Here is a 57,671-nt window from a genome sequence, read left to right on the forward strand (position 1 = left end):
GTTTACCGATATGTTATTCGAAGCAAAGTCAAACTCTATATACTCGGCCAATGAAAACTCATCCTCCGAACCGATGTCTTTCTTAAGAACAGAGATAAGATTTTCAGAGATACACTCCCTAACTTCAGGCTCTCTCAGCCTATAAATATTCTCTTTTTTCGCAATTATATCTTTTAGCTCACTTACTCTTTTTTGAATTTTATCTCTCTCATCAGTTAGCTCTGATATTGAATTCAATAGTTCGGCTATTTTATCAAGGTTTTCGATTTTCTCTTCTAGGTAACCAATTTTCTGATAACAACCAAATATCTTTGATTCGGTTTTGTTATTTATAGAAGTTATGACTGATGAACTCTCAATAATACTTTTTCTTAGATTTGTTCTTAAATCCTTTCTCTTATTTTTTAAATTTTTGAGGTTGTTTTTTTTCCTTTCAATTATTCGGTTAGACTCAGAAATTTGCAAATCTATTTCGCTTGACATTCGCAATAGGTTTTCATTTGCTTCACCTTTTTGATTCGTCTCTGTACCGCATAATATACAGGTGTTTTCTTTTGAGTTATTTAATTTAGATTGACAACAAGGACAGGTTTGGAATGAAAATATAGAAATTGATTTGTTGACAATAATTGCATCTTTAATAGCTGATTTTTTATCCTTTAATTCCCTTATAAATTGTTCTGAATCTTCAATGTCATACTCAAGCGCTCTTATTTCACTTTCGCATTCGTATAAGCTTGTTTTAAGCTTGATATTATTTACAGCGATTTTCTCAGATGTGGACTTTTCATCCTTATATTCTCCAAAAGATTCCAGCTTGATATTAATTACTTCTTGGCTTAACTCGCTTATTTGTTTCAAATATTCTCTTTTTTCGGCTTCAACAGTTCCATACTCTCTAGAGAAAGAGGTTTTCCCTACAACTGAATGTATTGCTGAAATCTCAGAAATTAATTTCGTTAACTTCTTGTCTTCCTCAATGAGTTCTATTTTATGTGAGTATAAATCATTATCATAAAGGCCTAAAAGATAGTTTCCTATTGACTCCCTTTTAAATGCGGAGTCAAATAATTCTACGTTAAAAATATTTCCAGAAGCATTAGACTGATCACCATATATAAGTCTTAGAATTTGATGCATCGTAATATTGTTATTATTTGCATCAGCTTTGGCCTCTGGTATATGAAAAATGTCAAATAATTTTTGAGAGAAACTAATCCCTCCATATTGAGATGAATAAGAGTGCTTTTTCCAGTTTTCAATACCAGAGTTAAGCGCATCGTCGATAGACATAAAACAAAACCACATTGGTTGTTTTTCTTTGCCATTAATATCTCTTCTTATAGTAATGTCAATGCCATTCGCCTTAAGTCCAATATAAACTGAATCACAAGATCCAGCTTCATCTTTCCAAGCAGGAACTTCATACCCTAAACCAAAGACCAATAATTGTATTATCGAAGTCTTTCCACCTCCATTACACCCACTTAGAATGTTAATCCCAAGATGAAAATGTTCATCATATAAAAAATGTCCATTCTTTGTTGCTATAAGTCTTGATACTGTTAATGAAGGATTATATCGCATCATATTTACACCCAATTAAATTACTCGCTGACTTTAGGCCGCCTTTGCCAACCAAGTTCATATTAACAAGGTGGTTTCTTATGAAGTTAATAGCTTGCGATGATAAGCTGTTTATCTCCATGGTAATAACTTCCTTCACCTCAGGAGATACCTTTTTGCAATCAATGAAAAATCTATTTTTATCTTTCTTAAAACTAATGACGCCTATATTTTCTAAGTAGCTAATAGCCATGTCCTGAACTGGGTTCATTATTTCAAATAGATTGTTTCCACTATAGTTCTGATAGTTGTTCTCGAAAGATTTAAATAAGTTTCTTTCTTTGACCATATCCTTTCCTAAATTCATTTTAGATATGTGTACAGGGTGCGCTAAAATAAAGTCAAGGATTCTTAGTCTATCTTTTTCTACTTCTTTACCGTCTAACTCCATAGATAAAGCCGATAACCTCAGGATAGTATGATTTACATCTATAGATTTATTATAAACTAGCATCATCCCACTCCAGATGGCAATTGCCAGTAAGGTAAAAAACCATCCCATTAATTTGCCTGTTGTATATCTCTAAAACATTTTCCCCTAACTTTTCAGAAATCTCAATTTCAATACATGTTCTTATAAGAGCCTTGACTTCTACCATCGTAATTTGTGGATGTAACTTAGGTTTGATTTCTACATTAAAGATAGACTCAACTTCAGCAAGAAGAAGTGTGATTATTTTTTGTGCAGAATTGTAATGCTGATACTTCATTATGAGTTTAGTGATCAACTCCTTTAACTCCTCTGCGTCTTCGAGATGCTCTGATAGGCCAGCATCGAACAATTTTTTTGCTAAATCTCTTCGCTCTTTTTTTTTCGTTTTATAATGGAGTAGTTCGTCGATAAACTCAAAAGTCAACTGCTTTCCAGTAACCTCATTTTTATAAGCTTTTGATAGATGATCGAGTTGAGTTGGCTTAGGAAGAACATTCTTTACCATGTCCCTCCCTGCATAGTCTCCTTGAATAAAAACGTTTCTTAATCTATTTAATAAAGACATTTGTCACTTCTTATCACGTCCGACAAAGTCGCCACCGATTTTAACATTATCCAGATTGTTATTAACATTTTCTCCAGCTTTCAAGTTAATAACAATGCGGACACCCAAGCCTAGAATAGCCAACACAGCAATACCAATTAAACCTATCAAAACTAGATCATTCATTTGAACACCTCAAAAAACAAAACCTAAAGAAATAAAACACCTATTAGAAGAAAGAGGACACTCACAACTTTTTAAATAAAAACCTTAGTCGAAGGTTTTATGCTTATAATCCTCTCTAAGATAAAATTCTGGCCCTAATCCTTTTAAGCGGCTGTATTCTAAATACATAATTGCTAGTAGCCGATGGACTGTCGAAAAGAAATTATGAGTTAACTTTCACGCAGTGCTGGTAAGGTACACCTTGTCTCCCTCGAAGCGGCCTATGGGGATTGCTTCAAATGTCGTGGGCGAGGCATGGATGCCGAGCCAGCACCAGTCGAATCACCGAGGGGCTGTCCGCTTCGTCGGGAGTCGAAGGGGCATTGCAAAGGGGGGGGCGAAACTATCCCCTTTGCCCGGGTGTGGGTTGGAGACCCACGACGTTGTATCGCCTGAAAGGCGATTACCTTATCAACAAGCACTGCGTAGCTTGTGCCACTAAGCCCAAAAGACGCTACCGCCCGTGGCTTTCGGGCTACCAAACTGCCGATACTACTAATATCCATTTAAAACAGTGAGATAATGATTCTGCTTGAGGGATTGGTCGTGAGGTATGACCCAGCGCAAAGAAGGCAAAAATGAGGAAAGGGTGAACTACCTTGTTCCGTGCATCCATGCCTTTGGCATTCCTTGACCAATCCTTTAGTCAATACTATCTGCCTGAACATACAGGGTATTTCCGTATGGAGAGTAGGGCAATAGTCTGTACATGTTGTTACAGTGAAATCAGTCTTTTAGTTGAGGTGATAGAAGATCGGGCAATGGTTTGTTGGGCTTGTCTGGGTTAGCTTGTATGAGGTTGTTTTAAAGCAGGAATAGTGATGGTCACAGGAATGGTTCGATGTGGTAGCCGGAGGGGGAATGCTGAGCTCTGAGAAGCTGGCTGAGGCGCCCAAAGAGGGAGAGAAAGCGTTACTGGGCAAGACTGAGATTGGGTTTGTGCACCGGGGCGAGGCGGGCTTAACGCCTGAGCCGAGCATCTATCCACTTGAATGTGTACTCACTCAGAACGCAGAGTACATGGATATAGGTGCATCTGAGTTCGACCATAGTCCCAGCGGCTGGTTTCGTACTCTGGGCTGCTTACTGCTGCCAGCCTTCACCTTTATCGTATTGGCAGCGGAGCAGGAATCCCATTACCCATCTGATCCCGGCTTTCCATGGTTGCCAATGGGGATTGTCTTTGGATTGGGTTTGCTGTGGCTCATCAGCGGAATGGTCTATTACGTGCTCAGGCGTCGGCGGCGGACCACCATCTCTTTTTATCGCAAGCGTCAAAAGCTGGTGTTTAAGCCTTCATCTCGAGCCGAGCCTGTTGAACTCGATTGGAGTGACGTTGTGCCATACATACGACCCCGAAGAATACGCGGGGTGATAGGGAGCCGTTTTATTGATATGCCGGGTGTGTCCCTTTGCCTGGCATGGTACGACAGCGAATCTCAAATGCTGCACACCTTCTACACCTCAGAGTTCAAGTTCAGCTTATTTGTGGCGGATGAGTGGAGGCTGATGCTCAGATACATGAACGGGGACGACAATAACTTTGCCAACAATTATGAGCCGGTTGCGACCAGCGCCAACTTTCAGCAAAAGCGGGATAAGTTGTGGCGTGATTTTCGGGCCAATAAGAATAAGCGGCTGTTTACTTTCAGCCTGCGCGACATGTCGGTCTCTTACCTGTCGATGACAGTGTTTTACCTGATGCACCTGCTCGGATGGTGGCGTCTGCCTTATCTTTATTGCGACTTGTACTTTGCCCTCGCCGTCACGCCCTTTCTGCCGTCAGACCGCAAACAAGGCTGATAAGAGTAGCGGCTGTTGGGCGCTGCAATCCTGCAGGTAACTCCAACAAGATGGTCACGGCCTCTTTTGACATGGATGCATCAAATGAAAATTTTAAAGACTGTCAGTATTCTCGCTTTGGGTATTTTCATCGGGTTTTTGTCTTCAGTCATCTATATGCAAGATCAGATAGCCCAGGCGGGCGAGGAATATAGGGCGGCGCTTTTGACGTTGGCTGAGTTCTCCGTAGAACAATCAGTCACAGAGGGAAAGGCAGAGTTAAACGTTTTAGACGAGCTGCTTAATAGTATTGACCGTAAGGTGTCAAATCAGGGCTCTGCTGAAGAAGTCATGATTGACGTCGCTCAATACACCTTAGAGCGAATTGAGTTTATTGAAAGACTGGGCATCGAGTCTCAAATCGAAGATGTCGCCAAAATTAAACAGCGTGCCACTGACATAATAGAGTGGTACCAGTGATCGCAGCTAACAAGGCCTGCAGCGAGCCTCATGCACCTGTGGACAGCCTTGTATGAATAGGGAAAGGAGAGATAAAAAATGATGGAATCGAATGTCTTTGAACGTACCAGCAACGGAGAGAAGGAAATCAGCCCAAGCTTGTACAATTTTACGATAGGCGCAGTGCTGTGTTGGGGCTTTTTGGTTAACTGGCTGATGGTTGGATATATTTCCGTTGAGTCTATTCAATCTATCAACTCCTGGGTGTTTTTTATTGGCTATTTTGCGAGTTGTTTCTTTGGGATTTACTTATTCAGCAAATCATCAAACCCATTGGTAAGTTTTGTAGGTTACAACTTTGTCGTTGTTCCTTTTGGCTTGATTATCAATATCGTTGTTTCCAACTATGACCCATCGTTAGTTCTGGGTGCAATTATGGTCACGGGTCTGGTGACCGGCATCATGATGTTCCTCGGAACACTGTTCCCGGCTTTCTTTCAAAAAATCGTCGGTGTATTAACCATTGCCTTGATAGCTGTGATAGTGGTTGAGCTCTTTCAAATCTTCGTACTCGGTATTCATCAGGGGTGGATAGACTGGGCAGTGGTTATCATCTTCTGTGGTTACATTGGCTATGATTGGGGACGAGCAAATCAGATACCCAAGACACTGGACAACGCAGTCGATAGCGCCGCAGCGCTTTACATGGATATTATTAACCTGTTTTTGAGAATACTCCGAATCATGGGGCGCAAATAGCGTTCACATAACAACTGACTGTGACAGCCCCTCACCCCTGCAAGCTTGGCAGGCTTGCCAGCCAAGCTCGTAAAGCGGCTGAACCTAATAAGCCGGTTGCAAATCACTGCCGGGTTGGGTCAACAACATCATTGGTATTGGCACTCCAGCTGGTGACTTTACTTTTACCTGCGGCAACACTTTCAGAAGCATCCACCTGCCAAAGCTCCTTGGCAATATTAGTTTCACTGAGTAAGTCTCTGGCAGTGCTGAGAACTTGTTCATCGTAGGTAAAGGTCGCGTTACCACCACCACTGACATCAAATTCAAAGGTGGCCTCAGCTTCACCAAAAGCCCAGCTATCGCCGATCTGGATTGGATTGGCGAACACTATCGAGCCTCTGGCATCTTTGCTTCCGCCTCCTGACAGGGAAAAAGATTGACCGGTCACGACAACCAGCCCGTCGTAGTCGAAAAAGTTACCGGAAATCGATAAATTGCCGTCGATAACCAATATGCCTGCACCCACAGCCCCGCTGCCCTTTAGCTCCACGTCGCCCTCATGGTAGGTGATTTTGGGTGAGGTGGTGTCGCCCATATTAAGAGGAGTAACAGTGCCTTTTTTGGGGTCTGTACTTAGCATGCCAGCCCATTGATCTTTTATTCCTGTAATAAACTCCTGCATCTTTTGCGGATCGCCGAATGGGTCGTCGAATTGGACCTCTTTTACTCCGCCGACATAGTTGTCCATACGTCCCTTGCTCTCAATGTCCTGGATAATAAGCTCTGCATTGTCCAGAGTATCGGTAGCCAGCGCAGGGCCATCATTGCCGCCGATCAATTGGAACTGGTTACTGTTAGCCGTATCAAAGGTCTTGATTTTACCTATGATGTTCATGGCAGCCAGATTGCCGCCACCGGACCCTTTGATATAAGTGCTGGAGATACAACGGCTCACACCAGAGCCGTTAATCGAGCCGCAACTGAGAATCGTGGCTTCGTCATCGACAAACGCCAGATTGGCTATCTGCCAGACTGCAGGGTTGCCACTCTCAGGTGCAGCGGACAGCGCGTTGATGGCGTTCAGACTGGTATCAACCTGGCCCCAGGAAGCTTCGTTATCCGGGTTATCGAGCCAGCTGACAGCGTTGACTATCCCTGTTTCAGCCGCCATAAACGCTTCGGCAATCTGTTTGTTATTACCGGCCATCCGCTCTCCCAGGAGTGAATGTCCCGAACCTGCCACTCCAATGACGGTGATAATCAATAAGAATACCAGTCCAATGGCTAACACAGCTCCCTGTTGATTATTTTGCATATCTTCCCTTTTACGCATTGATTTAAGAGCTAAAACGTTTGGTCTAAACCCATCTGTTAACCGGCAAACCGTTTCGCCAACACGTTATTACGTAACGCGACATTAAATTCCACCAGGTGAACGCGTGTTGTGGCGCTATCAGTGGAATTAAGCCCAACGGCCAGCCTGAGCATGACAGGGGAGGCACAGGAGGTACTCAGATCAGACGCAATGCACTGACTTGCGAAGCTTGCCCCTTGTTCTGTCATGGTTTCTGTCACGCCTGCAATGGTGCGGTTTAAATTCCCGCCAGCGAGGTTATAAACAACATCACCGCTCGATAATGTTAATGTCAGCGTGCTGTTGCCGTTTGCATCATTGACTATGCTGACAGCGGAAGCCTCGCGCACATCGGCTGCCAAAATGTCACTGATTAGCGACAAATCGCTCTGTAATCCGGAAAAGCGCTGGGTTTCGGTATAGGCCTTGTTAACGCTGAAAAAGATCTGCGATGCCCCCAACATGACGATCAGTCCAAGTGACAGGCTGATCATCACTTCAATCAGGGTAAAGCCCGCTTGAGTCGCTTTCACGAATGACATGTTTTTGTGCATTTTTGGCCTCAGCTGTTGGGATAGAGATCGAAGGAATACACAAACTGCGGTGGTACATCATTGTCACCAAAGCGGGATTCCCCCCACTGCACAGTGATGACATAGGTATTGGTGCCAGCAGTATTGGTTAGCGTCAGCCCTAAACCAGGTAACGACTGACGGCTATCTGCTGTTTGCTGCCAGTGGGCAAGAGACTGTTGCTGTAATTGAGCGACGGTGAGTGGGGCATCCATGGCCATGTTGGCCCAAAGACGCTCGACCACATCCATGGCAATGACACTGGCAATGGTTCTTTGATACGACGAATGTGCTGCCTGCAGGGTTTTGAGCTGCAAAGTCGCCATGCCCAACACCCCAAAAGCCACGATAAAAGAAGTAATTAGAACTTCTATCAAAGAAAAACCTTGTTGTTTGCGCCTGTTCATTCCATTTCCCATACGCTTGTCCTGTGTGTTTAGGGGCAGCTACCACTTATCACTTTTAGGTTTCCTCCGAGTCCAATTTGCAACTGCCTTGTGTAGCTGTGGTAACTGACACTGACACAGCTATCTGTGCCTGCCGCGCGTCGACCTCGCATGTCAAAACTCAAATTGGCCGCACTGACGCTGACACTACTGTCGGATTTATCCATTTCTTTCAGTAGCTCATTACCTGAGAGTATCTGAGCCTTCCAGCCTGAAGTTTCCTGTGATGTGATAGCAATCTGGATATTGGATTGGCGCTTAATGGCTTCAGTGCGGGCATAACTCGTTAATGCCAACAATTCATTGGCCTGAGTGCGGGCAGTATTTTCGCGGAGCATAGAGGTAAATGACGGTATGGTAATGCCTGCGACGATCGCGAGTATGGTTACTGCAATCATGAACTCGATTACGGTCAACCCCTGTGTTTTTTTAGTCTTCATTGATATGCCTGCTCATTTGCATCATCTGACTACCAACAAGCCGCTGGCGACTTGGTACCTGTATGGGTAATGGTCATGACTTTACAGGTAAGATCTTTGTCCTGGGGGGGCTTGGCCGTTGAGACCAGGGTATAAGCACCTGTTGTCAGTTCAGTGGCCGTCACGCTGTAATAACCACCTGGTGAGGAAAATGGGGTGTCTTTGACCAGAGTGCCACCGGTATAGGCATTGGTTGAGGTGTATTGGCGTTCCAGAGTCTGGGCGGCATTGATTAATGCATCACGGGCATCAGTCCTGCGGCTTGTCTGTACATGTTCCTGATATGAAGGTAACGCAATGCTTGCCAGAATGCCGATGATAGCAACGGCGATCATTAGTTCAATGAGCGTAAACCCAGTGTTGAATTTGAGCTTAGTGATGTCCATATCAGTCAACAATCTGTCTGGTGTCAAGATGCTGACATCATCTTAACAATAGCGACTGGAAGGTGTATAGCGGTTAGCCAAACGATTGACTGGCGCTATTGCACTGAGTATTGGTTAATTTTTATCCATTGAATTTGAAGGGTATTTTTGAATTTTGCCATCCTGTGAAACAGGTTTTCAGGCGACTTTCAGGCTAATTCAAAAATGCAAAATCAGTCGTTGGGCTACATAAGATCGGAAATTGGTATTATTCGGCTGTAAACGGTCCAGTAGAACTGCCCGGGGGGTTATTCAGAAGTCATACAGTTTATGTGGCGACCAATGCGGGCGACTCTTCCGAAGCTGATATTCAGTCCGCATTTGAGAGGGGGGCCTCTGCGGGTATATCTGCGGTTACTTCTGCAAATCCAACACTTATCTGAACTATGCCTATAAACGGTGACAGTGGCATTTCTGTGGATGTTGCTTCAAGCTGGAGTTCCAATCACAACGACAAACGCTTATCACTGCCAGAACCGGTTTGGCATGGAACCGACTGATGCAGTGAACCAGATGGAGAAGGGAATGAACAAGATCACCGCCAGCAGTCTGTTTGCTTTGTCCTGGGTGACTGTACTCGCAGGTTGTGGAAACAGCAATGAGCCTGAGTATTCGAAGAGGATTACAGAGTGCCTGGAAGCCGCTCACGAAGCGACGAGTTCGAGTGGCACGGTATTGTTCTTTAAGAACCCAGTCAGAACTTGTCTGGATAACCGTCTGGCGCAGCAAACATTGCCGGCAATCTCTTTTGTTGACGGTGACAACCGTCAGATTTCCCTGAGTAGCATTGAAAAGCCGTTGGTTATTCAGGTGCTTTCAAATGAACACAGTGCCTCAACATTTGAAAGGGAATATTTAAATGAGATGGTGCCGCAATACAGCGACAAAATAGACTTTATATTTGTCGTTAATCGGGCCCAGGAAATCCCCAGGATGTGTTCCTCCAAACTCTATCGGGCCAAGTCAGTAGAAGAGTGCACGCCGTTTGAATATAGCAAACAGGCTAAGCTTGTTTACTTTGACAAAGAGCGAGTTGAGGCTCTGGAGCCAGGACTCGGATATATCATCAGTGGATTGCGGGCAACTGAGTTTCCAACCACTTATTACGTCAACAAAGACAAGACGATATTTAAGCTGGAAACCATTGAAGATATTCTGGTGAGCTCAAACGTGATTTATAAGGCATCACCGGGAAAGTCTGACGAGGCGGTGGCCCGTTTGAGCTTCGAGCAAAGGGTTCCTGAGACACTGGCAATGTTGGTTGAATACAACCAGTAACCACAGAGCATAGCCATTCATCGTTGTCTGAATGATGTTGGGCAATGAGTTATGGTTAAACAAGGAAGGAGCAGCAATTGAAATATATAGTTGGGACTTGGTTCGCGGTCATTTTCGCGCTGTCCGGATGTAGTTTTGATGTCACTGAGATTCAGGCAATAGATATTGAGACGTATTCGGATACCTCTAAGAATGTAAAGTTGGCCGAAGATTTGGTTTATTACGATCCCCGATATATAGCTCATAAGGTACCGAGCTTTAATGAGGCGACATCTCAGGGGATTAAGTTGGGATACTTTGTACGGTCTTCAGATGGTAAGCCCAGTTACCGAGTAACTTACAGTATGAAAGTGTCCGCTGTTGAATCAAATATTGATTCTTTAAAGTCAGACTTTGAAACATTTATTCCAAAGCTGGCTGATTTTCACGCGTCAAAAGAAGAACTATTCACTAACTTGTCTCCCAAAGGCCAAGCCTGGGCAAGCTCATTGTTTGGTGGCTCAGCAGAAGATATCTTGTCTACCGGCGCTAATTTACTAAGAGAGACTGTTACGGCAGAGCAACTCACTGCTGTGATTAAGGGCCTGTCGTCAGATTATGGTTCTCCGATTTCTACCGACTTTGTTCGTGCACAATACTATGAAGAGTTTGATGATTTCCCAGAATCGGTATCTCTCTATTATGTACAAGCATACAAGAACAATAGAAAAGCTCTTGTAAGGGTCAGTTTCACTCAAGAAAACGGAAATTGGGCTGTGATGGGATTTAGAGTTGAACCGTATATATAGCAAGGTTTATCGGTGGAGGGAGTGAGAAGTTGAGGCTTAACTCACATTGGTGCTCATTTGCTCCATCAGCCAACGACGGAAGTGCTCCACCTTGGGCCAGCGGAAATGGCTTTCGGGCGCGACGAGGAAGTATCTGAACTGGCAAGTGATCTCAAAGTCGGTGATCTGTTCAAGTTGTCCCAGTTCAATCAGAGGGGCGATAAGCTGGCGGCGCAGCATGGCGATCCCTTGTCCTGCCTGGGTGGCCTGCACAACCAGAGCAGCGTTATCGATAGACAGAAACTCGGGGATATCTTGCTGAGCGATCTCATGATGGTCGAACAGGGCCTGCCAGGCGCGTTCTGCGTCGGGGCAAACATCCATAATCAACTTCTGCCTGATTAGCTGCTCTCTCAGCGGCTTGCTGGTATCTATGGTGCCGGGTTTACAGGCCAGCAGTATGCTGTCTCCTGACAGGCATTCGCTGTTCAAGTTGGGGTAATCGCCGTAGCCAAAACGGATCCCCAAATCTGTATCTCCTATATCGAACTGCACCAGACTATCGCTGGGTTCCAGCCGGATCTTTATATCCGGGTGGTGCTTCTGAAAGTCACTCAATCTGGGCATCAACCAACAGTGAGCGAAGGAGCTGAGTACCGACAGGTTAAGGACGTTGGGCCTGGGGTCCTGCTGGAAACTGGCAACACCTTGCTCCAGGCTGCCAATTCCGCTCACTACATAGGGGAGTAGTTGTTTTCCTTCCGGGGTAAGTTCTATCTGGCGCACTTTACGCAGGAATAGCTGACAGCCCAGGTGTTGCTCCAGTGATTTAATTTGCTGACTGACGGCTGCCTGGGTGACATAAAGCTGTTGGGCCGCCGTTTTCAGGCTGCCGCTTTGGGCGACGTGCTTAAAGTAGAGCAGGCTTTTGAGCGGAGGAAGCTTCATAACATACTTAAGATTTTCTTACCTGTGGTTAAATTTAAAGCGTTTGTCAGGGTTAAGCAAACGGCGCAACACTCATTGCTGTTGATTACAGAGAAAGGAGTGATACGCCATGAGACTGTTTGCTTTTATGTTGTTTGTTTTGTCATTCCCACTATTGGCTGATAACTCACTGCCCATCGAACGGTTGGATACCGATGAAGGCTATCCGTATAAAAACTTAATTATGCGGGCGCAGCGGGTTGAGCTGATATACAGCGAACTGGGCAACAGGGTTGAATGCCGGGTGACCGTAATGCTGCCCGATGGCAGCTTCGAGGGCGAAAAACGGGAGGTCAGTGCCAAATCGTTCCACCGTAAGCCAATGCAAAGCTGTATGGACAGAGACAAGGCAAAACAGCTGCTGACCCGGTTGTGAGTAACGCTCAATGCCATTGATTGGATAGAAGTTTGGGTAATAGCAGTGAGCACCTGGGTAGGGTAGTTTGGTTGTCATCATTTTCGCAAGGGAACTGTTATGAGATTTCAACTAGGTGCTCTGCTATATGGGACGCTTGGATGGTATTGCTCGGCTATTGCAGCAACTGGTTTTGATGAAGTCGAAGCGTTAGCTTTTGATAAGCAACTTGCCCAACATGTTGAGCAGAAGTCAGAGTTATTATTTAAAGGGCAGAGTCCAGCTTTCAGTCCAGTGAAGACACTTTCAATTGTCCAACCAGACAGGAGCCTGCTTAAAGGATATTGGTTCAAATGCGGTTCAGGGACACCAATCTACCCCATTCCTGATGACTCAATAACCTATGTATTTCAGGGTGAATTGAGAAAGCCGTCGGCCTTTTCACCCAATGCCAAATTTGCTGATTCAGACTACTGGCAGGTTATCTATCCTGAATAAGCCTGGCTGAGCCCAACTAATTCAAAATCTCTCCGCGGCAGATTTGTGCCAGTACGCAGCGCAGGTGTTCGGCTTTACTGTTGCGGCTGGTGCCTGGATTGCCTTGTGCCATTTGGGTCAGGGTGTCAGGTATTAACCGGGCAGGCATCGCCTTGGCGAAGTACCAGCCCTGGATAAGGTCTATTCCCATATCACTCAGCCAATCCAGATCGTCCTGAGACTCCACCCCTTCAACCAGAAGCGGAAGATTCATTGAGTCAGCGGTACCCTTGATTAAGCGCAGCAGCGCAGCCACATGTTCGTTCAGCGATACGCCGTGAACAAACTGACGATCGACCTTCAGCAGATGGCAGTCGATATTGGCAATGGTGCCAATATTGGAAGTGCCTGTGCCAAAGTCATCAATGGCGATGTTGAAACCAAAATGCCTCAATGAACTGATGTGTTTGGATAGTATTTTGTCATCAAGGGGCAAACCATCTTCAGTGATCTCCAACTCTATTTCGTCTGCAGTTATTCCAGTGCTATGAAGGATCTCAGCCATTTCACTTTCAAGGTGTTCCGTCAGCAGTGTAGTGCGGGAGATATTGGTCGAGATTCTTGGAACCTTAAGGCCCTGACTTTTCCAGGTGGCGATATCTTCACACACTTTTCTAAACATCAGGATATCCAGTACAGGTGTCATTCCCATGTCTTCAACCAGCTTTAGCACCTGCCAAACTGCGGTGTTCTGGAAGTGGGAGTTATGCCAGCGAAGCAGTGCCTCAAAACCGACGATTTCCCCGCTGCTCATATCTATCTGAGGTTGGTAATAAGGGGTGAGATAGTTGTCGCTTTCATCTTGATGCAGGGAGGCTCTGATATCCATGGCCATCTGCTGATTGGGTGTCAGACCATCCTGAAAATGCACATTTGCCACGCCACTGCGCTTCTTCTTGGTTGAGGCAAGCTCGGCCATATCCGTTAGTGCGGCAGCATTTGCTTCATTGGAGTAGGCAGAAGCGACCCCAATGTTAACCGTGGTAGAGATGGTGATGCCTGATAGCGTAACAGGTACAGAGAGTATCGATAGCAGGTTGGAGACATCCGCACGACTGTCTTTACCAAAGCTGGCGAAAAAGAAATTACCCCGACCGAAGTGAGCCAGTAACCAGCGTGAGTTATTCCAGTCAATAATCCGTTTGGAGATGATCTCCAGCAGTTCGTCCCGGAAGTCTGCCCCATAAATATTGGTCACATGCCTTAGCCTTTGCACATGAATGGAGCCGACTGACACTTTCTCTGATTTTTGGTTCATCAGGCCCTGCAATCGGCGGATGAAACTGGTGCGGTTGGGCAGGTGAGTCACTTCGCAGTTATAGATGTCACCGAGGAACTGGGCTACATAGGCGCTCATACTCTTGAGTATGGTCTCCATGTCTTCAGTCAGCTCAACAGGCTTGGTATCCATGATCCACAGGGTGCCAATGGCAAAACCCTGTTTGCCGTAAAAAGGTGCTGCGGCATAAAACCGAATGTTGGGGGCATCCTGTACCAGAGGATTGGTTTTAAAGTGCGGGTCGACAAGGGTATTGGGCACGGCAAACAGATCTTGATTGCAGTCAATGGCTTTGGCACAAAAAGCCCCTTCTCTGGGCAGGCAGGAGGCTTCGATACCGTGGTGCGCTTTAATCCATATATGGTTACTGTCGACCAGGCTGACACCGGAGAAGGGGACTTTGCAAAGACTTGCCAGCAATGTTGAAAGGGCGGTCAAACTCGAATCGTTTTGTTGGACGACAGCCATATAGTGTTCAACTTCTTTGACTCTGAGTTGTTCGCACTGGGTTCTGTCCAGCTCCACATTGTCTGATTGGCATGTCGCGTCGTTGATCACTGGCCGCTCCTCAAGAACTCTACGCAGTTTTATTTTCAGTATAGACGCTGGATACCGGGCGATTGGGATATGTGACATCTCAGGTAAATCACACGCCTGGCGACCTTAATTTGCTGCTGTGGAGTTATGTTCGCGTTCGTGTCGTATCTTTATTGTGATTATTTTAAGTCCCTGTTTTATAGATGCCTTATCTGTTTGCTGTCCCCATTTTTTCCCAGGATCCCCCAGTTTTGCCCTTATCAGATGTATGGGATTTGCCCATGGCTTTTGCATGCTGGCAATTGCTTTGACGAGCAATTTGAGCAGCAACAGCCCCAGGCCTTATCGGCAAGATGATTTGCAGTATCAGGTCGATGTCAGGTTGAGGTTGTTGGCTGTACGACAGCATGGAGGAGATGTTATGAAACTCAGAAGTCTCAATAGAAACTGGAAGGCCGCGTCAGCGCTGACAATGGCTGCGATGGCAATAACCTGCCTGTTCCCCGAAAAGGCCCACGCAACAGATTGTCCGGGGTCAGCTCTGGCGAGTCCCAAGAACAGCAATTTGTACCTGTATTACCCAACAGTGGTGGATAACCTTTTCCCCAATTTTCAACCTGGTTATGGAGTGACACCGGCACAACCGTTTGATGTGTCAGATTTAGACGGAACCATAGGCACCACGGCACAATTGAGGGACGAGGTTACTCAGGTTGTGGTGAACGATTACTGTGAGTTCAGTGTTGATGTGCGCCCCGTGACAACACTGCCAGCCATGCCTGAGCCCAGATGGCAGGTGGTGGCCATTGGCTCAGATACTTCCAGTTGGAATGCTGGCCTGTTTGGTATTGCCACAGCCGTGGATACCAATGATAACGACCCGCAGGATCATGGCCGGGTATTCAGTCAGGCATTTGCGGCATCTTGCGCTTCGGCGCTGTCGGGGACCAACTCAACACTGGGACGTTGGGCTTACGCCATTGGCGGCACGACCAGCCATGAAGCCGGGCACAATTATGGGCTGGCCCACGGCAACTCTTCGGCCTTGCCGGGGGAAACACCCACCAACTCGCATATATTGGCAACCGGCTCTACCGGCCTGACATGCGGTGGCCGGGTTGTGGACCGTCATTTCAGTGACACCAGCTACAGTATTCTTGGTCATAACGTCGGGCTTAACTCGATGACGTTGCACAATTGGGACTTTGTGAATCCCAACGGCGCTCCGTCCCACGCGATGAAGATCAAAATCCTCAGCAGTTCCTCTTCACTGAATATGAACTGGGTGTACCTCTGGACTATGGCGCCATGGGATACGCCAACCATATCCGGCCCGCTGGGAACACAAACCTATCAGGGCACCAGCTACAACGTATTTGAGCTGCACTATTCCACACCCAAGTCCTGGAGTGGTGGGGCTGATGGCGTAGTACCGCCCGGCAGCATTTTCCATCTGGGCGCGACCTTTGATGAGAATGTGATTGTGGTCGATACCCAGCTGTTTGACTCCAGCAACAACCTAATGACCCTGGCACCCAGGATCCCCAGCTATGACGTGGGTGATATCAATGTCAGCAATGGTAACTTTGAGATTGCATTGAGTAACCTGGAGCCGGAGCGGCCGATGATTATCAGAGACCTGCGGGTGCAGTTACTGCCTCGTACCGCTGCGGTTGAGTCCATGATGCGTAATCAGGAGCCATTCTTCTTTGCCGGGGATGAAAGGGTTGGTATTGAGCCGGTCAGAAATGTACCGATTTTGTGGGAGCGTGAGCAGCAAAAGGAGTTTGAACTCACCGAGGAGCCCATGGTTATTCCTGTGGCGAATCTGGCCAATGGCCGTAACGTCGACATTATTTATGAGAATGACCCGGATTGTGACAAAGAGTCCCGTGCCCGTATGGAGTATGAAGCTGATGCCAATATAGGAATGCCGGAAGTGCATTACTGTAAAGAGGGGAGTGCACTGGGATTGTTCCCTGCGACCCGGGTTTATATCACGGCAACCGTTATCGAGCCGGATGTTGAGCACTGGGACCCTGAGCGTCGCGAGTACGTCAGTGGTCCTCTGGAGACCCGTATCTTCTTCCAAACCGAAGGCGTTATCCCGGATCTGAACCGCAACGGCACAGATGACCTGCTGGATATTCGTTATGGTGAATCCAGAGACAGAAATAAAAACGGCATAGTGGATGAAGTCGAGCGCAGAAGGGAGCAAAGAAACGCTCGCTAAACCTGAAAAAACGCCCGGTACACCGGGCGTTTTTTATTGGAGCTTAGGTTTTACCACCTATTGAGTCTATGAGAGCTGAACATTTTGAATGACAAGTTAGAAGTATGACTAATAGTGCCAGCTCGGCTGTTGGGTTAATTTGAAGGCAGATGAGGGGAGGTGTCCCTGATATTGGGATGATACGCCAACAAGGAAGATATGAATGCTTAAGGAATTTAGTCTCAAAGGAATTGTTGTCGGATGGGCTGCGACATTAGGGGTCTATCTATCGATGGGGGTTCTGTATCCATCTTTTGCGCTGATTGTTATCAAAGCTGACGTTGAATCTATTGATACCTGGGTGCAGATGTATTTCCTGTTGGGGGTCTTTCTGAACGGTATAGGTGGGGTGTACTTTGGTTCTCTGGCTGTCGCTAAAGCAAGGTGGATTAACTCACTTTTTATTGTCCTAGCGGGGGTTTTTCTCGCGAATAGGATGATTCAACCTGGTACAGATCTCGGAGACTTATCTACAATCTGGTACGAATTAACCTGCTATTGTCTGTGCTTCGCTGCTCTGGTCATGGGGCACCAACTGGCTGTCAGACGTGTTGATAAGAGGCTTGAGAGCAGTGATTGTGCTTCCCATTTATCTCCATGTGATATCGCCGATAAAGAGAAGCGCCCCGGTACTGATGCAGATAGCGTAAGTAAAGTCAGCGTAGAGGGGATTCTGGCGGGTATTGTGCTATCTCAGGTAGTGGCATTCGTGGTGACTATTTGCTTAGGGATCGCCCTGTTTGTTACTTACAGAACTTCTGTAATTAAGGAGTTTATGACAAATCCATCCGTCATAGGGCTAACTATGTTTGCTGGTTTGATCTCAACTTTTGCTGGTGGCTATGTATCTATGATGCCCAGGTCGACGACCTACCTAACTCCTTTTATTTATGGGTTATTGGGTGCAATTAGCGGCTGTGTGATTTTTTATTTGGTTCAATCCAAATACGCGGTCGGATATGAATGGATAGTGGTGCTGTCTGTTGTGATGACCATTCCTGCTTCGATGCTGGGCGCTCAGCTTCATAGAAGGTTTGATAAAACTGCTGTGAAAGCCAGTACATCATCAAGTTGAGCTATTAAATTCAGGGGCGTGCATGGGGGCAGCCCCTGAAGTCAGCTGATTATTTAAGGTCACTTGATGGGTAAGAACTTCTCGCCTTTGAATGTCCTTACCGGATTACCTCTCTGTACTTCCCAATGTTGCTGCCATCGCTGCTTCTCCTCTTGGGTCATTTGTTGCTGCTTCAGTGATTCAAGCTTTTGAAACAACAGAGCTATGGCCCGACGTTTATTGGCATGTTGGCTACGCTCGCTCTCAACCCTGACTGAAATCCCCGATGCAAGGTGAGTTGCCCGGATAGCCGAGTCAGTGGTGTTAACGTGTTGACCACCAGCTCCGGATGCCCTGCATGCTTGAAAGCGAACGCCAGCGTCCATTCTGGCTTCGTTAATCTCAAACATCTGCCCGCTGAAGAACCAGTTCTTACGCTTGTGCCCCGGCCTGTACTGACTTTGACATATCCACTGCATGGCTCCCTGCCATTCCTTTGCTATAGCTTTGGCTGCGGATTCATCTTTTGAGTCCAGCTGTAGCAACACAGATTTAAAGCAGCCTTGAGTACCAGTGTCACAGGCTTCAACTATGTCGACAGCAACTCCTGTCGTCTTACACTGTTTCTCTATGGCGTGGCAGGCCAGGGCGACAGCACGACAGCACTCCATTGGCCCCGTACCTGCAGATAATTGCAGTAAAATCATGAGCCGCAGTCTCCATGTGTTTTGAATGTCAGTATCGGCTTGAGGCGGGCGACAACGCGGATCAGGCCAGCATCAAGCATGTCGCCTATGATGGTTTCGCACTTTTTATAAGCCTGTGGGGCTTCATCATAGAGCAGGGTTTTGTTGCCACAAATCACCCGGCTGCCCAGTGCTGTTGAGTACAGCTCTTCCCGGCTGAACTTGTGAGCCAGACGTCCGTGACAATCTCCCCGTTTCCATTTTCTTCCTGCGCCATGGGCCAGGGAGCAGAGACTGCGCTCTTCTCCATGATTGGCCACCGGCTTGACCAGATAGCTATAGTCTCCCCTTGAGCCGGGTATGACCACATATCCTTTGTCGGCAGGTGTCGCGCCCTTGCGGTGAAGCCAGCCTTCAACACCATTCAGTGTTTTAGGGGAAACCAGGTTATGGTTCACATCCAGTACACTGTGGCCTTTTGCTTTGACCGCTTCAAGAAAGCGCAATGCAATAAACTCCCGGTTGAGTTCGGCCCAGCGTACGGCTTCGTCATGCTGCTTCAGGTACTCCTTAAACTCCCTGTCATCGGGCTCAAGCCCGTTATGACCGCGCTGACGTATATGTTCCACAAGAATGGATTGTCCCAGTCCCCTGGAGCCTGAATGAACCAGTAGTTGCAGGTGTTTGGGGTTGAGTTCCAACTCGGCCAGAGCTTGCTCGTCATAGATGGTGTCTATAGCCTGAAACTCAGCAAAGTGGTTACCGCCACCTATGGTGCCAAGTGCCATATCATAGGTATCGATTGAGATATCTTTGGCTTGTTTACGTTCGGCAATAGTTTCCGACCAGCATTCATCCAAAGGCTGCTCCACATTGCCAAGTTGCTTTGCCAGCTTATCCAGCTTCACTCGATTGCTGGCCAAAGTTGTTTGCCACAGAGCCATACCACAGCCGATATCATTGCCGACCAGTGCTGGATAGATCTTGTTTATGGCAAAGAATGCTGCGCCTATGGGGTAACCCCGACCGGGATGCAAATCTGGCATCCCAGCGACTTTATACATACCCGGAAGCTGAGCGGTTGTTTCAAGTTGTTGTATCGCCAGCCCTTCAATCCAGGTGCCTTTGGACGCAATAAGGCTGACAGAGTCAGTAATTTTTTGGACGGATCTGCCCATATACCAATTCCTTTAAACAGGATAAAAACGATAAACGTATTGGCTGGTCATTTGACCGGGCACAGCTTTCAAGAAAGCTGAAATGATGGGGTAGCTTTCTGCTGCTTAACGGGCAAGACCTGCAAAGGATGATGATGTGTATTTCATAATGTTCTCTCCTTTACAGTTGATGGGTGATTAATAAGGCGTGCAAATAGTAATCAGTTTTCGTTGGCATGGCAACAGGGGACTGAAGTTAAACTTGTGGTTTGATTTGTAGGGTATTGAATAACATATGATTATTGGTTAATTTATGCACCCCTTATGGAGTTGTTCTTAATTTTGCAGGATGCATATCTATGACAAACATCACTCAAGACAGTGTGACAGCACTGATGTCAATACTTTCAGATCCCGACTTTATTAAATTATCTTCCAGAGCAAAACAAACCTCATTATTCGAATTCCTAAGGCTAAATGAACTGAATACCTGTGCGATACTAGCTTGGTTACTTGACCCTAAAGAAGGCCACGATCAAGGCGAGTATTTCCTCCGTGCTTTAGTGAACTCGTTAGCGGGGGCTGATATAAAAGTTGAGCATGCGATGGATATCGCAAAGTTCGCTGCAACTTCCCTATCTGGGTTTTGCTGTCTTACGGAGGTTCCTATTTCTGTTGGGGAATCATCGAAACGTATAGACCTTTTGCTTATCGACATGGAATCACAAAAGGCTATTTGTATCGAGAGAAAGGATGGTACTAAAGCAAGTCGGAGTCAGCTTAAAAGTTACTTTGATTGGTGCAAAAGCAATTATCCAGATTGGGACTGGTTATTTATTTTATCCGACAGTTATGACTTTGAACATGGTCAGGAGAGCCATGATTCTTTTATTCAGATTAATGACGACTGGCTTGAAAATGCTCTGGACAATTTAATCGGTCGAAAAGCTGTTCCTGCTCAAGTTGAAAAAATTTTTAGAGAGTTAAAGAGTTTTGTATTTGGGAATTGGAATGAAAGGAGTGATAGTTACTACAAGGATTTTAGCAATATCATCAAGAGAATGACTAAGAGACATAAATCTGTTCTTGAAGATATTTCTACGCTCTATTTTTCTTATGGTGATAGAGTGGTCGAAGCTAATAAGAATGGTTTCTATTCCTTTGGTTTTTCAGATGTTTGTGGAAACCATATTGAGGTACTATTTGCAAAGTTGTGGTTTAGTAATCTAGAACCACTGGAAATGCTCCATGAATATGATGAGTTCTCATTGATAGGTGAATACCTTCAAGATTCAATCAGCACTAAACTTGAATATGATGCTCGGGAAAAGTACTTTTGTCTTTTTAATGGGAAACACAATGCATTTGATTCACCCCATTGGCCTTATTATCTGGTTGTGAATCGTAATAAGGTTGAGTCGGAAGGTGAAGAGACTGTATCTGTAAGGATAAAGATTTATAACTCCAACGAAGAGTTTGCGAAGAGATGTGAGCAAATAGGCGGTATGTATGGGATAAAAACTCCCGATGGGTGGAACCAGCGTAGTAAATTACTCATTAACTCTATTCCTTTAAGGGATATTGAAAATAATCCCGACTTCCTTGATTGTGTGAAAGATTTCTTGAGGATTACTGATAGAGTTAGGTGACAACTTTACTCGGTGACTCATCCGCCCCTGCTGCTTGCTAGCATGCAGGGGAGATCCATATTATCAGTTGTCAGGTCTACATGATAACTGAGTCAGAATCTCAAAGTTCAATTAAAAATTTACTGTTATTGTCTTTAGGGTTACTAATGTTAACTTGGATGCTTACGAATGGTACCTGTCGTATTTACTTTCCTTGGTGCCTATGACTCATCACACTCTTTAGTGTTAGTTAAATGGAGAACATCATGCGAAATTTGATTGTATGTTGTGATGGTACTTGGAATAACCCACAGCAGGAGGAGAATGGAATTCCTGCGCCAACTAACGTTGTAAAGCTCTACAACGCAATATCATCAGAACATAATGGTATAGAGCAGTTAAAGTACTACCATCCAGGCTTAGGTGGTGAAGGAACTGGTATAAAAGACAAGATATTAGATGGAGTATTAGGAGTTAATCTAAAACGACATGCATGCAGTGCATATCACTGGTTGGCAGCTAATTTTCAATCAGGCGATAGAATTTTCTTGTTTGGATTCAGCCGTGGAGCTTTCACCGTTCGTTGTGTTGCAGGCATGCTTAATAGTGGTTTGGTGAATTTGGACAATGTTGGTTATAAGGATGGTTGGAAAAACGTTGATACATTCTATGAGGAAGTATATCGCAAAGGAAATAAGCATTGGATTCAAGATAGTGCTATTCCAATGCATGCTCAAGGTTCTCCTTGTGAGGTGGCGTTCCTCGGAGTATGGGATACAGTTGGTGCGCTGGGTGTACCGGATAACTTGAAGTATGTAAATTGGCTATGGGACTCCTCTAAGAAATGGCGTTTTCATGATTATGGCTTGGGTGACAATGTGTTAGTTGCTCGCCACGCGATGGCTCTCGACGAAATACGCAGTAGTTTCACCGTAAGTCGTTGGAATAACCTGAATAGACATGAAGGTAATGTAAGGGAGAGGTGGTTTCCTGGAGTGCATGCTGATGTTGGAGGGGGATATGCTGAGTGTGAGCTATCTAACAGGGCATTGGCTTGGATGATGGACGAAGCCAGTGACATTGACATAGGTAACCTGGGCTTTAGGCATGGTTGGAGAAACCACATCCCATCGGATCCAAATGGAGTAATGCACAATTCATATAAAGGGGTGTTTTCAAAGCTTCGCTCTCGTCCTCGGAATATTCCATTTATTCACCCAAGTACAGTATTGCCTGAGTGGGAGGAGATTGATGAGAGTGTATTCGAACGCCAGAAGTTTTCTCCGATGAGTTATTATCCATACCATGCTGAACGCAAACTGGGATTAGGTAACCATGCGGATGCTGAGGTTTTCGCAAGTTCTCGTTGGAATAATACCGGGATCTATTTAGAAGTGGGTACTTATTGGTTTGAGGCTGAAGGAGAGTGGCAGGATAGTAAGGATTCTTGCTCTTGGTATGGTACAGAAGGTGGTGAGAGAACCTTTGGTGACTTCATTCGCACAGTTATGACGATAGTCGGCAAGGGGGAGAAAGCTATCAAGAGAATTACCAAGAGTAACGTTGCGGATATCCGCTTTACCCGTCGTCATGAGCAGATACCTTGGTTCAGGATGGTTGGTGTCATTACCAATGATATTGAGAAAAAGGAAGATGTTGTGGTAGGTCACGATGGAAGCCCATGCCCTCATCAGTATTTTGATGCTACTAAATATCCAAAGCACAAGCCTCTGACAGTGACGAAAGCTGGTTATCTTTACGCTTATCCTAATGATGCATGGCGTACCTATTACAACAATCGAGGAAGTGTCACTCTAAAAGTTACCCGTGTGAGTTGATACTTTCTAAATGCTTGTGCCTTTTTGACCCAGACTCTTGGTTAAAAAGGCTAAAGTCTCTTTATCGTCATCGTTTGGGTAGCCAAAGTGCAACCATTGATGTCATTTCCTCTTCCTGCTTGAGAGCTTTTTCAAAACGGTAAAATGTCCGTTAATCACTTACTGTTAGGTTAAAAGAGTTATCAACACAAAATCAGCCTGTTAGAAGCCAAAATGGAAGAATGGGTAATGGTCGCCAATCTGCGCTTTCTATAGGGTTAGCAACTGACTCCTGTCGGGCCATTCAGCCAACTCAGTAGTTGGCGTGAGTGAAGACGTGGGATAAACGTTGTTAATCAATAATAAGATCAAGGAAAAGCATGAGATTTATTACCCTGATAGCTGTGCTGTCGCTGTTGGCAGCCTGTTCCTCCCTATCTGTAGAGGACTGTGCAAACACGGATTGGCAGGCTCGTGGATACGATGAAGCCAAGAGAGGATTTTCCCTTACCCAGTACGACGAGTACGCCAAAGAGTGTAAAGAGATAGGTGGCGTTATTCCCCTCAAGAGTGACTACACCACGGGGCATTACAAAGGAACTCAAGAGTTTTGTACTGCGACTTCGGGTTATGCTTTTGGCAAAAGTGGCGGTTACTACAGGGCGGTTTGCAGCGAGTGGAACCTGGACGATTCTGATTTTATGAAGGGGTATAAGCCTGGGTCTGAGTATTTCGCTGCAAAAAAGAAAATCGATAAGGCGATAAAAGCCTTGGAAGACCACAGAACCTCAATTGAGGATGCTTCTTTCCAGATAAGGAACAGGACAGAAAGGCTAAACAGCCCGGATTTGACCGAGCAGCAGCGACGCAGCATCCAGATTGAAATTCAGGACCAGAAAAGCCGCTACAATGATTTGAAGCGTTCAGAGCCCAGATATGTCGCCAAAATCGACACTGCCAAGGCTGAGCTTGAGTATCTTATCCAGAAACATAAGCAGTTGAATTACTGTGACTATGAAGGCTGCTTCAGCGGCTCCTGATAGCAGTAAAGAGGACGGATAGATTTACTGACGGGAGGAAGAATGAAGCCGCAGTTCAAAGTTGTCTCGCACAATGCGAAGGTTGAGCAGAACATTGAAGCGATCCGCGATCAAGTGTCCAGCGCTGAAACTCAGCAGGATTTGGAGACAGTGATCGAAAAAGTGAGTAACCACGCCGGCCCACTGGATTATAAGGACACACTCTACCGTGTGTTTTTCGGTTCTGGCCTGGTGATGGTTGTCCTGTCTATTATGGCGATGTTTGCCGATGACAGCGTGGATAAGGTTTGGCAATCGCCTCTTGGCAGTGTGGTTATTGCGGCCTATGTATACCTCTATCCAGTGTTGGCTCTGGCCACTCTGGGGCAATGGCTTGAGGATAAAGGATACGGGCTGCCTGTATCTCAATCAGCCAGGGTCAGACTCGGGTGTTGGGTTGTCGCAGGCGCGCTGTTTGCTTTCATGCCCAATTGGCCACAGGAGCTGTCCTATACCATGGGGTTCAGCAGCCCGGTGACAGGACTCATGCTCTCCAATCTGATTTTTGTCATCCTGATGTTTCCCTGGCTCAGATCCCGGGCAAACTGGCGCAAGCCGTTGTCAGATAAAATCTTCCTGCTGGATGCCCTGTTTAACAATCAGCTTAAAGCGGTCCCTTTCTCCAGAAAGGAAAAGGCAGATGAGTTATACGGTTTGTTCAGGGAATTTAATCGGGGTAACCACTTGCGGGAAGTGCTTGCACTGTATCAGGGGCGATATGAAGGCGAACAGCACAGCTTTGATTACCACCTGTATAAATTCCACTATGTTGAAAAGAAAACGGAAACCTATACCGACTCAGACGGTAAGACCCGCACCCGCACGGTAAAATATGACTACTACCGCTACGGCATATATTTGCAGTTTCCCTTTGCCAAAGGTGTTTCGTTTCAAGGGGATGGAAGAATATTCTTACGGGACAAGACCTTCAGCGGTACCTCCAATGATTTTAATCGGATCTACAAGGTTTCTACCGAAGACACCATGGACGCTGCCAGAATGCTTTCGCCCTTGCTGGAGGAGGCGCTGGTTAAATTTGGCGAGAAGTTCAGTTCACCTGTGATTGAGATTAATCGATATGGTGATATGTGCGTGGCGTCGAAAGACAAGCTACTGGTGACGGAGCGGGTTAATGGGCTGGACAACCCGGATGCATTTCTGCAGGAAATCTCAGGTCACACTGAACTGGAGGACCTGAAAGTAATGCTGGATACAGTGCATGAAATGATGCGTCTTTGCGACAATAATTTCGTCAACTAGTAAAAGACAAAACTGAAGCAAAATATCAGCCCCAGATAGCCAAGAACAAAGGCGGCATCTTCGCAAATTTCGCTGCTGGAGACAGATACTCTGGCAGCGTACATTTCACCCGCGGCGTGAGCGAAAATCACCAGCCCCAGGTTCAGACCCGGAAAGAAATAGTAAGATAGGAGTCCTTCCAAATCCCACTCATTAAACAAGCTGCTCCGGTCGGCTTCGCTCCAGACAAACAGGATGATCAGCCAATACAAGATGGCGATGCCGATGGCAATCACCTTGGCTGCTCGCCATTTATCGAAGCTATCTCCCATCGACAATCCGTACTCTCGAGAAGAGATAAAAGCCAGCGCCAGCAGAGGGATTAGAAAAATAAACAGTCCTGATAGAGTGGCCATTGAGGTGCTCTTGTTAGTTAGCAAATATGAGATAGCCAATGACTGCTGCCAGCGCGAGTGCGCCGACGATTTTGAGCAGTGACTTGTCTATTCCCATAACAGCAGCAGGTTTTCTTGTTTGGTAACTCGTCTGTGGCTTGTGGGATTGGCTGGATGAGGAACGAATGGGTTGCTGCTTCGCGATACTCTCGCTCTGCTCTCCTGTGGTTTTTATTCGCGCGATAACCTGATCAGACTCTACAAAATCACCTTGGTGAACCTGGAATTCAGTTATCACTCCATCAGAGGGGGCGTTGATCTCGAGCACTGCTTTATCAGTTTCAAGATCAACCAAAGGGGCGTCTTTGCGAAAGGGCTCGCCGGCTTTCACGTGCAGGGCTGCAATGGTGATATCACCGAGTTCAGATATGGGAGGGACCTTGAGTTCTCTTTCCTCCGAGTTGTCCAGTTGCCCGGTCATTAACATGGTGGCGACTAACTCGCCAGGCTCCACAATTTCGTCTTCTTCGACAAAGTATTGGGTGACGACACCATGACAGGGAGAGCGCATTTCCATAAGCCCGTCATCGGATTCTATGACAAAAACAGGCTCCTCCTGACGGAGTTTTTGATTAACCCTGGCATTCAGGGAGTATATCGACAGCTCACCATGATCCTCGGTGAATACCGGTACTCTGAGTTCTACTTTCATCTTCTGTTATATGCAGGCAAAGGCCCTGAGTGAAGGTGCTGGCCTGATTATCTTGTTCGACTGAGGTTAGCAATGAGGCTAGCAGGAATGGAGGGGATTAAAAATCAGCCATTTATACCGATTTATCTTATTGTCATTTTAACCGTTTCATCTGTAAGATTTTTGTTTCATGTTGGACTGGATGATGTGAGCAGTTGGAGGGAAGAGAGCTGAACAATAAGGCGGCCAATTCATACAATGCTCAGGTGCGCAGAAACATTGCGCGCATTCGCGAGGCGATTGAGCGGGCTCGGGATCAGGATGATCTCATCAGAGTGATTAATGATGTGGCTGATCACAGAGGGCCTCTGGACTATAGGGATACCTGGTACAGGGTGTTGTTCGGACTGTCACTCTCTATGGTGTTGTCGGCACTGGTGATACTTGTGTGGGGCTCAGAACTGTGGTCCTGGCTGGATAAGTCGATTTACTTCTATGTTTTTCGCCAGGATCTTTGGTATCCGGCGGCGGTGTTGGTCACAGTCGGTCATCTGTTGGAAGACAGGGATATTGCCTTACCTTTTCCCGCAGTCATGTGGGGACGAATGCTGATATGGGCTGCTGTTGGCTTTGTGATTCCCCTGAACCCCAACTGGTTTTATTTCTTCTGGGATACTTTGGTGGGCTCCCTGGCAAGTTTGTTGGGGACTGAAGACCCCGTAGTCGGTGTATTTCTTCTTAATCTGTTACCCGCCGGGCTTATGCTGTTTTGGCTGATAAAACGCAGGCGTTGGCGTGCGGGCTTATCTGACAAAATCTATCTGAAAGATGCGCTGTTAAACAATAACCTTCAGCCCGAAGCTGTGTACGGTAAAGGTATGGCCGGGGAGCTGAGTGAGCGCTTTTGCGAGTTCCGGCGGGGTAACGAACAGCAGGAGATCAAGGCCCTGTATAACGGCCACTATGAAGGGAGCGAGTACAGCTTTGATTATCAGCTGTATACCTTCCATTATGTGGTGAAACGAAAGGAAAGCCGATTGGGTTCTGGTGGCCGCCGGACAACCCAAACGGTAACGATTGAAAACAATCGACACGGTATCTTGCTTCAGTTTCCTTTTGCCAGGGGCATCTGCCTTTCAGGTGACTGTGATATCAAGCCCGCCGGCGAAGCCTACACTGGCGCATCCAACGTGTTTAACCGGGTGTTTAAGGTTTATGCATTGGACCCTTTAGCGGCGGCAAGGCTGTTGACTCCGGTGTTGGAAGAGAGGCTGGCCATGTTGGGGCAGCACTTTCTTGGGCCCGTGGTTGAAATCGCAATTGATGGCAGTTTGTGCGTGGCGGTGAATAAAGAGCTGTTACCTGTAAGACGTAAATTCGGCCTGGACAGGCCAGAAATTTTTGCCAAAGAGATCGCCAGGCATACTGAGCTGAAGGAACTGGATCTGTTGTTGGATACAGTGCACGAAATGATGCGCCTGAGTGATAACAATTTTGAGGGACACTCAGCAGGAGAGAAGGAGAGCTAGATGGAGATGATTATCGGGATTGGCATATTGGTCGTATTGGTGGGGACCTGTATCGGGCTCTATAACGGCATTATTGGCAAACACAATGCTGTCGACAGAGCCTGGGCATCGGTACTGACTCAGGAGCGCCAGAAGAACAAAATTATTCCCATGGTTGAGCAGTTGGTTGAGCAGTATAAGTTGCATGAATCGGAAGTCCTGTCCCGGGTGACCGAGCTGCGCAGCGCCATCGCCCAGATGAGTGAAGGTGTGGATACCGATAAACTGGCGGCCACTGAACGTCAAACCAAACAGCTGTTGCAGGGATTACAGGTAACAGTAGAGGCTTACCCAGAACTCAAAGCTTCTGACACTTACTTGCGGGTGATGGCTGAGATTAGCGAGCAACAGGAGCAGGTTGGCGCCGCTATCCGTATCTTTAATGCCAATGTAGAGGACTTTAACAATGCCATTGAGATGTTCCCCGGCTCAATGGTCAACAATATGTTTGCCCATAAGCAGAAGCTGAAGAGCTTTACCGACAGCGAAGCCCAGGCTGGTTTTGAGTACAAGCCAAATCTCTAATACCAATCTCCTACGCCGATTGGTGTCAGGACTCTTCTGCTATTGACTTTGTCGCCGCAGGCGCAGTTACTTGAATGCTCAGATGTCAACTGACAACGGGAGTATTCCATGGCAGAAGGGTCATTTCTTTTACATGCCAAACACCCACCAGCAGGGGATCAGCCTGATGCGATCGCCAGGCTAATTGACGGGATTCACCAGGGGAAAACCCATCAGACACTCAAAGGTGTCACAGGCTCAGGTAAAACTTTTACCATGGCCAATATTATTCATCGGCTGAATCGTCCCACCTTGATTCTGGCCCATAATAAAACCCTCGCGGCTCAGCTTTACCAGGAGATGCGGCGCTTTTTCCCTGAGAATGCCGTTGAGTATTTTGTCTCCTACTACGACTACTATCAGCCAGAAGTTTATATCCCCGGCAGCGACCGTTTTATCCGCAAAGACTCAGCCATTAATGCGCAATTGGAGCGTCTGCGTTTATCGACAACCAAGTCGCTGATAGAGCGCCAGGATGTGATTGTGGTAGCGTCAGTTTCCTCTGTTTATGGACTGGGCTCTCCCGACGCTTACCGGGCTTTGCAGCTGCATCTTACAGTTGGTGATGTGGTCAGCCTTGGAGAGATTGAAACGCGACTTGGACAGTTACATTACGAGCCTGCCGGTGACGCACTGAGCCGTGGCAGCTATCGCATTCAGCCTCACAGGGTGGAGATATTCCCGGCTGACTCTGAAGTGCTGGCGATAACTGTGATATTGGATAACCAACAAACTATTACTCAACTGCAGCAGGTAGACAGCGCCACAGGGCAATTGCAGGGGGAGTTGACCCATTATCGTGTGTCTCCCAAAACCCTTTATTCCACCTCTCCGGACCAGATTGAACGTGCCTGCCGGGAGATTGAAGTGGAGCTGGAACAGCAGACAGCCAGGTTGAGCTCGCAAAATCTGATTGCGGAAGCGGCCAGACTGTACGAACGAACTACCCGGGATTTGGAAATGCTGCGGCAGCAGGGGTATTGCAGCGGCATCGAAAATTACGGCTCCTATCTCACCGGTCGTGATCCCGCTCTACCCCCGACCACCCTGATGGATTATCTCCCCAAGGGAGGGCTTCTGTTTATTGATGAGTCTCACGTGATGGTTCCCCAGATACATGCCATGTTCAAGGGAGATCAGAGCCGCAAGGAAACACTTATCGATTATGGCTTCAGGCTGCCCAGTGCCAAATATAACCGACCTCTGAGCTTTTCTGAGTTTGAGAAAATTAAACCGCAAACGATATTTGTGTCTGCCACTCCGGGGGAGTATGAACTTAAACGTTCCGGTGGCGTTGCGGTCGAGCAGATCATCAGACCAACAGGTCTGTTGGACCCTGAAATAGAGATAGTACCTCTGGCGGAGACTCAATCAGACCTGTTGCGCCAGATCAGAGAAAGAACGGCGCGTAACGAGAGGGTACTGATTACTACGTTAAGCAGGCGGAGTGCAGAAGAGTTATATCAGCACCTGACTGATGAGGGTATTCGCTGTCAGTACATTCACAGTGATGTGAAAACTGACGACAGAGTCGAGATCATTGGCCAGCTGAGGCGTGGCGAGCTGGAGGTGCTGATTGGCATTAACCTGCTGCGTGAGGGATTGGATATCCCTGAGGCATCTTTGGTGGCCGTGTTGGAGGCTGATCATGCCGGATTTTTGCGTTCGTCAGAGGCGTTGATTCAGATTATTGGGCGGGCCGCCCGCAACGCCAACGGCAAAGCTGTGTTGTACGCCGACAAGGTGACTCCTGCGATGAAAGTAGCCATGGATGAGTCGCTTGGCCGCCGGCAAAAGCAGATGGCATATAACGAGCAGCATAAGCTGAAGCCGGTCAGTTCCAGCAGGGCGATGGAGGCCGGGGCCGCTCAGGGCCATCCCGATATACAGAGTGAAAACCTGTGCTCGACGCTGGCTCATTTGTGCAGTCAGATTACTGCAACAGAACATGAGTTGTTGCAGCAGGCCGCAGAGGGGCAGTCAGAGAGGATGGCAGACTTACGCTTGAAGCTGGATTCACTCTATCGGCAGTATATTTTTATGTGACGCCAAAATCGGCGAATCTGATTGTTTTGAAGCTAAAAGTGGTCGTGATGAACGTCCAGAGTTCCAAGGTCATTGAGCTCATTGACCTCTGGGCGTTGTTCAAGCCAGTTGAGCACCAGTCGTTTATCGCTATCACTGATTGAGCTGTAACGGGTGCCGGGCCAGATTAAAGCATTCAGTTCATTTGTACCTGCGTCGACACAGATAAGCAGTTTGTGCTCATGCATCATATCAATCAGGTCATTCAGCAGCTGTTCTACTGAGTCCAAATCCCGGCAGTTGAGTTGGCAGTGAACACGCATGCCCAGCTGCTGGAATTCCCCCAGAAAGAGCTTTTTACGCAAGCGACGCTTCTTGGTGGTGACCTTATCCAGTTTCATGAGTTCTATGCTGACGGGTATTGGAAGATTGCCTGAATTGTCCGGCAAGCTGAGAAGCTTAAATGTGATTATGTTCAAAGAAGGCAGATGATGAACAAAGTTACATCCATCGCCTCGTCAAAGTTGCTCCCATAATGCCCGTCCTTTGTCTTGCCAGCTCTTCTCTTTTTGCTGTTCCATTAATTGCTCTCTCTGATGCCGTATCTGTTGATATCGCTCTGGGTTAAATGACAATGCATGCCAAATCAATTCCGCGTACGTGGGATTACCCTGTTCATCAACCCGGGTGGATACAGTCTCAGGCGCCTCAGGGCTGCGATCATCCAAGGCTGGTCTGAGGGCGAGCAGCTCAGCCAGACCTTCTACCTCCTGATTTAATATTGCGATTCGCCACGCCATATGGGCGTCGGTATCCCCTTGTGGCATGGGTAATGTCCGGCGCACATCATCAGGTAGCGGCACCAGCAGCGAGAGAATATAGGCTTGTTTTTCGAAGTCCTTATCCTGCCTTGGAAGAATGGCGAATCTCTCTATGTCGTAGTTATTTTGCCAATAAAGCTCTGCCAATGCCCTGGCCTGCTCGCTGTTTATTGTGGGAGCTGCGCGGTGGATCTGCTTAAGAGTCGGCAGGGGGGGATACTTTCCCTGGCTGGCTAATGTCAGTCTGGCGTTGAGCACATTGGGAGTAGAAATCGTCAATTCCTTCCTCAGGGGGGCAGAGATTTCCTGGTATTCGGTAGCGAGCTTGATGTAGTCAGAGGATGAGATCTCAGCGCTTTGATACCAGCGCTGATAAATACTCAACAAGGGATGCGCTTGCGTCAGTGCTGCTGTGCTTTTATGGGGGAAATAATCCGTAAAGAAGTCCCTGACCTGGTTATGCCATTCATAAGCTTGATAGCTTTCCCACTCAGTTAATGCGCGCTCCTGCAGATTAATCAGCCTATCCAGCTCTCCCCAGTTGTCGATAGCCGGATGTTGGATAACACAATCAAGAATTTTGGTGGCCTGGTCCCCTCGGCTAATAGCGGCCGTGTATTCGAGCAATTGTTGTGGTGAACTGCTGAGGTCATAGTTCATCAAGCTATCGTTCAGGCTGCACCAGTGTTCAGCCAGGGGCATAAATTGCGGCACAGTGAGTTTTGTTGTCTTCAGTAGGGCAATTGCCTGTTTTTGCTGGGCCTGCTTCTGTTGAGAATGGACAAGCTGAGATCTGAACTTTGATATTTCAGTATTGAATTGACTTAACTCCGCCTGCGAGTGGAGCTGAGGCAGCAAGGTTATCAATTCACCGGAAAGCGCCAATGGAGCCTTATCTGTAGAGTCTATGACGGTTTTGGTCAACAACTTACTGGACGCGATGGAAAGGGTATCTGACTTAATCCTTGCCAGGTGTCCACCACTCTTGTCGTACAGAAGATCCATCACCCACTGACCATCACGAAAAAAGCTGACCTGATCCAGGGTCACTTCATCTGCAGACAACATATCCAGCAGATAGACAGGCAGCAGGATAACGCATACTGGAGAGTGTCCACAGCCACCCCCGCCTCCGCTGTTGGAGAAAGTGCGCTCCTGGATGGTGATTTCCAGCCCGTGGTTCCGGGCGTATTGCTCCACTGAATCAAGGTTGATTGGAAGTTGATAGTGGGTTTGGTACTGCCAATGACTGCCATCTGCCAGAGATATCCTGCTGGTCTGATACTCCTCTAAATAAATTTCCTTGTCGAAATCAATGGCAATACTTATGTGGCTGATTGCTGATAACAACACGAGCAACAATGGCTTAAGCAATACAAATACCTCAATGCAAAGGTCGGACAGAGAATTGGTATAAACACTAACGAAACAAGCTGCTGTGCCTCAATAGCACAAAGGTGGGGAATAGAGGGGAAGCCCTCATTGAACGAGTTAAATCGGATGTTGGGTTAATTGAGTGAAAAATGTTTTTGTAACAAGTGATTGTAGTTAGATTCTGCCTTTTGAATTTCCCCGCTACTTCCTTAATCCCTCCCGACTAAGCCCTGTTTAAGTGTGATCTCCTGGTGCTGAATAGTGATCGACGGGGCACGTTTCCCTATCTGTTATCTATCAAGATTGTCAGGAGTAGAAAATGGAAAGCAAAGATAAATTTGAGCTGATTGAAGAAGCTCTGCTGGAGTCAGTCGTTGGAGGAGTCTTGGAGAGCAATTCATGTGATATATGCAACTGTGATGGTTGTTCATGGCCCTGCTTTTTCGACTGGGATACCTGTGGCCTTTGTCGTAATTAATCCCCTCAAGAACTCTAATTGGCCAATTGAAGGTCTGAGTACGCTCAGGCCTAATCGCCTGCCTGGGTATTAAGTTGTTGATGACTCTTTTCTGTGATGAGCTGAAACCGGTGAAGCCTCTGTGTATTAAAATGGTTCCAGTTGAAATTATCACTATTCGAACCAAATTTTCGTCAAACGGCTATCTTTGATACAATTCCGCGGTTGTTTTCAAAGGTGGGTAAGATGAAGTTATTGTATTGGTTAGACGAGTGGTTAACTCACTCGCGTTCAGAGCAACAGCAAATGCTCCCTATGTCGGGAGACGATCTTCTTGACGATGTCTTTGTTAAGTATGAGTTTGTTGATTTGAATAAACCTTTGCTGTTCACCTTTTCCCCGGCCGGAACCAATGTCCAGGAGCAGGATTTACACCCGGATTTTGCCCCTTGGGGCTATCATTTGGCCCAAAAGCAGAAAGTGAACATTATTGCCTTTCAGCACCTGGGGAAAAGCAATTGGTTCCGCAGTCGCAATTTAATCTTCTTCCTCGAACAATTATCCACGCTGCTGGAGCCATTCGAGTGCAAGCTGGGTTATGGCCTGAGCCGGGGCGGTTTTGCTATTGGTGCTTTTGCTAAACTGCTTAAGCTGGATCAGGTGTTGTTATTCCACCCGGTGAGTACCAAGAACAAAGATCTGGTGCCCTGGGATGATAGATCCAGTACGGATCTGGCCCAGCAGTTTGATTGGCAGGGTGACTATCATGATCTGGATTTGGGGGATGCGAAGGGCTATATCATCTATGACCCTACCAATCACATTGATCGCATGCACGCTAAGCGTTATCCGCAGCTGACCCACCTGAGAGTGTTTGGTATGGGCCATGGTACTCACGCCAGTTACCTGAATAAGTTTGGCTTTTACAAGCAAGTGGCTGTGGACTTTTTGCAGCATCAGCAGATTGATATCGCCCAGTTCCGCCAGCAAACGAAAACCCTGCGCTTTAAAGAGGATTATTACCAAAGCCTCAACAAGGCCAATGCCAATTCAATGCACCGCTTGGGCTTGTTGAGTAAGGCTCACAATATTCTGATTGATGAGAAAGAGGCGCATGTGCAGGAGCATCAGGCTCAGATTGATGTACAGCCCTTGATTGAGATTGCCCTGAAGCATCAGGATGAATTCCCGCAGGATGCGATTCAACTGTTGGAGGTGGCCCAGCAACTGGTGCCGGATGATCCTCTGGTGGAGCACAAGCTTAAGCAGCTGACCTGAGTGTTCTGACGGGCTTTATGCTTTTACTGCAGGCTCAGGTGTGAATTAAAAAGAATACCTGCTCGCCATTAAGACGTTGGCTGATCTGTTCTGCCAGATTGGCCTCGTAACCTTCTGCGATCCCCTTGTGGTACACCTTCATAATCGTGGCAGCGATGGCAGAGTTTTGAGCCTGAGTGAGAGGTTGGGGTATCCAAAAGCCCATAAATGATGCGCCAATGGCGACCAACTGAATATCGAAGTTGTCTTCAAGATATCGGGCTATGTAGTAGATATCGTATGGTTTGAGTGCATCAGCCCAGTAGTTTTGGGGCGAACAGGCGATTGTTTGATAGGCGTGTGCTACCGGTACCACGGAAAACTCTGGCGGGTTACGGCTATCCAGTGCCGGAGAGTTGTCGTCCTCCCGATAATTGTTCCTCAGTTCGCTCAGGGTATACAGGGTTTCATCCATCCAAAAGCCGCCACTGCGTTCAGTAAAACGGCTGAATCCTGCCTCCATATCCACCCTGCTTTCAATGTTTCGAAGTCGAAAAGGGAAGTGAGAGGCCTGATAGTAAAACTGGTAGTTCAGTTTGTCGTAAACCGGATAGTCAGGGTCCAGCCACTGCTCCAGCGTAACTCCTTCCTCCTGCCACCTGAGTCTGTCAATTTGCGTCAAATCAGACTGTAAAACTTCATCAAGATCATTGGCGTCGATACAGTGACCACTGGTGTAGCCAGCCTGGTTTTGATCGTCCAGAGTGCAGAGAATTCTGGCTTCGGGGTGTTTGTTGGCAAGAGCCTGAAAGACGGCGAGGTATTCATCGAGGTTAAGGATACGGTGGGCCACATAAGTGGGACATAAGCCTGCGCTTTTGTACTCAAGTTGATTAATGTCGTACATCCTGTCCGCCTTAAGTTCTGATTGAACATACATCTCCTGACAGTGCCAATATTGCAGGAACTCCAGTGCAATCACATTGGGCTAAAGTCTGTTTCTGAAAGGCGTTAGCTGTAAAAAATAGTCGTTTAGTCTTAGGGTTAGCGCTCTGAAATCAGCCTTCTGCCCAAATAGATGCCTAAAAGGATAAAGAAAACTGTGGTAATGCCTGCCGGGGAAAACGAGGGCAACGCCAAAAGTAATTGCGTGTCGTTGCCGCCGCTGGCAACTGCTGCTCCCATGCCCATCATAACGCCGGCTGCCAGGTGCTTAACTGCCTGTCGGCCGTTGATATAGCGGAGTTTGAAGTTTCTGGCTTTAAAGGCGGCCAGCAGCATGCCGCCCAGAAGAGCCAGGAACAGCGCGAACCGACTGGCTTCAGGCCAGGCGCGGTTTCCACTCAGTGAGCTGCTCATATCTTTAAGCAGGGCGCTGGGCGTCCAGTGTGGCTCTGTCAGGAAGACTATGCTGGCCATCAGACCAATCAAGAGCATGCTTAGCCAAACTTTACGATTGCGGGGTGTTATTTTGATATTGAGAACCACAATCCCCCATGTCAGCAGTCCAAGTCCGGCGAGGTGCCTGCTTTCAGTCAGAGCGTAAGGCTCTGGCTGGATATCAGGGCCAAACATTGCCAGCAGGAACCAGCCCGTCAACCAGCCGCAGATAGTCATCGCCATGGCCAGATGTCCACGGGCCAAACGGCTGATAGTGGAGACCCCACAGCCATTATTGATGGCAGAGCCAATTCCAAATATCAGGCCGCCCAATACTGCCCATAGTGAGAGATTGAATGAGATAAACGGGGTTTGCATCTGCAGATGCCGCGCAACCAATATTGATATCCAGGAAAGTGTGCCGCTGAAAATAATTGCTATTAAAAACATTGGCCTGCCGTTAGATGCTTCCCTTACTCCCCGCACCATACACAGGCCAACAGACTGAGCCAGATATCCCAGTGCAGCTATCAATATTATTGAGATTATCAGCAGCATATTTCGATCGATTCAATTTTCATCGGTTAGCTCAACTTATTTTATTTAAGCGGTTTGTGCGAGTTTGATTGTAATTGCGCCGTTATTGCGTCTTTGTGGTGTTCTGACAATTTGGATTCCCCTTTAGGTTTATTGCTACCCATGCAGACCGGTATTGCCAGGCTGGAATTTCGGCCGTGATGGGTTTGGTGCTTCAACTCTGAAGCGCTGACAAAACGAGGGAGAAATCTGATGGCATTAAAAGCGCTGTTTCTTACTACAACTGCACTGCTGACATTGGGTGCAGGAATTGGCCAGTCCAACGCAGGTGAGTATTACACCCTTAAAAACGGTGAGTTGACCCGGCCTACGGGTTATCGGGAATGGGTTTATGTGGGTACGCCTGTCACCCCCAATGATATGAACAATGGCAAAGCTGCCTTTCCTGAACACCATAATGTTTATATCGATCCTGCCAGTTGGAAGCACTGGAAGAAAACCGGCAAGTTCCGCGACGGCACTATCCTGATTAAAGAACTGGTGAGTGTCGGTTCCAAAACAGCTGTCAGCGGACAGGGGTATTTCCAGGGCGAGTTTCTGGGGCTGGAAGCCACTATTAAGAGCAAAAAAGCCTTCCCCAACGAACCCGGAAACTGGGCCTATTACAGTTTCTCAGGGCCGAACCACAAGAGCCTGACCAAAACCGCTAAACCTTTCCCTGCGGCTGCCTGTAATGCCTGCCATGAGAATGCGGCAGCGGATGACTTTGTATTTACTCAGTACTATCCGGTTTTGAGCGTGGGCAAAGGGACCGGGAAGCTGGCAACCGGCGGGCACAATGACAAGTTGAATAACAGTTATCAGGAACCCAAGGCCTCAAATTAGCGGGTGGGAGTTTGCGCCCGGCGACTGCCAATGTGGCTGGCAGTCGTTATCTTTGCCGGGCGATCGCCCGGCTTCAATATCAACAGTCCCGTCATTCCAGGGACTGCAAATCAATAATTATCGGAGATCAATTCTATATGGATTGATTACTCACTCCGGAATCGGGAGAACTTCATGAAATCCAGTGTGCAAGTACTGTTTGTGTTGTTGGTCAGTCAACTTTTTACCTGGGGCTGCTCTCAGGGAAATCAGGGGGCGCAGCCGGGAGCTGTCAAGACGGATTCAGACCGGGCTTCAACAGCTAATCAAGATAACCGTTTCTATGTCGTCAGTAATAAGCAGGCGGCCAATTCGGTGGTTGGATGGCGACAAAATGAAGGTGGCGAATTTGAGTTGTTTGGTGAGTTCAGGACTGGTGGGCAGGGAACCGGTCCCTACGAGGTGCCGGATCTCAAACGGGATTTGAATCATCCGCTGGCCAATGGTGATGACCCTTTGATTTCAGCCAACGCCCTGATGGCCAGTGATGATGGTCGTTATGCGGCAGTGGTTAATCCGGGGGACGGCACTGTATCTCTGATGGGGATAGCTGCTGATGGCACCATGGCGCCTTTGAGTATTGCCAAAGCCAGTGACAGGTTTCCCCTGAGCCTGGATGTGCACGGAGATATGGTCGCCGTTGCCAGCCTGGGTATGGACAATGGCAAAGGCAGCATCGCCTTGTACCGAATATTTGATAACACCCTGTTGCCGGTAGCTGGCTCGCGGCGTGATCTGATGGCCAGGCCCTCTACCATTGGCTTTTCTGCGGATGGCGAGCATGTCATCGTCAACGAATTGGTGACAGGCAAGATTAAGGTTTATGCCGTTGCCGGGGGGACTCTGTCCGGTGAGCCGACGGCGGAAATTGATTCTCCCAGAGAAGCTGATGATAGATTTCAGGCGATTCCGGTGGGTTGGGTATCGAGGGATGATGGCGAACAGGAGATTATTTTGATGTCTGAAGCGCGTTTCCTGACCCCTGACTTCAAATTGCGTGAGGGGAATGGCGAAGTGGTGCAGGCACCTGCTTTTTCATGGCAAACCGGCTCTGTCTCAAGTTACTCCCTGAGCGATGATGGCCGCCGGTTACAACTGATATCTGCAGATGTACTCACTGGTGATGAGGTTGAAGGTGGAGAGCTGGCCAATTGCTGGGTTGCTCTGTCTGCTGATGGCAATACCCTGTTTGCGGTCAATGCGCTTTCAAGCTCATTGTCGAGTTTCTCTGTCGGTGAGTCAGGTGCTGTGCAGTTAAAGGAGTTGCTGGCTTTTAAAGATGACAGTGAAGAGCGATTCCTGAGTGATATTACCCTTAACCATGACGGTACCTTGCTGTATCAGCTGGTAGGTAACCAGGGGCAGGTGATTATCTTCGATGTGTCCGGCGATGGTGAATTGAAGATGCGGCAGGTGGTTTCAGGTTTACCTGAGTATGGCAGCTATGGTTTGCTGAGTAATTGATGAACTCTTTGCTTTTATGTCATAAAAATCATGTTAGCTTGGTCTGATATTCCAAATTTCTGTCAGATCCAATCATAACTACTGAAAAGGAACCCCTATGCCTGATTTGAAAGACCTCAGCCTGTATCACAAAGCATACTGCCCATTTTGCAGAAAAGTGCGTGAGGCGATGAAAACCATGAACCTGGATATTGCGCTGGTGGATGTTGATGATGATCGCTCTGCCTATCAGATGCTGGTGCAGGAAGGGGGCCGCAGTATGGTGCCCTGTCTCAGGATAGATCACGGCAATGGCAAGGTTGAATGGATGTATGAATCGGACGATATCATCCATTATCTGCGGAAAAATTTCGCTTCCTGATTTCAGTCATGTAATTGCAAGCAGCCCGGATTGAGTTAGCTCAGTTCGGGCTGTTTTTTATTAGTGCCTTGTTTGTGATAGACGAAGGCTACTCCGGCAAGGTAAAAATCCGGGGCACCATCAAGCAGGAGAAGATAGGTTACAGCGTCAGGGAGCAGGTCGGCCAGGTAGAGGCCAAACAGTTCAATGCCGTAGGGATGTGCCGCCAACCAACCTGCAACAGGAAGCAGTAACATTAGCAGGTAAAAACTGAAATGAACCCATCTGGATAACCAATACATCCAATTTGGGTAGTGAAGCAACCTGGCTGAATGTGCCGGTGAACTCAGTCTTAGCCACAACCTGAGTAACAGCAGAGGAATAACTATTATTCCCAGAGACTCGTGGGACTCTCGCAGTAACCATTTAAGCTCGTTGGTGTCTGCCATCTCAGGGACGGCAAGCCCGCTTATCAGCAGCGTCACCAATATCACTGCCATTATCCGGTGAACTCTTCTCAATGGTCTTGAGTAGTCAGGCATCAAAGGAGTAAATTTCATTTTATAGCTCTCCCCGATTTATCTTCCCCAGAATAAACAGTCCAGCGAACAGTAAAGCGATGGCCAGGCTTATGAGCAGTGCCACTTTGAATCTCAGTAATGTCCAGAACAGGCCTAAAATTCCGGTGATAATAAAGCCATAGAAAAGCGCCGTCTCCGGCCGGTGAATAAAGTCTATGGGTTTGCCAAACAGCTCAAACTCATAGCCGGTGGCAAACACCCCCAGCAGCGAGAGCAGCATTAACAGGATGGGCCATCGGTTTTTCATATTGTCAGGCGCTGTTACTGGCTATCGAGCAGGAACACCAGCTCAACCGTGGCGCTGAACTCAATTTGTGGCTGCAGGTATTGAGGCTTGCGCAGACTGCTGCCGGTTACTTCAATGCGTTCGACGTTGCGGTATTGTCCATGCAACTTGGTTGATTCGGGAATGATGCTGTAGATCTCACCCAGTTTGACGCCTAGATTGGAAGCCAGATTAGCGGCCTGCTCTCTGGCATGTTCAACAGCCTGGGTTTGGGCCTCTGCTTTTAATCCAGGCTCACGCGAGCTTTTCATTTTGATATTGTCCAGCTCAGTGATGCCTGACTGCAGAGCAAAGTCGATAAGGTCACTGATCTGACTGGTGTCCTTCAAATAAACTCTAATGTTTCTGGAAGCTATATAACCTTCCGGGAGCGGATTGTCATTGGCATCGTAGCGAATATCCTGCTCCAGACTCAGGTCTGAGGCTGAAATGTCACCGGCCTCTACCTTGAACTGTGTTATCCCGGCAAGCAGGGTGTTTACAGCTTTATCTACCAGTTGCTTCGCCTGTTGAGGCTCCCCGGCGCTGTGGCTTGTTTCAAATGACAGAAGTGCAATATCTGGCCTCACGGTGACCGTGGCATTACCTGTGGTAGCAATATGAGGTGCATCTGGTAACTGAGCCGCGTTAGCCAAACTTGCCGTCAGCAGCGCCAGGAATGCCAGGTATCTTGATCTCATTGGGTTTGCTCCTCTTGTGTTGGAGGCTGGGATTGGACCTTGCCGCGCAATGCATTAAGCACTGACGCGGCGAGTATCAGGGCGACCAGATAGATAGTGGCAGACAGGCCGTTGTCGTAGCCTTTGGGTACATACAGTTCATAGCCCGACGGTGACAGCAGTACCATATTGCGACTGAATCCATTGTGGCGTGCCTCATCTATTGCTTGCCAGTGATCGCCGGTTTGAATCATGCCATACATACTGGTCACTGCCTCGCCAAAGGTGGGGAGTTGTATTCCCACCATTGCGTGGCCAATCAGGGCCACAATCATAATGAGCATTGCCAGTATCAGTGCCGGTTTTCTGAACTTTGGCAGGTACAGCATTACCACAACCACAGTATTGACCAGTCCGGCGATAGGTCTGCCATATTCGTTCAAATCGTAGAATTTCCACATATCTCCCAGAGCGGTAAATACATAGAGGGATTGGGGCAGTTTAAACAGCAGGGACCATACAGGTTGCAGTAACATAAAGGCGATAAACAGCAGCGCCCAGTTGATAAAGGTTTTCTTATTATTATGTTCCATAAGGGCCTTGTTTTAGTGTAATGCGCCGGGAAGTCTTTGTTGTTTGGCGTATAAAACTGATTTTGGTGATTGTATCTTGATGACTGAAATTAACAAGGTGTTAACGTTCGGGGCGAAAAAAGCCGGCATTCCAAAGGGGATGCCGGCGCCTTCAACACAACCAAAGGCAAGGGATAGGATGGGTTACCCGGCCTCAGACTGACGCCGGGTGAGATACATGAGTGTCAGCAGTACTGCAACCAACAGGCCGCTGCCCATCAGCAATGCATAGTCTTCCAGCCGCAGAATTGAAAACAGCAGGGCATACAGACCCAACAACATGGCCAACATAACGACGCCTTTATTGCGACTGCCAGTGGCGCTGGCAACATAGGCGGGAATACTCAGCACGGGCACGCTGGCCGCAGCCATATAAGCGATGGCGAAGCTCAGATGCTCAGACAGGGCCAGCAGTAACAGGTAAAAGAGGGTCATTGCCGCGCCTACCATCATGTACTGCAGTGGAGACAGGCGCTGCCCCTGGCCCAGTTCAAACATCAGCAACACGATAAACGTCAGAGCGACAAACAGCAGACCATATTTCATTGCGCGGTCGATCTTGCCGTAATGGGTTGCTGGCTCGAACAGCTGGGTTCCAGCATTGGCCTCATCCAGATTCTTGCCGCTGGAATCCCGGAAAATCTGTGGATAGTTACGGCTCAGGTGAGTGATGTCCCAGGAGGCAGAAAATCCCTGCTCATCTATATTCCTGGCGGTGGGCAAAATACCGTTGAAGCTGGGATGCGGCCAGTCAGTGGTTAACTCGAATACTGAACTTTCTCCCAGAGGCAGGAAACTGATGCCCTGTGAGCCCCGTAATTGCATTTTGAAATCCAAAGTAAACGGGGTTGCCCCTGTCATGCCCGCCAGCGGGCGATGGAATCCTCGACTTAAAGCAGGCGTGGCGAGTCCTGTACCTGACTGCAGGCTGTCCTGGGGTTCTAGCCCTTCACCGCTGACATCGAAGTTCTCCACTGTATCGATGGATTTATTGGCTGATAGTCCGAATACCAGGCGTGCTGACTCAAAATCATAGGCTTCAAGGTTGGGCATTTGTGGCAAGTCAAAATCAAATTTTGCCTGACCTGTGATATTGCTGCGATAGACCAAAGAGCGATATATACCGCGGTCCCTGAAGTCGTGAGTCAGTTTGGCGTCTATGTTTAACTGCTTTGGCAAAATCAGCAGTTCATCCCGCATTAACGTTCTGGTTTCCCGTGGTTCCCCATCCCGGTTGGTACCCTTGGTAATCACCACATATTGATAGGGGAGCACCAGCACCGGACCTGCCAGTTGCTGTTTGCTGCCCCAGGTATGACCCATTTCGTAGACCACATTTTTATACAGTCCTTCACGTTCAGTGGTCATATCCCTGACCATGGTCAGGGGCACAATCGCTAACAGACAAAGCATAACCGCCAGTGTGCTTTTGAGTATGAGTGAACTGCGGGCCTGATGAATTGGGTCATCTGAGTGACCATACATGCGTTTAAGCCCCATCTTGACCAGCACAAATGCGCCAAAACCCAATCCTGCCAACAGTACCAGTGCCAGCAGCCCAAATATGATGTCTCCCATAAGTCTTCCCTGTTGTTAAATCGTAGTGATGTATTGAATCAAAGGGGATCGCAGATAGGGGGGCAGACCAGTGATCAATTGTGGCGAAAATCGGGCAATCGCTGAGGTTGTATTACCCAAAAGTAGAGGTTTTTTGATGGCAGCCAACCTGTTGTGCCTTGAGCCTGCTGTGGTAACTTGAGCCGACAAAAAGGAAAACAGGAATGGATAACATCAAATGGCAGATAAGCAGGCGCTTGAGCAGTTTTTCAGGGATGAGTTCCCCCAAGCCAACTTCAGCATTGAAGCGGTAGGCGATCGCCATGCGCAGATCAGAAAGCAGATAGGCTTTGAGCATTTGCGGCCAGGTGGCACGGTATCAGGCCCTTTGTTGATGGAGGTTGCTGATGCTGCTCTTTATGTCGCGATTCTGGGGGAAATTGGCCTGGTTGCAATGGCGGTAACCCCCAACCTGAACATCAATTTCCTGAGTAAGCCTGCTGCCGATAGAGATATTCTCGCCAATTGTAGCTTGCTGAAAGTGGGTAAAACTCAAATCGTCGGCGAAGTGACAATTTACTCTGAAGGTAAGACTGAGCCGGTTGTTCATGCTGTTGCCACTTATGCTATTCCACTCTCCGAGGGGCGTTGATTGTGCAACCAACTCCAATTAACGCTTTTCTTGGCTACTATGGTGACTGTTACAGGGAGGACTGTGTTGACCTTAACCTGTGGAATCTCAGCAAGCTTGCCAAAACCGACTGCCTGTTTATTGAGGGCGAAGATCAACTGCTGACAGGCTTTCTGCCGAGACAGGCTCTGGCCCCGGATGAGGCCGAGCTGATGTCGCAAAGGGTCGAGCGATATCAAAGAGAAAGGGTGTTGCTGTACGTCTCTCACTTTGTGGTGGGTAAGGTTGAAGATAATGGCGAGAGGAGAACCCTGTTCAGTCCCCTGGTATACAGTGAAGCGCTGTTGGAACAGGATAGCGATGAGTGGTTTGCCAGCTTTAAAGAGGCAGGACTGAGCCTGAATGAGCCTTTACTCAGGATGCTGTTGCCTGAGGAATCTGCTGCCGGGTTGCTTGCATCCATTACCGCGCCCGAGAGTGCTGCCACATGGACCGCCTTGTTGAAAAAGCACAGTCAACATGAGTTGGAAGCGTTGGAACTATTGTCCTTTCCCAGATTGGTGGGGCTGGAACAACTGAAGCGTAAAGCCAGGGCGAACACTTTGACAGTATTGCCGGCTTCGGCCCTGGTACTGATCGAGCGCCCGTTGAGCAGCAGAGGCATATTGCATGAGCTCGCCTCAATGGAAGATGCGGCTGAGCTGTCTAAACCCTTACTGTGCCTGACGGGGCGAGCTGGTCCCCAATCTCCAAAAGTCACGCCCAAAAGCCGCTACCTGCCCTGCCTTTTGTCCCATGCGCAACAGCAGGTATTGGAGATAGCTGCGAATCAGCATCTTGGATTGGTTGTTGGTCCGCCGGGTACGGGGAAAAGCTATACCATCGCGGCCGTGGCTGCAGAGCATATGGCGAGAGGGAAGTCGGTGTTGGTGGTGGCCAACAATGAACATGCCCTTGATGTTATTAATGACAAACTCAAGGCCCAGTTTGGACTTGGTGATATCTGTTTAAGGGCGGGGCAGAAGGCCTTTCTTAAACAACTCAAGGATTATATCGACGGCCTGCTCAGCGGCATGGTCCAACATGAGCATGAGTGCTCAGCCTCTGAGCTGGAAAGCCAGTTGGAGAGTATTAACCGCACCCTGGAAAAAGATGAGCGCAGTTTACTGAAGCGTTTGGGGCAGGCGATACGGCGCGGGCAGAGGTTGCAGCGCTTGGAAAGCTCAGGCCCTGCGTGGTTGAAAGCACTGTATCTTGCGCTGTTTGGGCAGTCGATGGCCAGGTTACAGCGGGAATGGCAGGTGTTGGAGGAGTACAACAATAAACTGGTCAGCAAAGAGAGCCTGGCGGCGGCATTTTTGCTGGCGGCCAAATCTGAGCAGGTACAAAAGCTGCTGGATAATGACCGAAGCCACCTCAATACATTTAATAAAGCTATTCGCTCGCGCAGTTCCCAAAGGCAATTTGAACTGTTTGCCAACCTGGATTATCAGGTGTTGCAGCAGGCGTTTCCGGTTTGGCTGGTGAGCTTGAATACCCTGCACAGAGTGCTGCCTTTGCAGCGGGAACTGTTTGATTTGGTGATATTTGATGAAGCTACCCAGAGCAACATCACCAGCGCTCTTCCAGCATTGTTTCGGGCCCGGCGGGCGCTGGTGGTCGGCGACGGCAAGCAATTACGACATATCTCCTTTTTATCCAGAGCCAAAGAGCAGGAACTGCAATCTCTGCATAGTGTGACTCCCGCCATGGCTGGTATCACCAGCTATCGTAATGCCTCAATACTCGATCTGTTTTCAGATGAGCTGGTGTCGCAGCAAGAGGTGGCATTTCTGGATGAGCATTTCCGCAGTGCGCCTGAGCTGATCCACTTCAGCAATCAGACCTTCTATCAGGGCAAACTCAGAGTTATGCAGCATAAGCCCTGTACCAGCAGTGGTCACCTGCATCTGCATTCAGTTGGCGGTGAACGTGATGCCAAAGGCGTCAATCAGATCGAGGTTAATGCCGTCATCTGTAAACTCAGTGAGTTGATTGAGGATTGTGAATCCCGGGATGTGGTGAAATCTATCGGGCTACTGTCGCCATTTCGGGCTCAGGCTGACGCTTTGAATGATGCAATCGGCGAGCAGTTTTCTCCCTCTCAGCAATTGAAGTATCAGTTGCGGGCCGCGACGCCATTTGGTTTTCAGGGAGAGGAGCGGGATATTATGTTGCTCTCCTTTGGTCTGGATAACAGTGCCAAACGTGCTGCCGTATATTTAAACCGGGAAGATGTCTTTAATGTCGCCATTACCCGTGCGAGAGAGCAGCAACACCTGTTTATCTCTTTTGATGCCGCTTTGCTGCCTGCCACAGCTCTAATCAGACGCTATCTGGATTCAGTATCCGACTTTGCTGCCAGTCACAGCCAAAATGAGCTGGTGGATGAGTTTCAACTGGCGGTGGTGGATGCCTTACGGGAAAGAGGTGTAGAGACCTGGACCGGCTATGAAGTCGCAGGCACTGAAATCGATATTCTGTGCCGCCAACATGGTCGCTATCTGGCGTTGGACCTGATTGGTTACCCCGGCCCCTGGGAGCAGTTTTTTGAACTCAATAGCTACAGCATTCTGAGGCGTGCCGGCGTTCAGGTTATTCCCATCGGTTATGGATTATGGAGGACTCGTCCGCAGGTCTGTATCGACAGGATCCTCACATTACTGCAAACCCCTTGATGCTCCCAGACCAAACAATTTCTTGCTTCTGAAACAAAGATACTCTGGTTTCTGCACCAAAGCCCCAACCTCTGCCTCAGCTAATTTCGACTACACTTAAGGGATTGAAATGGAATTTGCCTGACTGAAGGTCATTAGGGTTGTGGCGTTATATTTTGGGGATGCCAACCCGGTAAATGACCCAGCTTTTCACTCCTTATCGAGGAATTGTGGATGCTGAGTAATGCAATAAAGTTCTGTTTCAGGGCGTTGTTATTGTTGATGGCAGGGGTTCAGCTTGGTGAGGTACGGGCTGAGGGTACCTACCAAATGGACGCCACCGCTCCTCAGCATCTGGAAACAGATACCTTGCTGTTTATTCATGTAGATTCCGCCAGTAAATACATCCGTGTGCATCTATGCCGGGAGTATTATCAAAGCGGTCCTGTGTATGCAGATATTTACTCTACGAGTCTGGTAAACGGTAAATATGTCAAAAATACCAAGTTGGCTGATTTGAGCTCTACTCAGGGGAATATCAGTTGCTCTGATGATATGACCAGCGCCCTTCCAGCTACCCCTGCCAGCGGCGAAGCTATGCAATATCAGGTCAGTAGTGCAGGTGTTTATGCGGTCGACTTCACCGATATCTCTGATAACTTTGAGCGCTGGGATGTTTCTGTGGTGGCCAATGCCAGCGATTCCGTAGATCCCACAGCCAGCGATGGCAATCTGTTTTCTTATCTGTGGCGTTTTGATACCCCTTGGTACACAGAGCCTTATGCATCAGATACCAAGCTGTATGTGTTAACACCGGGAGGCTATAGCAACACCAATTATGTATGGGCGGTAGATTTACAGGGATTCGCGGGGGATATCTATAAGTTTCAGGCCAGTGATATAGGTTTGAATTGGCCTGATAGCGGAAGAAGTGCTTCGCTATACACTGCTACTATCAGCGAAAAATATCCAACCTATTTGAGCTACCCTACAGGAGCCAGTCCATCTTCTTCACCCTCCACCGCACCTGCGTTAACCGGGACTGCCAGCTTTACCGACAGCGCGGGCAATGACAACGAATTTACCCCCAACGGCGATACGATTGAAGATACGGGAACTTTCTCGTTTACCCCCAACGCAACAGGGACATATGCCATCAGCGTAGCGGCTTTCGGCGGCAGCTATGAACAGGTGATGGTCGGCTCCATGACTGAGAACGTTCAGGTCAATGCCGTCTGGGATGGTAAAGACCGTGACGGTAACGCCATGGTCCCAGCCAAATACGATGTGAAAGTCACTCTCAAGTTGGGGGAAATGCATTTCGTGGTAAAGGATGTGGAAACCAGTGGTGGCGGTTCCAATGATGGTTTAACTCTGCTGCAGGCCACAAACAGCTCCACTTTGGTGGGAACTCAGGTGTATTGGGATGATACGGGGATCGGTGGCTCAGGTAACCTGCCAAACGGTGTGCTTTCCAGCACTGCAACTACAGGTACACACCGACATACCTGGGGGGACTTTACTTCGACCAGCTACGCAGACCTTATGTATGTAGACACCTATACCTGGGGCCAGACCAGTGACTTCAGTACAGAGTTGATATATGTGAATCCGGCTGCACCCACTATTACCTCCAATGGTGGTGGGCAGGAAGCAAGCATAGAGGTTAACGAAGGGACGACTCTGGTGACAAACGTTGTTGCCACCGGGGGAAGTGGCTCCTATACCTACTCAATTTTTGGTGATGATGCCGCTCTTTTCAGTATCTCAGCATCGGGTCAGCTGACCTTTAACTCCGCGCCTGATTATGGTTCTCCCGCCGATGCAGACACGGATAATTTTTATCATCTTTATGTTCGAGTCGATGGAGGCGGTACTCTGGAGTATATTCATCAGGAGTTGACCATTGAGGTGAACAACCTGCCGGTTGCTGATGCGCAGAGTGTGTCGGTAACAGAAGATGTTGCCAGGGCGATTACGCTTACATCCTCCGATTCAGATGGCGATACGCTGACATACAGTATTGTCAGCTCTCCTTCTGATGGCGCTCTCAGTGGGACATTGCCCAATATCACCTATACCCCTGATGCTGACTTTAATGGCGCTGACAGTTTCACCTTTAAAGTGAATGATGGCTTTACCGACTCCAATACTGCCACAGTGTCCCTGACGGTCGCCGCAGTAAATGACCTGCCTACGGCCAATGCTCAGAGCGTAACCGTCACAGAGGACATTGCCAAAGCCATTACCCTGAGTGGCGCAGATGTGGATGGTGACAGCCTGACTTACAGCCTGGTGAGCTCGCCTTCAAACGGTGTGTTAACCGGCACTATCCCCAATCTCAGTTATACCCCGAATGCAGATTACAACGGCGCTGACAGCTTCACTTTTAAGGTGAATGACGGCACAGGTGACTCGGGCACGGCAACCGTGTCTATTACGGTTAACGCTGTTAATGATGCGCCCGTTGCTGATGCGCAAAGTGTGGCGGTAACTGAGGATATCTCCAAGAGCATCACCCTGACAGGCAGCGATACCGAGGGGAGCAGTTTGACTTACAGTATTGTCAACTCTCCTTCTGATGGCGCTCTCAGTGGGACATTGCCCAATATTACCTATACCCCTGATGCTGACTTTAATGGCGCTGACAGCTTTACCTTTAAAGTGAATGACGGTGGACTGGACTCAGCGACGGTGACTGTTTCTCTGACTGTAGAGGCGGTGAACGACTTGCCTACGGCCAATGCCCAGAGCGTAACTGTCACCGAGGACATTGCCAAAGCCATTACCCTGAGTGGCGCAGATGTGGATGGTGACAGTCTGACCTACAGCCTGGTGAGCTCGCCTTCAAACGGTGTGTTAACCGGCACTATCCCCAATCTCAGTTATACCCCGAATGCAGATTACAACGGCGCTGACAGCTTCACTTTTAAGGTGAATGACGGCACAGGTGACTCGGGCACGGCAACTGTGTCCATTACGGTTAACGCTGTAAATGATGCGCCTGTTGCTGACGCCCAAAGTGTGGCGGTAACTGAGGATATTTCAAAGGGGATCACCCTGACAGGCAGCGATACCGAGGGAAGCAGTCTGACATACAGTATTGTCAGCTCACCTTCCAATGGCTCAGTCAGTGGCACGCCACCGAATATCAGTTACAGTCCCAACGCCAATTTCAACGGCTCAGACAGCTTTACCTTTAAAGTAAATGACGGTGGACTGGACTCACCGACGGCGACGGTTTCTCTGACTGTAGCGGCGGTGAACGACCTGCCTACGGCCAATGCTCAGAGCGTAACCGTCACCGAGGACATTGCCAAAGCCATTACCCTGAGTGGCGCAGATGTGGATGGTGACGGCCTGACCTACAATCTGGTGAGTTCGCCTTCAAACGGTGTGTTAACCGGCACTATCCCCAATCTCAGTTATACCCCTAATGCAGATTACAACGGCGCTGACAGCTTCACTTTTAAGGTGAATGACGGCACAGGTGACTCGGGCACGGCAACTGTGTCTATTACGGTTAACGCTGTTAATGATGCGCCCGTTGCTGACGCTCAAAGTGTGGCGGTAACTGAGGATATCTCTAAGAGCATCACCCTGACGGGTAGCGATACCGAGGGAAGCAGTCTGGGCTATTTTATCTCTCCGCCATCCAACGGGGCATTGAGCGGTGGTGCACGTGTTTCGGGCGGAAGATTTTACACATCAACTGGTGCTATTACTTACACACCAGATGCCAATTTTAATGGCATAGACAGTTTTACTTTTGTTGTGAATGACGGCACTGAGGACTCTGCTGCGGCAACAGTGACCCTGACGATTGCGGCGGTGAACGACCTGCCTACGGCCAATGCTCAGAGCGTAACCGTCACCGAGGACATTACCAAAGCCATTACCCTGAGTGGCGCAGATGTGGATGGTGACAGCCTGACCTACAGCCTGGTGAGCTCGCCTTCAAATGGTGTGTTAACCGGCACTATCCCCAACTTCAGCTATACCCCGAGTGCAGATTACAACGGCGCTGACAGCTTCAGCTTTAAAGTGAATGATGGCAGCGGGGATTCAAATACGGCAATGATTACCATCAACGTCGTGGAAAAGAATGATGCACCAGTGGCCAACAGCCAGACGCTGGAGCTGGTTCAGGGCACTGCTGTCGCTATTCTGTTGGGGGCCTCTGACCCAGAGGGGCAATCACTAAGCTATCTCCTGACCTCTTACCCTGAGCAGGGAGTGTTATCCGGAAGTGAAGCCAACCTGACCTACACACCTGATGCCGATTTTTCGGGGAGCGACAGTTTCAACTTTATTGCGAATGACGGTGAGTTGGACTCCAACACGGCAGTGGTGACCCTGGTTGTACTGGGTGATCTTGATGGTGACGGGATCCCCGATGAGCAGGATGCGGACGATGATGGCGATGGTATTGACGATCTGACCGAGGGAACCGGGGACAGTGATGGTGATGGCATACCTGACTACCGGGACACTGACTCAGATAATGACGGTATTCCTGATGGGGAAGAAGGTATTGCTGATACAGATGGTGATGGGACGCCGGACTATTTGGATAGCAGTGTCGATGAAGACCATGATGGTATTCCTGACATATTGGAGGGAACGGATGACCCTGATGGCGATGGATTACCCAGCTATCTGGATAACGACGATGATAATGATGGTTTGCTCGACAGCTATGAAGCGGGGTTAACAGGTAACGACAGTGACGGTGACGGGATCGATGACCTGTTTGATATCGATGTGACCAAAGGTGTGGACAACAATGCCGACGGTATAGACGATGCCGCTGAGCTCAGGGATTCAGATGCGGATGGCATTCCTGACTATCTGGATGTGGATTCAGATAATGACCTTATCCCGGACAATATTGAAGCTACGCTGGTGCGCATCGACACCGACTCCGATGGTATTGGCGATCCCTATGACGTGGATTTCACTCTGGGGCAGGACTCAGATGGAGACGGTATTGATGACAGATTTGATATCGATCTGACAGGATATTTGGATGCTGATCAGGATGGTATCTGTGATACCCAGATGCTTGAAAAGGATACTGATCTTGATGGTGTGGCAGATTTCCTGGATCAGGATGTGGACAATGATGGCGTGATTGATACTGCAGAAGTCCTGATTCCCGGGGGGGCTGGAGGTTCGCTGGTTGGATGGGCGCAAGTCGGTCAGCTTACAGATGAGATACAGCTGCTGGATCAGGATGGAGACGGTGTTCCCGATCTGAAAGACTTGGATAGTGACAACGACGGCATTATGGATGTGGTGGAGGCGGGAGGCCTTGATATCAATGAAGATGGGTTGGCAGATGCCGGTAATGAGCTGATCCTGATTCCTGCTGACACAGATGCAGATGGCATTCCTGATATAGCTGATCTCGACAGTGATAATGATGGTGTTGCCGACATCAGAGAGACCCCGGCGTATCTGCTGGACCTTAATGATGATGGGCGGATTGATTTCTCAGCTGATTTGGACGCCGATGGCATTGATGATGCCTGGGATAATGCCCCTGGCCAGTTTGGTACCGCAGTTTCGGTGGACCCAGATGGCGATGGTATCCCTATAGGTTTGGATAAAGACAACGACAATGACGGCCTGAGTGATTTGCAGGAGGGCACGGGTGACTGGGATCAGGACAATGTCGCGGACTATCTGGACAGAGACAGTGACAATGACGGTCTGTCAGACACTTTTGAGAACGGGCTGCCGCCGGCATTGGCTCTGGATACAGACCTTGATGGGATAGATGATGCCTGGGATATAGATGCTGTTGGGGGCTTGGATGATGATGGTGATGGCATTGCCGATAGGTTCAAGCCACTTGATACCGATGCTGATGGTTCACCAAATCAGATAGATATAGACAGTGATGGTGACACGCTTCCCGATTGGGTTGAGCAGGTGATTACTGAATTGTCTGGCACGGACACTAACCTTAATGGCGTTGATGATGCGATTGACGTTTTGGTTACGCAGGGTGCCGATACAGATTTTGATGGCATTGATGACGACTCTATTGCAGCAGGAGCAGCCAATGATATGGGAGATGTCGATCAGGATGGAATTCTGAATTTTATAGATCTGGACAGTGATGGCGATGGCATACCGGATGAAGAGGAGGGGGAACAAGATACAGACCGCGATGGTTCACCCGATTATCTGGATATTGACTCAGACAACGACGGTATTTTGGATAGAGATGAGAATACTGATGCTAATGGTGATGGGATTAGGGATTGTTTACAGGCAGAAAGTAGCAAAAAGGGAAAGTATGACTCGGGAGGGGCAGTTTTCGCAGTTGTTATAATTTTGCTTTTACTTCTTGGGAGCCGGAGAGTTAGCAGAAATACCACCCGCTTTCTAAGCTTAAGGAGTAGAACAGGGGGGGCATAGGGTTAGTAGCATGGTTCAATCTACAGTGATGTCATTTTTAATCCTCATGATCACCTGAACTCCGATACATAGTGTGGGAAAAGAATGGTTAGGATTGCTACGCGAAAAACATCGACCCGCCTGTTTGCCGTGTTTGCTACGATAGTGGCTTACTCTCACCTTCTCCCTTTGTCACACGCAACAGACTATTCTGACGCCGGAGCTGTTGCTACGGGCTATACAGGTCCCACTTCGGAGGCCTCCAAACTGGAGGGATTTGGTACCACAACCCCGGATGATACTGCCTACCTTGGTGCTGTTCAGTCTGATGGCAGTTATACCCTGGTATGGCGTGCATGGGATATTTATGGCGAGAATAAGGTTGCTTTACAGAAGTTCAATGCAGATGGAACACAGAGTGGCAGTGCGCTAACACTTGGCTCAAGAGATAAAATAGAGTCTCCTCAGATTATTCAGTTAAATGATGATGGAGACCTTCTGGTCACCTGGACTGGATACAACAACTCCGCCACTTTGAATACTCACTCCTATGCTCAGGTTGTTTACGCGGATCCCAGCGCCCATGGCGGAGCGACTGTCGGTCCTGAAATTGATCTGGGTAGTTCAGCCTTGAGAAGCGTTACTTCGGCTCACTCAGGAACAACAAGTGTCATTGTTTGGGCCAATAGCTTTAATCTGTATATGCAACCTCTTGACGAGAATGGCGATAAAGTCGGGGGGGCTCAGGTTATTGGAGCTATTTCTGCCAATACCAATGGTTACCCCATCGAGGCTAAAGCCGAAGTTACCGTGCTGGACAATGGTAATTACGTGGTTTCCTGGGCTCAGGGGGCGACCAGTACCGCTACCAATACTGTATTGCTGTCTTCCAGCGCTCAGAAAATTGGCAACACTCAGACTCTGAATATTGGTGGTACAGATGGCGTTGGCGATTATGAAACCAATGTCGTCAGCATAGGAAGCGATGACTTATATGCCATAGTTGGAGCAAGTGGTGGTGTAGTTAAAATGGCCTTGGTTGATGGTACTACCAATGTTCCCGAAGCCAATTCAACGCAAACACTATCTCTTGCAGGCACCAGCTCCAATGACATGCCTTCAATTGCAGCAGTAGGCTCCGCAGGGGAGTTTGTTGTTATATGGCGGGGCATAGAATCTTCTCAGTGGCATACTTATATCCAGCATTTTGATGCAGACGGAGTAAAAGACATTCCCGTAGGCAAGTTTATGGCCAGTGGTGGTCATGGGCCGGGAAAAGTGGTTGGGGTTGGCAGTGAGGGAGACTATGTCATTGCCTGGGCGAGTGTCACTGGGGGGAATTACGATGTGCATACCCAGAAATATAATGTGGACGGCAGCCTGGATGGTCCACAGCTCACATATGAAGGGGAAAACGCATCAGTCAATACACTGGGCTTTGATATCGAGGCGGTAGGAGATGATGGTGCCTACATTATTTCATACGTTGGACAGGACTCTGCGGCTAACGGCAGTGACCAGAGTGTCTATCTTGCCCGCGTAGACGCAAGCGGTAACAAAATCCTGAGTTATGTGGCGGGCGGCTCCGGAGACTTTGATATAACGACCAACCTGAATCTAATCTCAGGTTATTACATTGCAACCTACAGTACAGGGTCTTTGGTTGCCAATGGCAGTGCCTATGCATCCGGCAGCCAGATTCCTGTGATTGATTGGCAAAACGTAAAGCTAAATAATGCTGAAGGCGCATTATACGATCTGGTTGTTACCGCGACCTTTCCAGTCACGATAAATGAAGATTCTATTCTCTATATTCACTCGTCCGGCTTGTTGGCTGATGGATATAGTCAGTCCCTCTTTTCAGTGCAAAACCCTGCTCAGGGGAGTGCTGTACTTAACGGTGAACTCATCACTTACACGCCGGTCAGCCACTACTATGGAGCAGATAGTTTTACTTTTAAAATCAGCAATAATACTGCTGATACCTATTCGGGAACTGTTCTTCTCAATATCGACTCAGTTAATGACCAACCTGTTGCAAACGCACAAAGCGTGACTGTAACTGAAGATATAAGCTCTGGTGTTACCCTGACAGGTACTGACATAGAGGGCAGCAGTTTGAGCTACAGCATCGTCAGCTCTCCTGCCAGTGGAGTTTTGAGCGGCACCCCACCCAATCTTACTTATACAGCCAATGCGGATTTTAACGGCGCAGATAGCTTCACTTTTAAGGTTAACGATGGAGCGCTGGACTCGACAGCTGCTACAGTGTCACTGACAGTGAATGCGGTAAATGACCTGCCCACTGCCATCCGCCAAAGCGTGACGGTGACTGAGGACATAACTAAAGCCATTACTTTGAATGGTACCGATGTAGATGGTGATAGTCTGACTTACAGTCTGGTGAGTTCGCCTTCAAACGGTGTGTTAACCGGCACTATCCCCAATCTCAGTTATACCCCTAACGCGGATTACAACGGCGCTGACAGCTTCACTTTTAAGGTGAATGACGGCACAGGTGACTCGGGCACAGCAATTGTGTCCATTACGGTTAACGCCGTAAATGATGCGCCTGTTGCTGACGCGCAAAGTGTGGCGGTAACAGAAGATGTTGCCCGGGTGATTACGCTTACATCCTCCGATTCAGATGGCGATACGCTGACATACAGTATTGTCAGCTCTCCTGCTGATGGGACTCTCAGTGGGACATTGCCCAATATTACCTATACCCCTGATGCTGACTTTAATGGCGCTGACAGCTTTACCTTTAAGGTGAATGACGGCACTGAGGACTCTGCTGCGGCAACAGTGACCCTGACGATTGCAGCAGTGAACGACCTGCCTACGGCCAATGCTCAGAGCGTAACCGTCACCGAGGACATTGCCAAAGCCATTACCCTGAGTGGCGCAGATGTGGATGGTGACAACCTGACCTACAGCCTGGTGAGCTCGCCTTCAAACGGGGTGTTAACCGGCACTATCCCCAACTTCAGCTATACCCCTAATGCAGATTACAACGGCGCTGACAGCTTCAGCTTTAAAGTGAATGATGGCAGCGGAGATTCAAATACGGCAATGATTAGCATCAACGTCGTGGAAAAGAATGATGCGCCAGTGGCCAACAGCCAGACGCTGGAGCTGGTTCAGGGCACTGCTGTCGATATTCTGTTGGGGGCCTCGGATCCAGAGGGGCAATCACTAAGCTATCTCCTGACCTCTTACCCTGAGCAGGGAGTATTATCCGGAAGTGAAGCCAACCTGACCTACACACCTGATGCCAACTTTTCGGGGAGCGACAGTTTCAACTTTATTGCGAATGACGGTGAGTTGGACTCCAACACGGCAGTGGTGACCTTGGTTGTACTGGGTGATCTTGATGGTGACGGGATCCCGGATAATCAGGATGCGGATGATGATGGCGATGGTATTGACGATCTGACCGAGGGAACCGGGGACAGTGATGGTGATGGCATACCCGACTATCGGGATACTGACTCAGACAATGACGGTATTCCGGACGAAAAGGAGGGGCTGACCGACTCTGATGGTGATGGGATTCCAGACTATCTGGATATCAGTTTGGACGAAGACAGAGATGGCATTCCAGACATTATTGAGGGGCCGCAGGACTGGGATAAAGATGGCGTTGCCAATTACCTGGATATTGACTCAGATAATGATGGTTTACTGGATGGCTATGAAGCTGATTTAAGTGGCATAGATGCAGATGCTGACGGCATTGATGATCGGTTGGATACTGATCAAACCTTGGGCGTCGATGTTAATGGGGATGGAATTGACGACAATGTGACAGCCCGGGACTCAGATAAGGACGGTTCTCCTGACTATCTGGATACAGACTCAGATGATGACAGGATTTCTGATTACCTTGAAGCCAGCAGTGCCAGGTTGGATGCAGATGGAGATGGTATTGCTGACCCATATGATACAGATAACACCCTGGGGCAGGATCTGGACACGGATGGGATAGATGACAGCTTTGACATCGATTATACCGGCTTTCTGGATGCGGATTTGGACGGCATCAGTGATACCCACATGCGTGAGCAGGATACAGACTCTGATGGCTTGCAGGATTATCGGGACCTGGACGCTGATAATGACGGACTGATAGATACAGCGGAAGCTGCTGGCAGGGCTGACGGGAAAATGACTGTTCTACTGCAGGGTGAAATCCATATGCGAGACAGTGATGGTGATGGTATTGCCGATCACCGGGACTTGGACAGTGACAATGATGGTATTCCTGATGTGGTAGAAGCTGGTGGAGTGGATATTAATCAGGATGGTCTGGTCGACGCAGCCAATGGACTGATCGTCTTCCCCCTTGATTCCGATTCTGATGGCGTTCACGACTTTTATGATCTGGATAGTGATAATGACGGCATTTTTGACATTGTTTCAATCTCTGCTCACTTGCTGGATGACAATACAGATGGGCGCATAGACCAGTCTGCAGACCGGGACTTTGATGGCATTGATGACGCCTGGGACAATGCCCCCGATAGGTTTGGCACTGCTGCAGCGACTGATCCTGATGGTGATGGTGTTCCCATTGCGCTGGATCTGGACAATGACAATGATGGGCTGTCCGATCTTGTTGAAGGCCTGGAAGACACTGATCAGGACAATGTGCCAGATTATT

48 protein-coding genes (2 of these 48 running past the window's edge) are annotated in these 57,671 nt (G+C 48.2%); 24 read left to right on the top strand and 24 right to left on the bottom strand.

Annotation, left to right across the window (positions count from 1 at the left end; all coding sequences use genetic code 11):
- From ACFOE0_RS01050 to ACFOE0_RS01065, 4 genes are all read right to left on the bottom strand, one after another.
- A protein-coding gene (locus ACFOE0_RS01050; RefSeq protein ID WP_248936561.1) for a hypothetical protein crosses the window boundary here: on the bottom strand, positions 1-1,590 show its 5' portion. 315 nt of this gene lie to the left of the window's left edge; the window shows 1,590 of its 1,905 coding nt (coding positions 1-1,590); it begins with the start codon at positions 1,588-1,590; its stop codon lies off the left edge, out of view.
- Complete coding sequence (locus tag ACFOE0_RS01055) at positions 1,577-2,083, bottom strand: ABC-three component system middle component 5 (RefSeq protein WP_248936562.1); 507 nt, start codon at positions 2,081-2,083, stop codon at positions 1,577-1,579. The genes ACFOE0_RS01050 and ACFOE0_RS01055 overlap by 14 nt, the downstream gene beginning before the upstream one ends.
- The gene (locus tag ACFOE0_RS01060; RefSeq protein ID WP_380711227.1) at positions 2,067-2,564 is read right to left on the bottom strand and encodes an ABC-three component system protein; all 498 of its coding nucleotides are present in this window, start codon (positions 2,562-2,564) and stop codon (positions 2,067-2,069) included. Before ACFOE0_RS01060 ends, ACFOE0_RS01055 begins: the two co-directional genes overlap by 17 nt.
- Before the next feature lie 63 nt (positions 2,565-2,627).
- Entirely contained in the window at positions 2,628-2,789 is a 162-nt protein-coding gene (locus tag ACFOE0_RS01065) for a hypothetical protein (protein WP_248936564.1), read from the bottom strand.
- 900 nt (positions 2,790-3,689) lie between these two features.
- Here ACFOE0_RS01065 and ACFOE0_RS01070 point away from each other — a divergent pair.
- The 3 genes from ACFOE0_RS01070 (at position 3,690) to ACFOE0_RS01080 (ending at position 5,828) form a co-directional block, all read left to right on the top strand.
- A complete protein-coding gene (locus tag ACFOE0_RS01070) occupies positions 3,690-4,631 on the top strand; it encodes a hypothetical protein (protein WP_248936565.1) in 942 nt (313 codons plus the stop codon).
- An 84-nt stretch (positions 4,632-4,715) separates the two neighbouring features.
- On the top strand, positions 4,716-5,090 hold the full coding sequence (locus ACFOE0_RS01075; RefSeq protein WP_248936566.1) for a hypothetical protein: 375 nt from the start codon (positions 4,716-4,718) through the stop codon (positions 5,088-5,090).
- 78 nt (positions 5,091-5,168) lie between these two features.
- A complete protein-coding gene (locus tag ACFOE0_RS01080) occupies positions 5,169-5,828 on the top strand; it encodes a Bax inhibitor-1 family protein (protein WP_248936567.1) in 660 nt (219 codons plus the stop codon).
- Between the two features lie 103 nt (positions 5,829-5,931).
- On the opposite strand, the gene ACFOE0_RS01085 is transcribed toward ACFOE0_RS01080, so the two are convergent.
- From ACFOE0_RS01085 to ACFOE0_RS01105, 5 genes are read right to left on the bottom strand one after another with little or no spacing between them, the layout of a single operon-like run.
- A complete protein-coding gene (locus tag ACFOE0_RS01085) occupies positions 5,932-7,125 on the bottom strand; it encodes a pilus assembly PilX family protein (RefSeq protein ID WP_248936568.1) in 1,194 nt (397 codons plus the stop codon).
- A 56-nt stretch (positions 7,126-7,181) separates the two neighbouring features.
- Positions 7,182-7,718, bottom strand: a complete 537-nt coding sequence (locus tag ACFOE0_RS01090; RefSeq protein ID WP_248936569.1) for a PilW family protein — start codon at positions 7,716-7,718, stop codon at positions 7,182-7,184.
- 8 nt (positions 7,719-7,726) lie between these two features.
- On the bottom strand, positions 7,727-8,143 hold the full coding sequence (pilV, locus tag ACFOE0_RS01095) for a type IV pilus modification protein PilV (RefSeq protein ID WP_248936570.1): 417 nt from the start codon (positions 8,141-8,143) through the stop codon (positions 7,727-7,729).
- Between the two features lie 29 nt (positions 8,144-8,172).
- On the bottom strand, positions 8,173-8,622 hold the full coding sequence (locus tag ACFOE0_RS01100; protein ID WP_248936571.1) for a GspH/FimT family pseudopilin: 450 nt from the start codon (positions 8,620-8,622) through the stop codon (positions 8,173-8,175).
- Between the two features lie 29 nt (positions 8,623-8,651).
- A complete protein-coding gene (locus ACFOE0_RS01105) occupies positions 8,652-9,047 on the bottom strand; it encodes a type IV pilin protein (protein WP_248936572.1) in 396 nt (131 codons plus the stop codon).
- 564 nt (positions 9,048-9,611) lie between these two features.
- On the opposite strand from ACFOE0_RS01105, the gene ACFOE0_RS01110 reads away from it, so the two are divergent.
- Both ACFOE0_RS01110 and ACFOE0_RS01115 read left to right on the top strand, forming a co-directional pair.
- On the top strand, positions 9,612-10,364 hold the full coding sequence (locus ACFOE0_RS01110; protein ID WP_248936573.1) for a hypothetical protein: 753 nt from the start codon (positions 9,612-9,614) through the stop codon (positions 10,362-10,364).
- Positions 10,365-10,441: 77 nt separating this feature from the next.
- On the top strand, positions 10,442-11,152 hold the full coding sequence (locus ACFOE0_RS01115; RefSeq protein WP_248936574.1) for a DUF4019 domain-containing protein: 711 nt from the start codon (positions 10,442-10,444) through the stop codon (positions 11,150-11,152).
- A gap of 36 nt (positions 11,153-11,188) precedes the next feature.
- On the opposite strand, the gene ACFOE0_RS01120 is transcribed toward ACFOE0_RS01115, so the two are convergent.
- Positions 11,189-12,079, bottom strand: a complete 891-nt coding sequence (locus ACFOE0_RS01120; protein ID WP_248936575.1) for a LysR substrate-binding domain-containing protein — start codon at positions 12,077-12,079, stop codon at positions 11,189-11,191.
- Positions 12,080-12,188: 109 nt separating this feature from the next.
- Here ACFOE0_RS01120 and ACFOE0_RS01125 point away from each other — a divergent pair, with 109 nt between their 5' ends.
- Both ACFOE0_RS01125 and ACFOE0_RS01130 read left to right on the top strand, forming a co-directional pair.
- A complete protein-coding gene (locus tag ACFOE0_RS01125; protein ID WP_248936576.1) occupies positions 12,189-12,494 on the top strand; it encodes a hypothetical protein in 306 nt (101 codons plus the stop codon).
- A gap of 99 nt (positions 12,495-12,593) precedes the next feature.
- Complete coding sequence (locus ACFOE0_RS01130; RefSeq protein ID WP_248936577.1) at positions 12,594-12,971, top strand: hypothetical protein; 378 nt, start codon at positions 12,594-12,596, stop codon at positions 12,969-12,971.
- A 16-nt stretch (positions 12,972-12,987) separates the two neighbouring features.
- On the opposite strand, the gene ACFOE0_RS01135 is transcribed toward ACFOE0_RS01130, so the two are convergent.
- A complete protein-coding gene (locus ACFOE0_RS01135) occupies positions 12,988-14,847 on the bottom strand; it encodes a sensor domain-containing diguanylate cyclase (protein WP_248936578.1) in 1,860 nt (619 codons plus the stop codon).
- Positions 14,848-15,247: 400 nt separating this feature from the next.
- Here ACFOE0_RS01135 and ACFOE0_RS01140 point away from each other — a divergent pair, with 400 nt between their 5' ends.
- Both ACFOE0_RS01140 and ACFOE0_RS01145 read left to right on the top strand, forming a co-directional pair.
- Positions 15,248-17,059, top strand: a complete 1,812-nt coding sequence (locus ACFOE0_RS01140; RefSeq protein ID WP_248936579.1) for a hypothetical protein — start codon at positions 15,248-15,250, stop codon at positions 17,057-17,059.
- A gap of 202 nt (positions 17,060-17,261) precedes the next feature.
- Entirely contained in the window at positions 17,262-18,173 is a 912-nt protein-coding gene (locus ACFOE0_RS01145) for a hypothetical protein (protein ID WP_248936580.1), read from the top strand.
- A 59-nt stretch (positions 18,174-18,232) separates the two neighbouring features.
- On the opposite strand, the gene prfH is transcribed toward ACFOE0_RS01145, so the two are convergent.
- Complete coding sequence (gene prfH / locus ACFOE0_RS01150; protein ID WP_248936581.1) at positions 18,233-18,859, bottom strand: peptide chain release factor H; 627 nt, start codon at positions 18,857-18,859, stop codon at positions 18,233-18,235.
- A complete protein-coding gene (locus ACFOE0_RS01155; RefSeq protein WP_248936582.1) occupies positions 18,856-20,016 on the bottom strand; it encodes an RNA ligase RtcB family protein in 1,161 nt (386 codons plus the stop codon). Before ACFOE0_RS01155 ends, prfH begins: the two co-directional genes overlap by 4 nt.
- 338 nt (positions 20,017-20,354) lie before the next feature.
- Between ACFOE0_RS01155 and ACFOE0_RS01160 the strand changes: the two genes are divergently transcribed.
- From ACFOE0_RS01160 to ACFOE0_RS01175, 4 genes are all read left to right on the top strand, one after another.
- On the top strand, positions 20,355-21,644 hold the full coding sequence (locus ACFOE0_RS01160) for a PD-(D/E)XK nuclease family protein (RefSeq protein ID WP_248936583.1): 1,290 nt from the start codon (positions 20,355-20,357) through the stop codon (positions 21,642-21,644).
- A gap of 245 nt (positions 21,645-21,889) precedes the next feature.
- The gene (locus ACFOE0_RS01165; RefSeq protein ID WP_248936584.1) at positions 21,890-23,461 is read left to right on the top strand and encodes a DUF2235 domain-containing protein; all 1,572 of its coding nucleotides are present in this window, start codon (positions 21,890-21,892) and stop codon (positions 23,459-23,461) included.
- A gap of 359 nt (positions 23,462-23,820) precedes the next feature.
- Complete coding sequence (locus ACFOE0_RS01170; protein ID WP_248936585.1) at positions 23,821-24,480, top strand: DUF2799 domain-containing protein; 660 nt, start codon at positions 23,821-23,823, stop codon at positions 24,478-24,480.
- A 42-nt stretch (positions 24,481-24,522) separates the two neighbouring features.
- Positions 24,523-25,779 (top strand): DUF3137 domain-containing protein, encoded by a 1,257-nt coding sequence (locus ACFOE0_RS01175; protein ID WP_248936586.1) that lies wholly within the window; start codon positions 24,523-24,525, stop codon positions 25,777-25,779.
- Here the strand turns inward: ACFOE0_RS01175 and ACFOE0_RS01180 are convergent.
- Both ACFOE0_RS01180 and ACFOE0_RS01185 read right to left on the bottom strand, forming a co-directional pair.
- Complete coding sequence (locus ACFOE0_RS01180; protein WP_248936587.1) at positions 25,776-26,174, bottom strand: hypothetical protein; 399 nt, start codon at positions 26,172-26,174, stop codon at positions 25,776-25,778. The genes ACFOE0_RS01175 and ACFOE0_RS01180 overlap by 4 nt on opposite strands.
- 13 nt (positions 26,175-26,187) lie before the next feature.
- Positions 26,188-26,865: a biotin/lipoyl-containing protein gene (locus ACFOE0_RS01185; protein ID WP_248936588.1), complete on the bottom strand. Its 678-nt coding sequence runs from the start codon at positions 26,863-26,865 to the stop codon at positions 26,188-26,190.
- 194 nt (positions 26,866-27,059) lie between these two features.
- Between ACFOE0_RS01185 and ACFOE0_RS01190 the strand changes: the two genes are divergently transcribed.
- The 3 genes from ACFOE0_RS01190 (at position 27,060) to uvrB (ending at position 31,022) form a co-directional block, all read left to right on the top strand.
- On the top strand, positions 27,060-28,373 hold the full coding sequence (locus ACFOE0_RS01190; RefSeq protein WP_248936589.1) for a DUF3137 domain-containing protein: 1,314 nt from the start codon (positions 27,060-27,062) through the stop codon (positions 28,371-28,373).
- Entirely contained in the window at positions 28,374-28,937 is a 564-nt protein-coding gene (locus ACFOE0_RS01195) for a LemA family protein (protein ID WP_115137602.1), read from the top strand.
- Positions 28,938-29,045: 108 nt separating this feature from the next.
- The gene (uvrB, locus tag ACFOE0_RS01200) at positions 29,046-31,022 is read left to right on the top strand and encodes an excinuclease ABC subunit UvrB (protein WP_248936590.1); all 1,977 of its coding nucleotides are present in this window, start codon (positions 29,046-29,048) and stop codon (positions 31,020-31,022) included.
- Between the two features lie 32 nt (positions 31,023-31,054).
- Here the strand turns inward: uvrB and ACFOE0_RS01205 are convergent, their stop codons facing one another.
- On the bottom strand, positions 31,055-31,402 hold the full coding sequence (locus ACFOE0_RS01205; protein ID WP_248936591.1) for a 50S ribosome-binding protein YggL: 348 nt from the start codon (positions 31,400-31,402) through the stop codon (positions 31,055-31,057).
- A gap of 117 nt (positions 31,403-31,519) precedes the next feature.
- Positions 31,520-33,196, bottom strand: a complete 1,677-nt coding sequence (locus ACFOE0_RS01210) for a hypothetical protein (protein WP_248936592.1) — start codon at positions 33,194-33,196, stop codon at positions 31,520-31,522.
- Positions 33,197-33,899: 703 nt separating this feature from the next.
- On the opposite strand from ACFOE0_RS01210, the gene ACFOE0_RS01215 reads away from it, so the two are divergent.
- Positions 33,900-34,931, top strand: a complete 1,032-nt coding sequence (locus ACFOE0_RS01215) for a cytosolic protein (RefSeq protein ID WP_248936593.1) — start codon at positions 33,900-33,902, stop codon at positions 34,929-34,931.
- Between the two features lie 34 nt (positions 34,932-34,965).
- Here the strand turns inward: ACFOE0_RS01215 and ACFOE0_RS01220 are convergent, their stop codons facing one another.
- A complete protein-coding gene (locus ACFOE0_RS01220; RefSeq protein ID WP_248936594.1) occupies positions 34,966-35,817 on the bottom strand; it encodes a DUF4253 domain-containing protein in 852 nt (283 codons plus the stop codon).
- A gap of 137 nt (positions 35,818-35,954) precedes the next feature.
- Positions 35,955-36,848, bottom strand: coding sequence for a YeeE/YedE thiosulfate transporter family protein (locus ACFOE0_RS01225; protein ID WP_248936595.1), 894 nt, complete (start codon positions 36,846-36,848; stop codon positions 35,955-35,957).
- Positions 36,849-37,079: 231 nt separating this feature from the next.
- On the opposite strand from ACFOE0_RS01225, the gene ACFOE0_RS01230 reads away from it, so the two are divergent.
- From ACFOE0_RS01230 to ACFOE0_RS01240, 3 genes are all read left to right on the top strand, one after another.
- Positions 37,080-37,712 (top strand): cytochrome P460 family protein, encoded by a 633-nt coding sequence (locus ACFOE0_RS01230; RefSeq protein ID WP_248936596.1) that lies wholly within the window; start codon positions 37,080-37,082, stop codon positions 37,710-37,712.
- A 174-nt stretch (positions 37,713-37,886) separates the two neighbouring features.
- Positions 37,887-39,215: a lactonase family protein gene (locus ACFOE0_RS01235; protein WP_248936597.1), complete on the top strand. Its 1,329-nt coding sequence runs from the start codon at positions 37,887-37,889 to the stop codon at positions 39,213-39,215.
- Between the two features lie 97 nt (positions 39,216-39,312).
- Positions 39,313-39,576, top strand: a complete 264-nt coding sequence (locus tag ACFOE0_RS01240; RefSeq protein ID WP_248936598.1) for a glutaredoxin family protein — start codon at positions 39,313-39,315, stop codon at positions 39,574-39,576.
- A gap of 35 nt (positions 39,577-39,611) precedes the next feature.
- On the opposite strand, the gene ACFOE0_RS01245 is transcribed toward ACFOE0_RS01240, so the two are convergent.
- The 5 genes from ACFOE0_RS01245 to creD form a co-directional block, all read right to left on the bottom strand.
- On the bottom strand, positions 39,612-40,115 hold the full coding sequence (locus tag ACFOE0_RS01245) for a cytochrome b (protein ID WP_248936599.1): 504 nt from the start codon (positions 40,113-40,115) through the stop codon (positions 39,612-39,614).
- Between the two features lies 1 nt (position 40,116).
- A complete protein-coding gene (locus ACFOE0_RS01250; protein WP_248936600.1) occupies positions 40,117-40,383 on the bottom strand; it encodes a hypothetical protein in 267 nt (88 codons plus the stop codon).
- Positions 40,384-40,397: 14 nt separating this feature from the next.
- Positions 40,398-41,102: an SIMPL domain-containing protein gene (locus ACFOE0_RS01255; protein WP_248936601.1), complete on the bottom strand. Its 705-nt coding sequence runs from the start codon at positions 41,100-41,102 to the stop codon at positions 40,398-40,400.
- Complete coding sequence (locus tag ACFOE0_RS01260; RefSeq protein ID WP_248936602.1) at positions 41,099-41,674, bottom strand: hypothetical protein; 576 nt, start codon at positions 41,672-41,674, stop codon at positions 41,099-41,101. The genes ACFOE0_RS01255 and ACFOE0_RS01260 overlap by 4 nt, the downstream gene beginning before the upstream one ends.
- A 183-nt stretch (positions 41,675-41,857) precedes the next feature.
- A complete protein-coding gene (gene creD / locus ACFOE0_RS01265; protein ID WP_248936603.1) occupies positions 41,858-43,291 on the bottom strand; it encodes a cell envelope integrity protein CreD in 1,434 nt (477 codons plus the stop codon).
- A gap of 217 nt (positions 43,292-43,508) precedes the next feature.
- Between creD and ACFOE0_RS01270 the strand changes: the two genes are divergently transcribed.
- From ACFOE0_RS01270 to ACFOE0_RS01285, 4 genes are all read left to right on the top strand, one after another.
- Positions 43,509-43,922, top strand: coding sequence for a PaaI family thioesterase (locus ACFOE0_RS01270; protein ID WP_248936604.1), 414 nt, complete (start codon positions 43,509-43,511; stop codon positions 43,920-43,922).
- A gap of 2 nt (positions 43,923-43,924) precedes the next feature.
- Entirely contained in the window at positions 43,925-46,618 is a 2,694-nt protein-coding gene (locus tag ACFOE0_RS01275; RefSeq protein WP_248936605.1) for a DEAD/DEAH box helicase, read from the top strand.
- 213 nt (positions 46,619-46,831) lie between these two features.
- Entirely contained in the window at positions 46,832-53,026 is a 6,195-nt protein-coding gene (locus ACFOE0_RS01280) for an Ig-like domain-containing protein (RefSeq protein ID WP_248936606.1), read from the top strand.
- Between the two features lie 84 nt (positions 53,027-53,110).
- Positions 53,111-57,671, top strand: the 5' portion of a protein-coding gene (locus ACFOE0_RS01285; RefSeq protein ID WP_248936607.1) for a tandem-95 repeat protein. The gene runs 716 nt beyond the window's last position; only the first 4,561 of its 5,277 coding nucleotides appear in the window; it begins with the start codon at positions 53,111-53,113; its stop codon lies off the right edge, out of view.

Origin of the sequence: Shewanella submarina (assembly GCF_042646185.1) — a bacterium.
Taxonomy (GTDB): domain Bacteria; phylum Pseudomonadota; class Gammaproteobacteria; order Enterobacterales; family Shewanellaceae; genus Shewanella; species Shewanella corallii.

Excerpts from the sequence above, each read along its gene's own strand:
- ACFOE0_RS01055 (WP_248936562.1), bottom strand. The coding sequence starts at position 2,083 with ATGATGCTAGTTTATAATAAATCTATAGATGTAAATCATACTATCCTG.
- ACFOE0_RS01060 (WP_380711227.1), bottom strand. The coding sequence starts at position 2,564 with ATGGTAAAGAATGTTCTTCCTAAGCCAACTCAACTCGATCATCTATCA.
- ACFOE0_RS01065 (WP_248936564.1), bottom strand. The coding sequence starts at position 2,789 with ATGAATGATCTAGTTTTGATAGGTTTAATTGGTATTGCTGTGTTGGCT.
- ACFOE0_RS01070 (WP_248936565.1), top strand. The coding sequence starts at position 3,690 with ATGCTGAGCTCTGAGAAGCTGGCTGAGGCGCCCAAAGAGGGAGAGAAA.
- ACFOE0_RS01075 (WP_248936566.1), top strand. The coding sequence starts at position 4,716 with ATGAAAATTTTAAAGACTGTCAGTATTCTCGCTTTGGGTATTTTCATC.
- ACFOE0_RS01080 (WP_248936567.1), top strand. The coding sequence starts at position 5,169 with ATGATGGAATCGAATGTCTTTGAACGTACCAGCAACGGAGAGAAGGAA.
- ACFOE0_RS01085 (WP_248936568.1), bottom strand. The coding sequence starts at position 7,125 with ATGCAAAATAATCAACAGGGAGCTGTGTTAGCCATTGGACTGGTATTC.
- ACFOE0_RS01090 (WP_248936569.1), bottom strand. The coding sequence starts at position 7,718 with ATGCACAAAAACATGTCATTCGTGAAAGCGACTCAAGCGGGCTTTACC.
- pilV (WP_248936570.1), bottom strand. The coding sequence starts at position 8,143 with ATGAACAGGCGCAAACAACAAGGTTTTTCTTTGATAGAAGTTCTAATT.
- ACFOE0_RS01100 (WP_248936571.1), bottom strand. The coding sequence starts at position 8,622 with ATGAAGACTAAAAAAACACAGGGGTTGACCGTAATCGAGTTCATGATT.
- ACFOE0_RS01105 (WP_248936572.1), bottom strand. The coding sequence starts at position 9,047 with ATGGACATCACTAAGCTCAAATTCAACACTGGGTTTACGCTCATTGAA.
- ACFOE0_RS01110 (WP_248936573.1), top strand. The coding sequence starts at position 9,612 with ATGAACAAGATCACCGCCAGCAGTCTGTTTGCTTTGTCCTGGGTGACT.
- ACFOE0_RS01120 (WP_248936575.1), bottom strand. The coding sequence starts at position 12,079 with ATGAAGCTTCCTCCGCTCAAAAGCCTGCTCTACTTTAAGCACGTCGCC.
- ACFOE0_RS01125 (WP_248936576.1), top strand. The coding sequence starts at position 12,189 with ATGAGACTGTTTGCTTTTATGTTGTTTGTTTTGTCATTCCCACTATTG.
- ACFOE0_RS01130 (WP_248936577.1), top strand. The coding sequence starts at position 12,594 with ATGAGATTTCAACTAGGTGCTCTGCTATATGGGACGCTTGGATGGTAT.
- ACFOE0_RS01140 (WP_248936579.1), top strand. The coding sequence starts at position 15,248 with ATGAAACTCAGAAGTCTCAATAGAAACTGGAAGGCCGCGTCAGCGCTG.
- ACFOE0_RS01145 (WP_248936580.1), top strand. The coding sequence starts at position 17,262 with ATGCTTAAGGAATTTAGTCTCAAAGGAATTGTTGTCGGATGGGCTGCG.
- prfH (WP_248936581.1), bottom strand. The coding sequence starts at position 18,859 with ATGATTTTACTGCAATTATCTGCAGGTACGGGGCCAATGGAGTGCTGT.
- ACFOE0_RS01155 (WP_248936582.1), bottom strand. The coding sequence starts at position 20,016 with ATGGGCAGATCCGTCCAAAAAATTACTGACTCTGTCAGCCTTATTGCG.
- ACFOE0_RS01160 (WP_248936583.1), top strand. The coding sequence starts at position 20,355 with ATGACAAACATCACTCAAGACAGTGTGACAGCACTGATGTCAATACTT.
- ACFOE0_RS01165 (WP_248936584.1), top strand. The coding sequence starts at position 21,890 with ATGCGAAATTTGATTGTATGTTGTGATGGTACTTGGAATAACCCACAG.
- ACFOE0_RS01170 (WP_248936585.1), top strand. The coding sequence starts at position 23,821 with ATGAGATTTATTACCCTGATAGCTGTGCTGTCGCTGTTGGCAGCCTGT.
- ACFOE0_RS01175 (WP_248936586.1), top strand. The coding sequence starts at position 24,523 with ATGAAGCCGCAGTTCAAAGTTGTCTCGCACAATGCGAAGGTTGAGCAG.
- ACFOE0_RS01180 (WP_248936587.1), bottom strand. The coding sequence starts at position 26,174 with ATGGCCACTCTATCAGGACTGTTTATTTTTCTAATCCCTCTGCTGGCG.
- ACFOE0_RS01185 (WP_248936588.1), bottom strand. The coding sequence starts at position 26,865 with ATGAAAGTAGAACTCAGAGTACCGGTATTCACCGAGGATCATGGTGAG.
- ACFOE0_RS01195 (WP_115137602.1), top strand. The coding sequence starts at position 28,374 with ATGGAGATGATTATCGGGATTGGCATATTGGTCGTATTGGTGGGGACC.
- uvrB (WP_248936590.1), top strand. The coding sequence starts at position 29,046 with ATGGCAGAAGGGTCATTTCTTTTACATGCCAAACACCCACCAGCAGGG.
- ACFOE0_RS01205 (WP_248936591.1), bottom strand. The coding sequence starts at position 31,402 with ATGAAACTGGATAAGGTCACCACCAAGAAGCGTCGCTTGCGTAAAAAG.
- ACFOE0_RS01215 (WP_248936593.1), top strand. The coding sequence starts at position 33,900 with ATGAAGTTATTGTATTGGTTAGACGAGTGGTTAACTCACTCGCGTTCA.
- ACFOE0_RS01220 (WP_248936594.1), bottom strand. The coding sequence starts at position 35,817 with ATGTACGACATTAATCAACTTGAGTACAAAAGCGCAGGCTTATGTCCC.
- ACFOE0_RS01225 (WP_248936595.1), bottom strand. The coding sequence starts at position 36,848 with ATGCTGCTGATAATCTCAATAATATTGATAGCTGCACTGGGATATCTG.
- ACFOE0_RS01230 (WP_248936596.1), top strand. The coding sequence starts at position 37,080 with ATGGCATTAAAAGCGCTGTTTCTTACTACAACTGCACTGCTGACATTG.
- ACFOE0_RS01235 (WP_248936597.1), top strand. The coding sequence starts at position 37,887 with ATGAAATCCAGTGTGCAAGTACTGTTTGTGTTGTTGGTCAGTCAACTT.
- ACFOE0_RS01240 (WP_248936598.1), top strand. The coding sequence starts at position 39,313 with ATGCCTGATTTGAAAGACCTCAGCCTGTATCACAAAGCATACTGCCCA.
- ACFOE0_RS01245 (WP_248936599.1), bottom strand. The coding sequence starts at position 40,115 with ATGAAATTTACTCCTTTGATGCCTGACTACTCAAGACCATTGAGAAGA.
- ACFOE0_RS01250 (WP_248936600.1), bottom strand. The coding sequence starts at position 40,383 with ATGAAAAACCGATGGCCCATCCTGTTAATGCTGCTCTCGCTGCTGGGG.
- ACFOE0_RS01255 (WP_248936601.1), bottom strand. The coding sequence starts at position 41,102 with ATGAGATCAAGATACCTGGCATTCCTGGCGCTGCTGACGGCAAGTTTG.
- ACFOE0_RS01260 (WP_248936602.1), bottom strand. The coding sequence starts at position 41,674 with ATGGAACATAATAATAAGAAAACCTTTATCAACTGGGCGCTGCTGTTT.
- creD (WP_248936603.1), bottom strand. The coding sequence starts at position 43,291 with ATGGGAGACATCATATTTGGGCTGCTGGCACTGGTACTGTTGGCAGGA.
- ACFOE0_RS01270 (WP_248936604.1), top strand. The coding sequence starts at position 43,509 with ATGGCAGATAAGCAGGCGCTTGAGCAGTTTTTCAGGGATGAGTTCCCC.
- ACFOE0_RS01280 (WP_248936606.1), top strand. The coding sequence starts at position 46,832 with ATGCTGAGTAATGCAATAAAGTTCTGTTTCAGGGCGTTGTTATTGTTG.